Origin of the sequence: Parvibaculum sp., from assembly GCF_049651025.1 — a bacterium.
In the GTDB taxonomy this organism is placed as follows: Bacteria; Pseudomonadota; Alphaproteobacteria; order Parvibaculales; family Parvibaculaceae; genus Parvibaculum.
The window spans coordinates 57,672-115,342 of record NZ_JBASBH010000016.1 but is presented as its reverse complement, the minus strand read 5'-3'; the positions used below and the strand labels follow the sequence as shown (position 1 = coordinate 115,342).

Genomic DNA, 57,671 nt, shown 5'->3' with positions numbered 1-57,671 from the left:
ATAATTTCGAGTTGGCGATTGCGGTTGCGATTGCGGCTTTTGGCATCGCCTCGCCGGTTGCTTTCGCCACCATTATCGGCCCGCTTGTCGAGGTGCCGGTTCTCATCGCGCTTGTCGGCGTCGCTCTGCGTTGGCGGAAGCGGTGGTTCGCAACGAGTGCAGCGGACTGATGGTCGTTTCTTCTATTTCTTGCGGGCCAGCGTTACGCCGTCGCCGATGGTGAGCATTGCGGCATCGACGCGGGTATCGTTTGCGATCTTGATGTTGAGCGCGCGTAACGCCACGGTGTCGGCGTCCGTTGCGGCCGGGTCTGTGACGGCGCCCGACCAGAGCACATTGTCGATGGCGATCAGCCCGTTGGGGCGCAGCAATTTCAGGCAGGCTTCGTAGTAGGCGTCATAGCCCGTCTTGTCGGCATCGATGAATGCGAAATCGAATGTGCCCTGCTTGCCATGGCCGATCAGCCCTTCGAGCGTTTCGAGGGCCGGTGCAAGTTTCAGCTCGATGCGGTTTTCGAGCCCGCTGTCTTTCCAGTAGCGCCGTGCGATTGAGGTCCATTCTTCACTGACATCGCAGCAAATGAGTTTGCCGTCGTCCGGCAAGGCGCGGGCGATGGCAAGGGCGCTGTAGCCGGTGAAGGTGCCGATCTCGATGGCATTTCTTGCGCCGATCGAGCGGACGAGGAGGGTGAGGAATGCGCCCTGATCGGGCGCGATCTGCATTCCGGCGAAGGGGAGCTTCTGCGTTTCGATGCGCAGCGCCTTCTGGGCTTTCGTTTCGCTCGTAGCGAGGCTGTTCACATAGGCGTCGATTTTTTCCGGCAGAAAAGAGCGGGCCATGTCGGATTCCTTTCTTCAACTGCGTTCAACGGTTGCGGCGGCTGTGTCGATAGCTTTTGCGATGGTCGCTATTTCCTCCGCCGTGAGCGGGCCGCGCTCCAGGCGCAGTTCGAAAGCGGTGCGGAAGTTTTGCATCGCGCGGAGGATCTCCGGTGCGAGCCCGCCGCCGAAGGTGCGGCGCGCCTTGTCCATACGCTGAAACAGGGCCTCGACCGTCCCCTTGTTATCATTCAGGAAGGTCTGGCCTTCGCTTGTCACGGTATAGAGCTTTTTCGAGCCGCCGCCGGGCGCGACGGTGGCAAAGCCCTGATCTTCCAGCAGTGTCAGCGTCGGATAGACGACGCCCGGGCTCGGCGTATAGGTGCCCCCGAAGCTCTCCTCAATGGCTTTGATGATGTCGTAGCCGTGGCGCGGCTCGTCGGCGATCAGCTTCAGGATGACGAAGCGCAGGTCGCCTTGTTCGAAGGCGCGGCGGCGTCCGCCGTGGCGCGTGCCGAGGCCGAGTGCGTGGCGACCTCGTCCCCAGATCTTGTGGCCATGTTCGTGCCGGTGGCCTCTGAAATGTCTGAACATGATGCGGTCTCCGAGTTACTTAGATATATCGAAATAAAAGATATATCTAAGTAACTCGGAGTCAAGACGACTCTTTGCGGAGGAGGCGCGCGAAAGGTCGCCGGGGCGGCGGCTTGTTCAGCAATGTCAGTGGGAATTGGGTATCCGGCTCAGAGGCCGAAATAGTCGCTGCGGCTCGGGCGGGCGCCGATTTTGACCTTTTCCGGGGAGGGGATGACCAAAGCGAGTTTTTCGGTCGCGCCGTCGGTCAGGCTTCCGCGCATATGCAGCTCATAGGAAAAAGACGAACCGAAAGTCGCCGAAAGCATGCCGAAAGACAGCATGGGGGCTTCCACGGTCGGGCTTTTCTTGCGAGCTATTTCCAGCGAGAAATCTTCCGCGGCGCGGCGGTCGACAGGCGCGAAGCCCAGGACTTCAGGGTCGAGCTTTGCAGCGGCGACCTTTGTTTCCGTGCCGGTATCGCTCTTGTCCAGATAGGCGATGACGCCCTGGAAGTCGTCTTTTGCGGCGACGGAGTTTGGCTCTTCGCAGAAGGAGCGGCCGTTGCGCAGCAGCGTTTCAAGGAAACGGCAGTCCTTGCCGGTGACGATTGAAACGGCGTGTTCGGTGATGTCGCGGCCCGTCATGATCGTGGCGCTGAGGCCTGCGAGCGAGAAGACCTGGGCGGCGGTGAGGCCCGCAATCATTGGTGCGGCGCAGCCTCCGAGGCTTGCGAGGCCCAGAATTATCGTCGCGGACAAGGCACGGCGCGTAACGCCACGAGGGAATTGCACCGACATATCTACGCCCCCCTTTTACTCAACCCGGGCAATGGATCCGGTCTGGAACCTTCGCCCGTCGGTGGTTCACGGCCCCGCCAACCACCTGTTGGCTCATCCGGCTACCCTTTATTAAGCACATTCCGATGAAGGCTTGATTAAGGGCGGCGCGGTACTGTGCCAATTTGAGAGGGTGCGTTATGGCGGCCTCTCCGTCAACATGATGTGAAATTCTTGGTTAAGGTCGGCGCGCTGTTCATTGCGGTTGGCCGAGATTCGCGCTACTAGCTCCCCAGATTTCACCCAATGGAGCGCACGCGCGTCCAGCCGGCCGCAGAAGTGCCCCCCAGACTTAAAGAGGCTTCTCACATGGCGCGGAAGAAAATCGCACTCATTGGCGGCGGCCAGATTGGCGGCACGCTTGCACTTCTCGCAGGGCTCAAGGAGCTCGGCGATATCGTAATTTTCGACATTGCTGAAGGTCTTCCGCAGGGCAAGGCGCTCGATCTCGCCCAGGCTTCGCCGGTCGAGGGCTACAATGCGGCGCTTTCGGGCGCCAATGACTACAAGGGCATCAAGGGCGCCGACGTCGTCATCGTGACGGCTGGCGTGCCGCGCAAGCCCGGCATGAGCCGCGACGATCTGCTCGGCATCAACCTCAAGGTGATGGCGCAGGTCGGCGAAGGTATTGCGAAATATGCGCCGAATGCATTCGTCATCTGCATCACCAACCCGCTCGACGCGATGGTCTGGGCGCTGCGCCAGTTCTCCGGTCTGCCGCATAACAAGGTTGTCGGCATGGCGGGCGTTCTCGACAGCGCGCGCTTCCGCTATTTCCTCGCCGAAGAGTTCAAGGTGTCGGTCGAAGACGTGACGGCCTTCGTGCTTGGCGGCCATGGCGACACGATGGTGCCGCTGCCGCGCTATTCGACGGTTGCGGGCATTCCGCTTCCCGATCTCGTCAAGATGGGCTGGACGACGAAGGAAAAGCTCGACGCGATCATCCAGCGCACGCGCGATGGCGGTGCGGAAATCGTCGGCTTGCTGAAGACCGGCTCGGCATTTTATGCGCCGGCAGCTTCGGGCATTGCGATGGCGGAATCCTACCTCAACGACCAGAAGCGGGTTATGCCCTGCGCGGCCTATCTGAACGGCGAATATGGCCAGAAGGATATCTATGTCGGCGTGCCGGTCGTGATCGGTGCGGGCGGCGTCGAGCGCATCGTCGAGATCGAGCTGAACGCGACCGAGAAGAAGGCGTTCCAGAAGTCGGTCGACTCGGTCGCCGGTCTCGTTGCCGCTTGCAAGAAGATCGATCCGAGCGTTGCCAAGGGCGCTGCCGGTAAGGCGAAGAAGTAAGATCGAGGCTTTTTGAGCCTTTTCTGCGAGAGATTGAGCGGACGGCGAGCGATCGCCGTCCGCTTTTGTTTGTGCGCGCCCGTTTTTTGATTTAATGTTTCTCATTAATTGTATCCGGGAGGGGATAAAATGAGGCGCATTGGATTGAGGTCGCTGTCGCTCGTCGTTCTGGCTTTGCTCGTTATCCTCGGTGGCGCGCTGGCGGTTCTCTGGACCGTGCCGTCGCTTCAGGATGCGGTGATGAAGCGGACCGCATTCAACCGGCTGGCGCGCGGGGACAATGCCAAGCTGCTGACGGACAATGCGCTGCATATCTTTTTGTGCGGGACGGGTTCGCCCATGCCCGACACCTCGCGCGCCAATGCCTGCACGGCGGTGATGGCGGGCGGGCATATCGTGATCATCGATGTGGGGCCGGGCTCATGGTCGCGGATCGTTGCGGGGCGCTTGCCTGCCGGAGCGATCAACACGATTTTGCTGACGCATCTTCATTCCGATCATATTGGCGCGCTTGGCGAATTTGCGGTGCAGAGCTGGATCGGCGGGCGCGATGTGCCGCTGGAGGTGACGGGGCCTGCGCGACCCGAGGTTGCCGATCCGAAGGCGGAGGGCCATACGGAGGGCACGGCGGCGCTGGTCGCAGGATTTGCCGCAGCCTATGACGCGGATGCGGGTTATCGCCTATCTCATCATGGTACGGATTATCTGGCGCTGAAAGGCACTGGAATGATCGCGCATGAAATTCCGACGCCGCCCCGCGATGTGCTGGTGCCGGTATTCGACAAGGACGGTTTGAAGATTTCCGCCTTCCTCGTCGATCATCATCCGGTCGAGCCGTCTTATGGATATCGTGTGGAATATCAGGGCCGCGTCGCAATCATCAGCGGGGACACGAAGAAGACCGAAAGCGTTGCGCGGTTTTCAAAGGATGCCGATCTTCTCGTGCATGAGGCGCTCAATCACGAGATGTCCAATCTGATCAGTCAGGCGCTTGTCGAGACGGGCGACAAGCGTCGCGCGAAGATGGTGCATGACACGCTCGGCTATCATACGTCGCCGGTGGAAGCGGCGGAGATTGCGCGCGACGCGAATGTGCGGCTGCTTGTCTTCACGCATATCGTGCCGCCGCTGCCCAATGCGCTTGCGCGGCACATGTTCATGCGCGGCGTTGCAGAGGCGCGTGGCAAGGGCGATACGCTGCTCGGCTATGACGGGCTGATGATTACGCTGCCGGGCGGTTCGACGGCGATCGAGACGTCGGATCTGAAGTGAGGGCGATGGGTGAGGGAAGGTGGGTCCCGGGAACGAGTCCCGGGACGACGCCGAGTTCGAGGTGAGGTTCTGCGCTAAATCTCGAATGGCGTTGGCGCTTGCAATGACGGAAGAAAATCCGTTACTGCACCTTGGTCGGTTCCAGTCGGGATTCATGCGCGAGCGCGGTTGAGGGAGATGTGCGTTGTGGCCAGATGTCGGTGTCGGGCATGTGGTACTGGTGCGCGTAGAACATGCGATGCGCGGTCTGTGTGAGGGCAGTCGCTTCCTTCACGGTTTCCGGGTCGGGCGTTTCGGGCGTCAGCGGCGCGAGGCCCGGTGTGAAGGAATATCCCAGCGTCGGGTTCTTTGGCTGAAGCACGACGACGTGGCCGGGGCGGCCATAGGCGATTGAAAAATTATGCGCCGCAGATATCCAGCCGCCACCTTCGGGCACCAGCGCCAGATCCTTGCCGAAGAAGGGGCTCACATATGAAAAGCCAAGTTTGCCGAGCAGCGTCGGGATGAGGTCGATTTGCGCACCGAGCGTCGTCACCGTTTGCGGTGCGATGTGTTTGGGCGCGTAGATGAGGACCGGGATGCGCATGTCTTGCAGCGGCACTTGCGCGGCGCCGTTTATCTTTTCGCTGTGGTCGGCGACGAAAACGAAAACCGTATTGTCGAACCACTTATGGGATTTCGCGCGCTCGACAAAATCGCCATAGGCCCAGTCCGCATAGCGCGCGGAATTTGCGCGGCCCGTCAATTCCGGATCGGACGTGACGTGCGTTTCGGGGAAGAGATAGGGGCGATGGTTTGAAACCGTCATCAGTGTAAGGAGGAACGGCTTTTTCTCTGCCGCCATTTCATCCATGCGCTGCAGGGCTTCTGTGTAGAGGTCTTCGTCCGATACGCCCCAGGCGGTGGTGAAGCTTTCATGGCGAATGTCCGACTGGTCCCATACCGGATCGAAGCCGATGCCCGACCAGAAGGCGCCCATATTGTCGAAGACGGCGCGGCCGCCATAGAGAATGGAGGTTTGATAGCCGAAGCTTTTCAGCAGGGAGGGCAGCGAATACATGCCAGGAGATTCGGGGCGACGCGCGGTCGAGATGCCGGGGATCGGCGCGAAGGCGGTTTCGGTCGCTTCGAGGCCGCGCACGGTACGGTCGCCGGAGGCGTAGATATTGGTGAAGAAGAGGCTTTCCTTCGACAGCTTGTCGAGGTGCGGCGTCAGTACCTTTCCGCCCTTGTTGTCGAGGACGGTGATGAATTTCGAGCCGAAGGATTCATTCGTGACGATGACGATGTTGAGTTTCTTCGGCGCGGTGCCGTTATCGACCCAGCGGCGAATGCTGCGGACATTTTCAGGATCGAGAAAAGTCGTATTGCTCTGCGCGACGAGTTTGCGCAGCGTGACGATGGCTTCGCTCTCATCCATCGTCGGATAGACGCCGTCATATTCCTGATCGTTGGTCAGTGCGGCTTCGATGAATGTGTCCCAGCCGTTTTCGGCAAGCTGGTTGAATTCGCGATTGGCGCTGACGGAAGCGGGCACTGTGTCGGCGAGCGACACCGCGACGATGAGGACGAGGACCGCCGCGCCGAGTTCCCGCAACCGCGCTCTCTTTGCGGGGATTGCGTCGAGCGCGTGCGCGATGGGCCGACGCAAGGCCCATGTCAGGGCAAGAGCGGCGGCGGCGACCATCGGCAGATAAAGCGCGATGTTGAACGACTGTTGCAGATTGCCGATCACCTCGCGCGGGAACATCAGATAGTAGAGCGCGATGCCGTTGAGCCTGCTGTCGAACTCGTCCCAGAAAAGCATTTCGGCAATGGCGCTGAAGAGCAGCAGGAAGAAGCCGAGCGCGATGATGGTGCGGATCGCGCCGCGACCGAATTTTTTCTCCCAGGCGCCGCCTCGCAGGTTGAGCAGCAGCATGAAGAAAAAGGCGAAGAGAAGGGCGACGCTCAAATCGCGCAAGGCGCCGCTTGCGAGTGCGGTCGCCAGATCGCCGAGGCTACGCTCGGCGGGCGGTGTGGTGAGCGCGGCCAGCAGCGCAAGGCGCAGCAGGGTGAAGACCGCGAAGGCGGCCCCGCCGAGAATAAGTGTCAGGCGCAAGCGGGCGCTTATGTCCGGCACGAAGCGGCGACGAATAGACTCAAATTTTTGCATGGCTGAACGAGCCGTTTGGCGGCTCTGCCTCTGTTACACAGTACCCCCGCAGCTTGCTGCCGCTCTCCCCGTCGCGGGACTGTAACATGAAAGCCACGTTTTGCCAGAAAGCTTGCGTGGCTTCGCGTTAATAAAAGAAGGGCCATTTTGCAGCATAATGCGGCGGTTGCGGGACGGGGGATGGCGGGTGGCCGACGCTGCGTCAGGGCTATGCCCATAATTTTATTGAGAGTTTTGTCAGTTATAAATGCCTCGAACTTCTGAATTGAGATTCAGCGTTTAGCGATTGCACCGGCGTTCTCGGGTGCTATAACTCGACCTGAACCGAAGTTTCATTGGGGGACGGCGCGGTTTCGGCGGCCCCATTCAGCCCGGACATTCCGAATGAATATTCACGAATATCAGGCCAAGGCCGTGCTTGCTAAATACGGCGTGCCTGTGCCTCGCGGCGGCGCGGCCTTCAGCCCCGACGAAGCCGTTACCCAGGCCAAATCGCTTGGCGGTCCTGTCTATGTCGTCAAGGCGCAGATCCATGCAGGCGGTCGCGGCAAGGGCGGCGGCGTCAAGGTCGTGAAGTCGATCGAGGATGTGAAGGCTGAAGCGACGCGCATGCTCGGCATGACGCTCGTCACGCATCAGACCGGGCCGGAAGGCAAGCTCGTCCAGCGCGTCTATGTCGAAGAAGGCTCGAACATCAAACGCGAGCTTTACCTCTCGATCCTCGTCGATCGCGAAACCTCGCGCGTGTCCTTCATCGCCTCGACCGAAGGCGGCATGGACATCGAGGAAGTGGCGCATAACACGCCTGAAAAAATCCTGAGCTTCTCGGTCGATCCGGCTGCCGGCATTCAGGCGTTTCACGGCCGCAAGATCGCTTATGCGCTCGGCCTCGAAGGCGACCAGGTGAAGCAGGGTGTTGAACTCATCACCAATCTCTACAAGGCCTTCACCGAAGAAGACATGAGCATGCTCGAGATCAATCCGCTCGTCGTGACGGGCGAGGGCAATCTCATCTGCCTCGACGCGAAGGTGAATTTCGACTCGAACGCGCTTTACCGTCACAAGGACATCGTGGCGCTGCGCGACCTGACGGAAGAAGATCCGGCGGAAGTCGAAGCGTCGAAGTATGACCTCAATTACATCAAGCTCGACGGCAAGATCGGCTGCATGGTCAATGGCGCAGGCCTTGCCATGGCGACGATGGACATCATCAAGCTTTATGGCTCCGAGCCTGCGAACTTCCTCGACGTGGGCGGCGGCGCAACCCGCGAGAAGGTGACGGAAGCCTTCAAGATCATTCTGTCGGACCCGAGCGTCGAAGGCATTCTGGTCAATATCTTCGGCGGCATCATGCGTTGCGACATCATCGCGGAAGGCGTCGTCGCCGCTGCGAAAGAGGTGAAGCTCAACGTGCCGCTGGTCGTGCGCCTCGAAGGCACGAATGTCGAACTCGGCAAGAAGATCATGGCCGAGTCCGGGCTTCCCATTATTTCCGCCGATAACCTCGCCGACGCGGCTGAGAAAATCGTCAAAGCCGTGAAGGAGGCCGCGTAAATGGCTGTGCTGATCGACAAGAACACGAAAGTCATCACCCAGGGCTTCACCGGCAAGCAGGGCACCTTCCATTCGGAACAGGCGATTGCCTATGGGACGAAGATGGTCGGCGGCACCTCGCCCGGCAAAGGCGGCTCGACGCATCTCGGCCTTCCCGTTTTCGACACGGTGGCCGAAGCGGTTGCGCGCACAGGCGCGACGGCTTCTGCGATCTATGTTCCGCCGCCGTTTGCGGCCGACGCCATTCTGGAAGCCATCGATGCGGGCATCGAGCTTGCCGTCTGCATCACCGAGGGCATTCCGGTTCTCGACATGGTGAAGGTGAAGCGCGCGCTTTCGGGCTCGAAGACGCGTCTCGTCGGGCCGAACTGCCCCGGCGTCATCACGCCCGGCGAATGCAAGATCGGCATCATGCCCGGCCACATTCACAAGCGCGGCTCGGTCGGCATTGTTTCCCGCTCGGGTACGCTTACATATGAGGCGGTTCACCAGACGACCGCTGTGGGTCTTGGTCAGACAACCTGCATCGGTATCGGCGGCGATCCCGTCAACGGCACCAACTTCATCGACTGCCTCGAACTCTTCCTCAACGATCCGGAGACGAAGTCGATCATCATGATCGGCGAAATCGGCGGCTCGGCGGAAGAAGACGCGGCAGAGTTCCTGAAGCAGTCCAAGGTGAAGAAGCCGGTCGTCGGCTTCATCGCCGGTGTGACCGCACCTCCCGGACGGCGGATGGGCCATGCTGGCGCCATCATCTCCGGCGGCAAGGGCGGCGCGGGCGACAAGATGGAGGCCATGCGTTCGGCCGGCATCCGGGTTGCCAGTTCGCCGGCAGCGCTCGGCACGACCCTCGTCGAGCTGCTCGCAGGACGTTGAGAATTTGCGGAATCCCCGCCAATGGGGTGGGGATTCCGCAAGAATTTTAAATGGCTTGTTGATGTTACGGATGTAGGATTCGTGCAGCGGCAAGCGTTGCATGCCTGACTTCACAAAGGAGACGCGGCACCCCCCACCGCGCTCCCGTCGTAGAGGCCTATCGACATGAGCAATGACAGCGCACGCCAGCGCTTGGAACAAACCTCCTTCCTCAACGGTACGAACGCGGCGTTTGTCGAGCAGCTTTATGCTCGCTACCAGCAGGACCCCAATTCGGTCGATGCAGAGTGGCGGACATTCTTCGACGGGCTCGGCGATACGCGCGAAGAGGTTCTGAGCGAGGCGCGGGGCGCTTCGTGGCAGCGTGCCGACTGGCCGCCGCTCGCCAATGGCGAGCTGGTCAATGCCTTTGACGGTAACTGGGCGGCGGCTGAAGGGCCGATCAAGCAGAAGCTTGCGGAGCGCAAGAGCGGCGCGTCCGAAGCGGAAATCCGCGCGGCGACGCTCGATTCGGTTCGCGCGCTGATGATGATCCGCGCCTACCGCATTCGCGGCCATCTCGATGCCGATATCGATCCGCTGCAATTGCGGCCGAAGTCGCAGCATCCCGAGCTGCAGCCGGAAAGCTATGGCTTCGGGCCGGACGATCTCGACCGTCCGATCTTCATCGACAATGTGCTGGGGCTCGAGACGGCGACGGTTCGCCAGATGCTCGAGATCCTGCGTCGCACCTATTGCGGCACGATCGGCGTCGAGTTCATGCATATCGGCGATCCCGAAGAGAAGGCATGGATTCAGGAGCGCATCGAGGGGCCGGACAAGGAAGTCACCTTCACCGAGATGGGCCGGCTTGCGATTCTCGACAAGCTGATTCAGGCGGAAGGCTTCGAGCGTTTCGCGGGCGTGAAATATATCGGCACGAAGCGTTTCGGCCTTGATGGCGCGGAAGCGATGATTCCGGCGCTCGAGCAGGTCATCAAGCGCGGCGGCGCGCTGGGCGTGAAGGAAATCGTGCTCGGCATGGCGCATCGCGGGCGGTTGAACGTGCTCGCCAATGTGATGTCGAAGCCTTATCGCGCGATCTTCCACGAGTTCAAGGGCGGTTCGTCGAACCCCGAAGACGTGGATGGTTCGGGCGACGTCAAATATCATCTGGGTGCCTCGTCGGACCGCGAGTTCGACGGCAACAAGGTGCATCTGTCGCTGACGGCAAATCCCTCGCATCTGGAAATCGTCGATCCGGTCGTGCTGGGCAAGGCACGTGCGAAGCAGGACCAGTTGCATGACGGCGCGCGCGGGACGGTCATTCCGCTGCTCATTCATGGCGACGCGGCTTTCGCGGGCCAGGGCGTCGTTGCTGAATGCCTCGGGCTTTCGGGGCTGAAGGGGCATCGCACCGGCGGCTCGATCCACTTCATCATCAACAACCAGATCGGCTTCACGACGAGCCCGATCTTCTCGCGCTCATCGCCCTATCCCTCCGACGTGGCGAAGATGGTGCAGGCGCCGATCTTCCACGTGAACGGCGACGATCCGGAAGCGGTTGTGCATGCGACGAAGATCGCGACGGAGTTCCGTCAGCGCTTCAACAAGCCTGTCGTGGTGGACATGTTCTGCTATCGGCGCTTTGGACATAACGAGTCCGACGAGCCGAGCTTCACGCAGCCCTTGATGTACAAGAAGATCCGCAGCCATCCGACGACGCTGGAGCTTTATACCCAGCGGATCGTGGCGTCGGGTCTGCTGACGGTCGAGCAGGTGCATGAGCGCGCCGACGCGTTCCGTCAGGAGCTTGAAGTCGAATACGAAGCCTCGAACGGTTTCCGCCCCAACAAGGCCGACTGGCTGGACGGGCGCTGGGCGGGGCTTGGCCGCGCCGAGGGCGAGGCGCAACGCGGCGAAACGGGCGTCGATCTCAAGCTGCTGCGCGATATAGGCATGAAGCTCTCGGCGGTGCCGGAAGGCTTCAACATTCACAAGACCATCCAGCGGTTCATGGACAACCGCCGCAAGATGATCGAAACGGGCCAGGGCATCGACTGGGGCATGGCGGAGGCGCTGGCTTTTGCCACGCTGCTCAACGAAGGCTTCAAGGTGCGCCTGTCGGGGCAGGATTCCGAGCGCGGCACATTCGTGCAGCGCCATTCGGTGCTCAACGATCAGGAGACGGAAGATCGCTATATTCCGCTCAATCATGTGGCTGAAACCCAGGCGCAATACGAAGTCATCAACTCGATGCTTTCGGAAAACGCGGTGCTCGGTTTCGAATATGGCTATGCCCTTGCCGAGCCCAATGCGCTGACGCTCTGGGAAGCGCAATATGGCGACTTCGCCAATGGCGCGCAGGTCGTCGTCGACCAGTTTATCTCGTCGGGCGAGCGCAAGTGGCTGCGCATGTGCGGCCTCGTGATGCTATTGCCGCATGGCTATGAAGGCGCGGGGCCCGAGCATTCCTCGGCGCGTCTTGAGCGTTACCTGCAGATGTGCGCCGAAGACAATATGCAGGTCGTGAACTGCACGACGCCGATGAATTATTTCCACGTGCTGCGTCGCCAGATGCATCGCAAGTTCCGCAAGCCGCTCATCATCATGACGCCGAAGTCCTTGCTGCGTCACAAGCGCGTCGTGTCGAAGATCGAAGAGTTCGGACCGGACTCGACCTTCCATCGCGTGCTCTGGGACGATGCGCAGATGCTGAAGGGCGAGAAGATCAAGCTCGTCAGCGACGACAAGATCAAGCGCGTCGTCATGTGCACGGGCAAGGTCTATTACGACCTTTATGAGGAGCGCGAGAAGCGCGGCATCGACGACATCTATCTGATGCGCGTCGAGCAGCTCTATCCGTTCCCGGCGAAGTCGCTGATGAACGAATTGTCGCGCTTCCAGCAGGCGGAAATCGTCTGGTGTCAGGAAGAGCCCAAGAACATGGGCGCGTGGCAATTCATGGAACCCAATATCGAATGGGTCCTCGACCATGTCGGCGCGCGCTTCCGCCGTGCGCGCTATGCGGGGCGTCCGGCAGCGGCATCGCCCGCGGTGGGCCTGATGAGCAAGCACGTGCAGCAGCTCAATCAGTTCCTGTCGGATGCGTTGAAGATCGATTGATTTTTCTTTGAAAGGCGAAACGAGCATGGCGACGGAAGTCAAGGTGCCGGCACTCGGCGAATCAGTCACGGAAGCGACCGTGGCGCAGTGGTTCAAACAACCGGGCGATACGGTGACGGTGGACGAGCCGCTGGTCGAGCTTGAAACCGACAAGGTGACGGTGGAAGTTCCCGCGCCTGCCTCCGGCGTGCTGTCGGAAATTCTGGTGAAGAGCGGCGAGACGGTGAATATCGGCACCGTGCTTGGCGCCATCGGCGAAGGTTCCGGCAAGGCGGCGGCAAAGCCCGCGCCGAAGAAGGAAGAGCCGAAAAAGGCCGAAGCGCCGAAGGCCGCAGCACCTGCGCCTGCTCCGGCAGCGCCTGCAGCCGCAAAGCCCGCGCCCGCAAAGGCGGCTGACGCTGCGCTCGCACCTTCCGTGCGCCGCGTGGTTGCCGAAAACAATCTCGAGCCTTCGCAGATCGAGGGCACTGGCCGCGATGGTCGCATCACGAAGGGTGACGCGCTGGAAGCGGCGGCAAGGCCTGCTGCTGCGCCTGTGACGATTGCGGTTCGTGCGCCTGTCGAGCAGTCGGCGCGCGAAGAGCGCGTGCGCATGACGCGGCTTCGCAAGACGATTGCGACGCGCCTGAAGGAAGCCCAGAACACGGCGGCCATGCTCACCACCTTCAACGAGGTGGACATGTCGGCGGTGATGGCGCTGCGCAATCAGTACAAGGAATTGTTTGAGAAGAAGCACGGCGTGCGCGTCGGCTTCATGGGCTTCTTCGTCAAGGCCTGCATTGCGGCGCTGAAGGAAATTCCCGCCGTCAATGGCGAGATCGACGGCGACGATATCGTCTACAAGAATTACTACAATATCGGCGTTGCGGTCGGCACCGAGCGCGGTCTTGTCGTGCCGGTGGTGCGCGAGGCGCAGGAGCTGTCCTTTGCCGATATCGAAAAGACGATCAACGATTACGGCAAGCGCGCGCGTGACGGGCAGCTCAAGCTCGAAGAGTTGCAGGGCGGCACCTTCACGATTTCGAACGGCGGCGTTTACGGCTCGCTGATGTCGACGCCGATCCTCAATACGCCGCAGTCCGGCGTGCTCGGCATGCACAAGATCCAGGAACGGCCTGTCGCCATTGGCGGCAAGGTTGAAATCCGCCCGATGATGTATCTGGCGCTTTCCTACGATCATCGCATCGTCGATGGACGCGAGGCCGTGACCTTCCTCGTTCGCGTCAAGGAATCGCTCGAAGATCCGCAGCGCCTGCTGCTCGATCTCTGACGCACTGAAACTTATCTGGAGGCAGTCATGGCGGATGCGTTCGACCTTGTGGTGATCGGCGCCGGACCCGGCGGTTATGAATGCGCGATCAAGGCGGCGCAGCTTGGGCTGAGCGTCGCTTGCGTCGAGAAGCGCGACCGGCTTGGCGGCACCTGCCTCAATATCGGCTGCATTCCGTCCAAGGCTCTGTTGCATGCGTCCGAGCTTTTTGCGGATGTGACGCATGCGTTTCCCGCCATGGGGATCGAGGTCGGCGCGCCCAAGATCAATCTGAAGCAGCTTCTGACCTTCAAGGACGAGGCGGTCGACGGCAATACGAAGGGCGTCGAGTTCCTGTTCAAGAAGAACAAGATTGAATGGGTGAAGGGCGAGGGCGTCATTGCCGCGCCCGGCAAGGTGAAGGTCGGCGAGCGTGTGCTGGAGGCGAAGAATATCGTCATCGCCACGGGCTCCGATGTTGCGCGTCTTCCCGGCATCGAGATCGACGAGAAGCAGATCATTTCATCGACCGGCGCGCTGACGCTTTCGAAAGTGCCGGAGCGGTTACTGGTGATCGGCGGCGGCGTCATCGGGCTTGAGCTTGGCTCGGTCTGGGGACGGCTCGGCGCGAAGGTGACGGTGGTTGAATTCCTCGACGCGATCCTGCCGGGCACGGATGGCGAGGTGGTGAAGAATTTCACGCGCATCCTGAAAAAGCAGGGCTTTGAATTCAAGCTCGGCTCGAAGGTGACGAAGGTCGAGAAGGCGAAGTCCGGTCTCAAGGTCAGCGTCGAACCCGCGGCTGGCGGCGAGACGCAGGTGCTCGAAACGGATGTCGTGCTCGTGGCCGTCGGGCGCGTTGCCTATACGCAGGGGCTTGGGCTTGAGGCTGTCGGCGTGAAGACCGACAAGCGCGGCCGCGTCGAAGTGGATGGCTCGTTCAAGACCAATGTCGATGGCATTTATGCGATCGGCGATGTGATCGCCGGGCCGATGCTTGCGCATAAGGCGATGGAAGAGGGCGTGGCGCTGGCGGAGCGTCTGGCCGGACATTGGGGCGATGTGAATTACGACGTCATTCCGGGTGTCGTTTACACCTCGCCGGAAGTTGCATCGGTCGGCAAGACCGAGGAGCAATTGAAGGCCGAAGGCGTCGAATATAATTCCGGCAAGTTCCCCTTCACGGCCAATGGCCGCGCCAAGGCGAACAAGACGACCGAAGGCTTCGTCAAGATTCTCGCCGACAAGACGACCGACCGCATACTCGGCGTTCACATTATCGGTGTGAATGCGGGCGAGCTTATTCAGGAAGCGGTCGTCGCGATGGAATTCGCGGGCAGCTCCGAGGATATTGCGCGCATGTGCTTTGCGCATCCGACGCTTTCGGAAGCGGTGAAGGAAGCGGCGCTGGCGGTCACGGGGTTGCCGATCCATATGTGAGCGGTGCGGGCCGGGCTGTGCAAACGGCAAGGCCCCTCACCCCACCCTCTCCCCGGAGGGGAGAGGGCTTTGCGGTGGTGGGCGTTCACCAAGGTCGTCATGCGCGGGCTTGACCCGCGTATCCACGTTTTCCTGTCACGATGAAGAAAAGACGTAGATGGCCGGGTCGAGCCCGGCCATGACGGAAGTGTCGATAGTGGGCTGCCTAATGCCCCGCTCTCGGATGCGCCTTGTCGTAAATTTCCAGCAGGCGTTCGCTTTCGACTTCCGTGTACATCTGCGTGGTCGAAAGGCTCGCATGGCCGAGCAGTTCCTGGATTGAGCGCAGGTCGCCGCCGCCCGCCAGAAGATGCGTGGCGAAGCTGTGGCGGAAGGCGTGGGGTGTTACCGTGTCGGCGAGGCCGAGGCGGCGGCGGAGGTGGATGACGAGGCCGCGCACCATGCGCTGGTCGATGCGTTTACCGCGCGCGCCGAGAAAGAGCGGATCGCCCGGCGCGAGGCCGAAGGGGCAGAGGCGGAGATAGTCGTCAACGGCGGCGCGCGTGACGGGCAGCACGGGGACGAGGCGTTCCTTCTGGCCCTTGCCGATGATGCGCAGCACTTCGGGCAAGGGCGCGTCCTTGCGGTTCAGGCCGAGGGCTTCGGAGATGCGCAGGCCGCAGCCATAAAGCAGCGTCAGGATGGCGGCGTCGCGCGCGGCGATCCAGGGCGCCGATTCGATGGCGCCGGTTTCCGCGATCATGTCGAGGGCGGCGCCGGGCGCGACGGGCTTTGGAATGCTGTGGGGAATTTTCGGTGTACGGAGCGCTTTCAGCGCCGCGTTCGAGACGACATTGGAGCGGTCGAGAAAGCGGAAGAAGGAGCGGACGCTGGAGAGGTTGCGCGCGAGGCTGCGGCTTGTCAGCCCGTCATTGCGGCGATGGGTGAGGAAGGCGCGGAAGTCGCGCAATTCCAGCTTGCGCAGGGCATCGAGGCTTGCCGGGTCGCCCAGATGATCGCAGAGAAATTCAAAGAAGCCCGCGACGTCGCGGTGATAGGCGATGAGCGTCAAGGGCGATGAGCGTTTTTCGCCGAGAAGATGGCCGTACCATTTGCGAATTTCGGCGCGCACGTCGCCAGCCGCCGCGATCGAGGCTGCCGCCTCGTCGGGGCTCGGAGCTATGGTCACTGCTGCGGGGGTAAATCCAGCCACAGGCGCACGCAACGCTCGACGATGCGAGCGAGGAACTCGAGAAGGTCGGCGGCCTGATCGGGGTGGAACTGCTCGGCACCCGCGCCGCCAAGGGCGAGAAGACCGGGGGGCGTGATGGGCGAGAAGTCGAGGCGCACCAGCGCTTCGGACTGCACGCCTTCGGCAAGCTCGCCATAAAGGCCGCGGCTGCCATGCACATTGGCGACGAGGCGATAGGGCATGTCGCCGCCGATCATGCGACCGACGCCGCCGGGCTCGAGCATGCGAATGTTCGGCACGCCGATGCCTGCCGCATTGCCCGCCGTTTCGAGGCAGATGGCGGCGCCTTGCAGGCCGAGCGTGCGGGCGAGGCCGTCTGCGGAGGTGACGAATTCGACGAAGCTCTCGAAGGAACGCGCATCGAGCATGGCGAGCGCGGCGGCGTGAACCTGCTCGCGCGCCAGTGAGTTCAACGACGAGGCCTCGATGAGGTCGGACTGGATGTCGCGCAATGTGCGGACCTGACGCTGCAGCTTTGCGATCACGAATTGCTGCATGTCGACGACATTGTCGCCTTCGTCACGCACGGGCAGAAGTGCGGCGATGAGATCGGCGTCGCTGGCAACGAAGTCGGGATGCTGAAGAAGGAAGGCGCGCACTTCGTCTGCGGAGACGCTGGGCGTGGATTCTCTGATCTGCTCTGCTTCGGTCCGGTCGTTGAACTGACTCATAAGGGTTCCCTTAAAGGATCTTCTGTCCGGTCTTCTTCCAATCGGCGAGGAACTGTTCAAGCCCCTTGTCGGTCAGCGGGTGGTTTACAAGGCTGCGCAGCACGGCGGGCGGCACTGTCGCGACGTCGGCGCCAAGCATCGCCACTTCTTTCACGTGGTTGGCCGTGCGGATCGAGGCAGCGAGAATCTGGGTCGCGTAGTCGTAATTGTCATAGATGGTGCGGATCTCGTGAATGAGTTCCATGCCATCGAGATTGATGTCGTCGAGGCGGCCGATGAAAGGCGAGATAAAGGTAGCGCCAGCCTTGGCGGCGAGCAGCGCCTGATTGGCCGAGAAGCAAAGCGTCACGTTCACCATGGTGCCTTCGCCGGTCAGCACCTTGCAGGCCTTGAGGCCGTCCCAGGTGAGCGGCACCTTGACGGCGATATTTTTGGCGAGCTTTGCAAGCTTGCGGCCTTCGGCGAGCATGGTGTCGACATCGAGGGCGGTGACTTCGGCGCTGACAGGACCTTCGACGATGCCGCAGATTTCCTCGACGACTTCAAGGAAGTTGCGGCCGGATTTTGCGATCAGCGACGGGTTGGTGGTGACGCCGTCGAGAAGACCTGTCGAGGCCAGATCCTTGATGTCGGCGATGTCGGCGGTATCGACAAAAAACTTCATGAGGGCTTCGTCTCTTGTTATCTGCGGTTTCGATGGCCCGTATGACAATCCAGTCGGTCGCGCGGCGCAATGTTTCTTTTTTAGCCCCGGTCGGGTTGCCCTTGTGACGCCTCCGGCGCTCGCTTGCAAGCGCCGATGTTCTGCTTGCTTTATTAGAGGTTACACTATCCGTTCGGCTTTGAATTTTCTCGCAATCGCCAGACCTGCCGTTAACAAACCGGGACCGGATGTCCGTTAACCCCTCCAGAAAAAGCGTCAGCGTTCTTGTTCCGCTCGCCCTGCCAGAACCTTACGACTATGAGGTTCCTGCCGGGTTAATTGCGGAGCCGGGCTCTTACGTCATTGTGCCTTTGGGGGCACAGGAAATTCTGGGCGTCGTCTGGGGCGAGGGGACGGGGACGTTTGACGCAAAACGGCTGAAGCCCATTCGCGAAGTGCTCGACGTGCCGCCCATGCCGGAAGCGTCGCGGCGGTTCATCGACTGGATGTCGCAATATACTCTCTCTCCGCGTGGCTCGGTGATGCGACTCGCCATACGTGCGCCGGGTGCGCTGGAGCCGCAGCGCATGCGCATTGCCTATCGGCTCGTTGATACGCGGCCGGCGCGGATGACGCCTGCGCGGATGCGTGTCGTCGAGACCGCTGCGGACCAGTTTGCGCGGACGGTGCGCGAACTCGCCGAAGAGGCTGGCGTTTCGGACGGGGTGGTGCGCGGGCTTGTCGATGCAGGTGCGCTGGTGCCTGTGGAACTGCCGGGCGAGGCGGCGTTTCCCGAGATTGATTTTGCGAGTGCGGGCAAATCGCTCTCTGCCGAGCAGGCGGAGGCCGCAGAGGTGTTGCGCGCGCGTGTTGCGCAGAAAAGTTTTTCGGCGCTGCTGCTTGATGGCGTGACGGGTTCTGGAAAGACGGAAGTTTATTTCGAGGCAGTGGCGGAGGCGCTGCGGCAGGGACGGCAGGCGCTGATCCTGCTGCCGGAGATTGCGCTGACGAGCCAGTTTCTCGCTCGCTTCGAGGCGCGGTTCGGCGTCAAGCCTGCGGAGTGGCATTCGGAACTTTCGACGCGCGAGCGCACGCGCGTCTGGCGCGGTGTGGCAGAGGGGCGCGCGCGTGTCGTCGTCGGTGCACGCTCGGCGCTGTTTCTGCCGTTTGCCGAACTCGGGCTCATCGTCGTCGATGAAGAGCATGAGGCGGCGTTCAAGCAGGATGAGGGCGTGACCTATCACGCGCGCGACATGGCGGTGGTGCGTGCGTCGCTCGGGTCCTTTCCGATCATATTGAGTTCGGCGACGCCTTCGCTTGAGACGGCGGTGAATGTCGAGCAGGGGCGCTATGAGCGCGTGGCGCTGGCGCAGCGACATGGCGCGGCGGAGATGCCGACGATCATCGCCATCGACATGCGCAACGATCCGCCGGAGCGCGGGCGCTGGCTGGCGCCGAAGCTCGTTGCGGAAATCGGCGCGGCGCTTGCGGCGGGCGAGCAGGCGATGTTGTTTCTCAATCGTCGCGGTTATGCGCCGCTGACCTTGTGCCGGACTTGCGGGCATCGCATCGAATGTCCGCAATGCACGGCATGGCTTGTCGAGCATCGCTTTCGCCGCGAACTCGTCTGCCATCATTGCGGATATACGGCGCCGGTGCCGAAGGCTTGCCCGTCATGCGGCGCGGAAGAATCGCTCATCGCCTGCGGGCCGGGCGTGGAGCGCATCGCGGAGGAAGTGGCGGAGCTTTTCCCCGAGGCACGCACGAGCGTCTTGTCGAGCGACAATCTGCGCGGGCCGCTTTCTCACGAAGAGGCGTTTCGCGCCATCGAGGCGCGCGAGGTCGATATCGTCATCGGGACGCAGATCGTCGCCAAGGGGCATCATTTTCCATGGCTTACCGTTGTCGGCGTCGTCGATGCCGATCTCGGGCTTGAGAATGGCGATCTGCGCGCGGCGGAGCGCACGTTCCAGCTTTTGCAGCAGGTGGCGGGGCGGGCAGGGCGCGCGGAGCGGCCGGGCCGGGTCTATCTGCAGACCTATATGCCCGAGCATACGGTGATGCGGGCGCTGGTGGCGGGCGACCGGGATGCGTTCCTCGCGCGCGAATCGGAAGCGCGCGAAAGGGTGAGCCTGCCGCCATTCGGGCGGCTTGCGGGCGTCGTCGTCTCCTCCACCAATGCGGCGCTGGCGCAGAAATGGGCGCGGGAACTGGCGCGGGCAGCGCCGAGGGCGGAAAATATTTCGGTGCTTGGGCCCGCGCCTGCGCCACTGGCGCTGCTGCGCGGGCGGACGCGGCTGCGCTTTCTGGTGAAGGCGACGCGCAACGTCAATATTCAGGCCTATATGCAGGCCTGGCTCGGACCCTTGAAGGTGCCCGGCGCGGTGCGGGTTTCGGTCGATATAGATCCCTATAGTTTTCTGTAGAGATTGCCTGGACGGCGCGCTGGCCTCACCCCAAGGCGTCACCCCGGGCTTGACCCGGGGTCCATCTTCTTCACGCCCCGCCGATAGCGATGGGTCCCGGGAACAAGTCCCGGGACGACACGGCGTTTTACTGGCGCTTCGGGCGTCGGATTCCTTTCCCTGATCAGACTTAACGCCGGATTAACCATGAGGGCGTTCAATCGCACGGTCCGTCGTCACGAGGATCTAAATGGCGCCCCGTCTCAATGTGGCCACCGTCAAATACGGTTCGGCCTATCCTGCCGATTACGTCAACCGCATGCTGTCGATGCTCACGCGGCATCTGGCCGAGCCGTTTGATCTCTATTGCATCACGGAAGACCCGACCGGCCTCGATCCTGAAATCAAGGTCATCGCGCCGCCATTCGATGTGCCGGGCTGGTGGAACAAGATTTTTTTGTTCTCGCCCGTCATGCCGCAAGGCGAGACGCTTTATCTCGATATCGACCAGATCATTACCGGCGACCTGACGCCGCTTCTCGAGACGTGCCGCAAATCGCGCGCGCGTCTTTGCGCCTATCGCGATCCGCTGCGCTGGATGGGCTCGCAGGTGAATTCGTCCTGGCTCTATTATCGCGCGCCGGAACTTTCATTCATCTATGACGCCTTCTGCCGCGACCTGCCGGGCGTGTTCGAGCTTGAGGGCGGCGACCAGCTTTATATCTGGCAGCAGATGAAGGACATCTACTTCATCGACGAAGCTGTGCCGGGCGCCGTCAGATCTTTCCGCTTCGAGGTTTGCGTGGTGGAGGGTGAGACGCTTCAGGTGCCATCAGATATCGACGCCCATGTTCGCATCGTCAATTTCCACGGGCGCCCCAAGCCGCACGAACTGTCGCAGGTCGGCTGGGTTCAGCAGCACTGGCGCTGAGTTTCTTCGTCACTTTATTTTTGTCCGCCAACTCAATCGAGAATGCCCATGAAATGCGCTGTCGTCATTCCAATCGGCCCTGACCAGCAATCCGATTTCGATGTGAGTTGCCCCTCTGTCGAGCGGGCATGGGCGCATGGACAGGGGCCTTTCAGCGGCTTCGAGATCGTGCCCGTGTGGGATACGACAGGCGCGATGACGCCAGCCGAGCGACGAAATACGGGGATCGACATTGCGCGTAGCCGAAATTGCGAGTGGATTTTCTTTCTCGATCCACGCGATCTACTGAACGCTTCGGCCTTCGCCGATGTTGCGCATTATCACGCCGGGCTCGATGCGGTGTGGGGCAATATTTGCGAGAACACCATCGGCACCAACGATATTGCTCTGCGTGCCAATCAATTGCCGACGGCGAACAATATCGAAACCATTCTGCGCTGCGCACCCGACAGCACATTGCGGATGGGGCATTTCGTTCGCACGGAATGCGCCGATGCGGTGCGCTTCGACACGGGGATGGATGCGGGCGAGGACTATAAATATTACCTCGACCTCTGGTCGCAATATCGCTGCGCCAAGGTCGCGCATGTGTTTTCAATCGAGCGGCGTCCGGCAGCGGCGGCCTTGCCGACAGCGGAAAGCCTGCTTCGCGACAAGGTCATCGAAACGCTCGTTCTCGATTGCTGCCGCGACCGCGTGCTGATGTGCGATGTGACCTTCGATGAAAAGGTAGCGTGGTTTCGCGTCGACAATCCTTTCGATATCATTCAGCACCATCACGGGCATGGATATTTTTTCGAGATCGAGGAGCTGACGACGCTGCGCGCCATGATCGGGCGCGGCAAGACCATCGTCGAGGTGGGGGCAAATGTCGGCAATCATCTGGTCTTCTATGCTCAGCACATGAAGCCGAAGAAGATTTTCCCCTTCGAGCCGAACCCGGATGCGGTGCGGCTGCTGACGGAAAATATTCGCGCGAACAAGCTTGAAGGCGTCGTGGACGAGCGCGGCATCGGCATCGGCGCGGGCGCCGAATATGGCAAGTTTGCCGTCATGCTGCCCGGCGAGAACAATCTCGGCGCGGCCCGGCTGACGCAGGGCGGCGGCGAGCTGGAAGTCTTTCCGCTGGACGAAACGCTGGCGGGCGAGACGGTCGATTTCATGAAGATCGACGTCGAGGGCATGGAATTCGATGTGCTCAAGGGCGCCGAAAAGCTGATCCAGCGCGACAAGCCGGTGCTGATGGTCGAAGTCTTCAGGCCCAAAATCCCCGACTTCGAGGCCTGGTGCGACACGCATGGCTACAAGGTCGCGACGAGTTTCCACTGCATCAATGCGGTGAATTTCGTGGCCGTGGCCGCCTGATCCATAAAGCCTGAGCGATTCTGCATCCCGGCAGGGGCCGCGTGCGGCCTGCCCGGCGACATTTTGCCATGCCCAAAATGCCGCATCTCCGCCATTTCCCTGGCGACCGTGTTGCGCTGCCCATGCCCATGTGTTACCTAACCCCCGCCCTTGGGGACTGTGGGTTGAGACATGTCCTATTCGGTAAAAATAAACTAATGATTTCAAGTGGTTGTCGCATCGCTGAATAAGGCAGATGCGGTGATTTTCACGGAAACCCAGCGAGCCTCAATTTGGCATCCGATCATCACGTTTCAGGCATGGCTGGCCGCTACGCTACGGCGCTCTTCGAGCTCGCCGAAAGCGAAGGCCACCTCGACGCGACCGCGAGCGATCTCGCGCGCGTCACATCGCTCATCAACGGGAGCGAGGATTTCCGCCGTCTCGTGGCGAGCCCCGTTTTCAGCGCCGGCGAACAGGGGCGCGCCTTTGCCGCGATCCTGGAACGCGCAGGCATCAAGGGCCTGGTCGCGCGCTTTGCGGGCCTGGTCATCCAGAATCGCCGTCTTTTCGCGCTGCCCGACATGATTACGGGCTTCAACCGCCTTCTGGCGGCCAAGCGCGGCGAGATCACGGCCGATGTCACTTCCGCTCATCCGCTTTCGGATGCGCAGGTCGCGAGCCTCAAGCAGTCGCTTAAAGCTGCCACGGGTCGCGATGTTCAGATCGACGCAAAAGTCGACGCGGGGCTCCTCGGCGGGCTCATCGTCAAGGTCGGGAGCCGGATGATCGATTCGTCTCTCAAGACCAAACTCACTTCTCTCAAGCTTGCCATGAAAGAGGCCTCCTGATGGACATTCAGGCTGCGGAAATTTCCGCAATCCTCAAGCAGCAGATCCAGGGTTTCGGCGCGGAAGCGCAGGTATCCGAGATCGGCCAGGTGCTTTCCGTCGGTGACGGTATTGCCCGCGTCTATGGTCTCGACAACGTCCAGGCGGGCGAAATGGTCGAGTTCCCGGGTGGCGTGCGCGGCATGGCGCTGAACCTTGAACGCGACAACGTCGGTATCGTTATTTTCGGTAACGACCGCGACATTAAAGAAGGCGACACGGTAAAGCGCACGGGCTCCATCGTGGACGTTCCCGTCGGCAAGGGCCTTCTGGGCCGCGTCGTCGACCCGCTGGGCAATCCGATCGACGGCAAGGGCCCGATCGAGAGCACCGAGCGCCGTCGCGTTGACGTGAAAGCGCCGGGCATCATTCCCCGCAAGTCGGTGCATGAGCCCATGCAGACCGGCCTCAAGGCCATCGACGCCCTGATCCCCATCGGTCGTGGCCAGCGCGAGCTGATCATTGGCGACCGTCAGACCGGCAAGACGGCGCTCGCGATCGACGCGATCCTCAACCAGAAGCCGCTGAACCAGGGCACGGACGAAAACCAGAAGCTCTATTGCATCTATGTCGCCATCGGCCAGAAGCGCTCGACGGTTGCCCAGATCGTGAAGACGCTGGAAGAAAACGGCGCGCTGCAATATTCGATCATCGTCGCCGCGACGGCGTCGGAGCCTGCGCCGCTGCAGTTCCTGGCACCCTTTGCCGGCTGCACCTTCGGTGAATATTTCCGCGACAACGGCATGCATGCCCTCGTCGTTTATGACGATCTGTCCAAGCAGGCCGTCGCCTACCGCCAGATGTCGCTGCTGCTGCGTCGTCCGCCGGGACGCGAAGCCTATCCGGGCGACGTCTTCTATCTCCATTCCCGTCTGCTTGAGCGCGCTGCGAAGCTCAACGAAGAGAACGGCTCGGGCTCGCTGACGGCTCTGCCGATCATCGAGACGCAGGCGAACGACGTGTCGGCCTATATTCCGACCAACGTGATCTCGATCACCGATGGTCAGATCTTCCTGGAAACGGACCTCTTCTATCAGGGCATCCGTCCGGCGGTGAACGTCGGCCTCAGCGTGTCGCGCGTCGGTTCTTCGGCGCAGATCAAGGCGATGAAGCAGGTTGCAGGCAAGATCAAGGGCGAGCTTGCGCAGTACCGCGAAATGGCGGCCTTTGCTCAGTTCGGTTCCGACCTCGACGCCGCAACGCAGCGTTTGCTCAATCGTGGCGCACGTCTCACCGAGCTTCTGAAGCAGCCGCAGTTCTCGCCGCTGAAGGTCGAAGAGCAGGTCGTCGTGATCTATGCGGGCGTGAACGGCTATCTCGACAAGCTGCCGGTTTCTGACGTCGGCCGCTTCGAGGAAGAGTTCCTGCGTAACGTGCGCACGAGCCATGCAGGCATTCTCGAGGCGATCCGCACCGAGAAGGCGCTGTCGAACGACACGGAAGCGAAGCTCAAGGCAGCCGTCGAGAGTTTCTCCAAGGCATTTGCCTGAGCTGAACCACAGCGAACCTAGGTAAGGGCAAATGGCGAGCCTCAAAGACCTCAGAAACCGCATCGCGAGCGTGAAAGCGACGCAGAAAATCACGAAGGCCATGCAGATGGTGGCCGCCGCGAAACTGCGCCGTGCGCAAGACGCTGCGGAAGCTGCGCGGCCTTATGCGGAACGCATGGAAAGCGTGCTTGCCAATCTGGCGGCAGGCATGGCGGGCAAGCCCGGCGCGCCTGCTCTTCTGGCCGGAACGGGAAGCGATCAGGTTCATCTGGTCATCGTCGCAACCGCTGATCGCGGACTTTGCGGCGGCTTCAACTCGTCGATCGCCCGCCTGGCGCGTGAGCATATCTTCAAGCTCATTCGCGAAGGCAAGACGGTGAAGATCCTCACTGTGGGCCGCAAGGGTCGCGACACGCTGAAGCGTTTCTTCAGCGACAAGATCGTGAAGTCCTACGAGTTCACGGGCATTCGCCAGATAGGCTTTGCCCAGGCGGAAGATGTCGCGCAGACGGTTCTGACGATGTTCGATGCGGGCGAGTTCGACGTGGCGACGCTCTTCTTCTCGAAGTTCGTCAACGTCGTGACGCAGGTGCCGACCGCACAGCAGCTCATTCCGGCAAGCGTGCCGACTTCGGCCAAGGGCGGCGTCGATCTTGGCGGCGCGGTTTACGACTACGAGCCTGACGAGACCGAGATCCTGAAAGACCTGCTGCCGCGCAATCTCGAAGTGCAGATTTTCAAGGCGCTTCTGGAAAACGTCGCAGGTGAATTCGGCGCCAAGATGTCGGCGATGGACAATGCGACGCGCAATGCGGGCGAGATGATCAAGAAGCTGAACATCACGTATAACCGTTCGCGCCAGGCGATGATTACCAAAGAACTGATCGAAATCATTTCGGGCGCTGAAGCCCTCTAAAGATACGTCCCCCTGGGGAAGATGAAGGAAATGCCATGAGCAAAGCAGTCGGCAAGATCGCGCAAGTCATCGGCGCTGTCGTGGACGTTGAGTTCACCGACAATCTGCCCGCCATTCTGAACGCGCTTGAAACGGACAATCACGGCAGCCGCCTTGTTCTGGAAGTCGCGCAGCATCTGGGCGAGAACACGGTGCGCGCCATCGCCATGGACACGACCGAAGGTCTGATGCGCGGTCAGGAAGTGCGCGATACGGGCGCGGCGATCTCGGTGCCGGTTGGCGAGGGAACGCTTGGTCGCATCATCAACGTCATCGGCGAGCCGGTGGACGAAGCCGGTCCGGTGAAGTTCGAAACCCGCCGCGAAATCCATCAGGACGCGCCTGCCTTCGTCGAGCAGTCGACGGAAGCTGAAATGCTCGTCACGGGCATCAAGGTCGTCGACCTGCTTGCGCCTTATGCGCGCGGCGGCAAGATCGGCCTGTTCGGCGGCGCCGGCGTCGGCAAGACGGTTCTCATTCAGGAACTCATCAACAACATCGCGAAAGCGCATGGCGGCTACTCGGTGTTTGCCGGTGTGGGCGAGCGTACGCGCGAAGGCAACGACCTCTATCACGAGATGATCGAGTCGGGCGTGAACAAGGATCCGCACGAGAATAACGGCGATACGACCGGTTCGAAGTGCGCCCTCGTGTTCGGTCAGATGAACGAGCCGCCGGGAGCACGTGCTCGCGTCGCGCTGACGGGTCTGACGATTGCCGAAAGCTTCCGCGACAAGGGCCAGGACGTGCTCTTCTTCGTCGACAACATTTTCCGCTTCACGCAGGCGGGTTCTGAAGTGTCGGCGCTTCTCGGTCGTATTCCGAGCGCCGTGGGCTATCAGCCGACGCTCGCGACCGACATGGGCCAGCTCCAGGAACGCATCACCACGACGACCAAGGGCTCGATCACGTCCGTGCAGGCCATTTACGTGCCCGCCGACGACTTGACCGACCCGGCGCCTGCCGCATCCTTCGCTCACTTGGACGCGACGACCGTGTTGAACCGTGCGATCTCGGAAAAGGGCATTTATCCCGCCGTTGATCCGCTCGACTCGACCAGCCGTATTCTCGAGCCGCGCGTTGTCGGCCAGGAGCATTACGACACGGCGCGTCAGGTTCAGGAAATTCTTCAGCGCTACAAGTCGCTTCAGGACATCATCGCCATTCTCGGCATGGATGAACTGTCGGAAGAAGACAAGCTGGCGGTTGCTCGCGCGCGCAAGATCGAGCGTTTCCTGTCGCAGCCTTTCTTCGTCGCCGAAGTGTTCACCGGCACGCCGGGCGTGCTCGTCGACATCAAGGACACGATCAAAGGCTTCAAGGGTCTGTGCAACGGCGACTACGATCACCTGCCGGAAGCAGCCTTCTACATGGTCGGCACGATCGAAGATGCGATCAAAAAGGCCGAGCGTCTCGCCGCGGAAGCAGCGTAAGCAAGGTCGGGTAAGGGTTTATGGCTGACAAGCTTCACTTCGACCTCGTGTCGCCCGAACGGCTTCTCCTCTCGGAGAATGTCGACATGGTGACCGTGCCTGGCAAGGAAGGCGACTTCGGCGTGCTTGCCGGTCACTCGCCTCTCGTGGCCGTGCTGCGTCCCGGCATCATCAATGTCGATGACGCCGGACGCGCCCAGCAGCGCATTTTCGTGCGCGGCGGTTTTGCCGAAGTGACGCCGGCGGGCCTCACCATTCTCGCTGAAAAGGCGATCCCGTTTGCCGATCTCGACACGGCGGCGCTCGATCAGGAGATTGCAACGGCTCAGGCGCATGTTGCAGCGGCGAAGACCGACGATACGCGGCTTCTCGCTCAGGAAACGCTGGATCACCTGAAAGAGCTGCGTCAGTCGCTCTGATTGCGGTAACAAGACAGTAAAATGAGGCGGTGCTGCGCAAGTGCCGCCTCTTTTGTTTGGGCGGTCCGTCTTTTCGATGGGTCGTCCTGTTCCGGCTGCGGTTTTATGGCACGTGTTGCAAGCTTAACCGGTTGGGCGCGTTGCGATATAATCCGCGTCCGGGCTAGTTTGGGCCCGAACGGGTGAAAGAATATGAGCCGTCACTGGACGCTTGATGACATCAAATGGGCCGACTTCGATCCTTCAAAGGTCGATGCCGACATTCTGTGCGCGGTCAAAGCGGCGGCGATGGTCGAGTTCAATGCGCCCGATTATGTGACCTATCTCTGCAATGTGTTTGCGGACCGGCCCGATGTGAAGGCGCTGGTGCAGCAATGGGGCGCGGAAGAAATCCAGCACGGGCAGGCGCTGGCGCGCTGGGCGGAGCTTGCCGATCCGGGCTTCAATTTTCAGGCGGCGTTCGACCGCTTTCGCGCGGGCTATTCGATTCCGCTCGAGGCGATCCATTCGGTGCGCGGCAGCCGCGCGGGCGAGCTTGTGGCGCGTTGCGTCGTCGAAAGCGGCACGTCCTCCTATTACACGGCGATCAAGGATGCGAGCACGGAGCCGGTGCTTCGCCAGATCGCGGCCAATATCGCCGCCGACGAATTCCGCCACTACAAGCTTTTCTATGAGCAGTTCAAGGTACTCAATGAAGAGCTGCCGTCACGCATGGCGCGGGCGCGCATTGCCATCGGTCGCGTTTCGGAAGCCGATGACGACGAGCTTTCCTATGCCTATTACGCGGCGAACACGAATGCGGATGGGAGCGTTCCCTATGACCGCGCGCATTTTGCCAAGGCATATGAGAAGCGTGCGCTTGGTCTTTATCGCCGTCAGCATACGGACAGGCTTGTCGCCATGGTCGGCAAGGCCATCGGCCTTGCGCCGCGCGGGCTTCTCATGCGCCTAGTATCGTCGGGCGTCTGGGCCTTCTGGCGCCTGCGCGTCTGGCGTCTTTCGCGCGCTGCCGTCTGAGGGCAGCCGACCGTCGTTTGCCTTCGGAGGGAGGAAGGCGACCCTCACGCAAGCCTCTCCCGGAGTCCATCTTTATGCAATGCAGTGAGGCAAGATGGGTCCCGGGAACAAGTCCCGGGACGACACGGAATTTTTAGCGGGGCCGGTGAGCTGATTATCGAGCAGCAGGAAGCTGGATGCCCCGCGCAAATCAGCCGCGCGGTTTTGCCAGAGGCGTGAATTCGGTGACGACGCGCTGATAGATGCCGCGCTTGAACGGCACGATGAGATCGGTGAGTTCGTCGATCGACACCCAGGCCCATTCGCTGAATTCCTGATGCGCGTCGGCGGCGATGTCGACATCGCTGTCGTCGCCCAGAAAGCGCATGGCGAACCATCTCTGTTTCTGGCCGCGATATTTTCCCTTCAGCGCATGGCCGACGAGATGAGGGGGCAGGTCATAGGTCAGCCAGTCTGCAACCTCGCCGATGATTTCGGCCTTGTCGGCATCGACGCCGGTCTCTTCCTTCAGTTCACGGAAGGCTGCCGTTTGCGGCTCCTCGCCCTTGTCGATGCCGCCTTGCGGCATCTGCCATGTGAGCGGGCCGATATCGATGCTTTGCACGCGATTGCCGACGAAGACGAGGCCGTCGCGATTGATGAGCATGACGCCGACGCATGGTCGATAGGGCAGGCTTGCCGGGTCGATCAGGTCGGCTTTTCCGTCTTTGGCCATGAGGGTTCGTCCGATCAGTTGGCGGTCGCTGTTACCGGCACAAGCGTCACGCCGCGGTTTTTCAGCGTGACGGCCCAGCGCGCGAGTTCATCGACCGTGACGGGCAGGCCCGAGGCGACGCCAATGGCGGTGCCGGATTGTTTGGCCGAGGCTTCAAGTTGGACGAGGGAATAAGCGATCACGTCAGGCGTTTGCACGGGATCGATCATGCGCGTGCCGGTCGCGTGGGGCAGGCTGATATCGGCTGCGAGTTTCGGCGCGAGGCTGCGCTGCGAGGCGCCATTGTCGACATACATCAACCCGCGTGATTTGACGGCGGCAAGGATCGGCGTGACGGAGGTTTCGGAGCTGGTGAAGCGCGCGCCCTGATAATTCATCACGCCTGCATAACCGGTGAAGCGGCTCATCAGCCATTCGAGGCGCGAGATGTTTTCGGCGGGCTGAAGGCTCGTCAGCAGCGTATAGGGGCCGGGATCGTTTTGCGGATAGCCGAAAGGCTCCATCGGCAATTCGAGCAGGACTTCGTGACCGGCGGCGCGGGCCTTGGTGATCCAGTCCTGAAGGCGCGCGCCATAGGGCGCGAAGGAGAGGGTGACTTCAGGCGGCAGGGTTTCGATGGCATGCGCGGTGGCGCTGTCGCTGATGCCGAGGCCCGAGACGATGAGGGCGACGCGCGGACCGGCGGGCAGACCCTTGGGCAGCGGGCGGGCATAGACTTTCCATGCCTGACGACCGTCTTTCGCGACGATGGGCAGCGGACCCTGACGGCCATTGGCGATGAGAGCCGGATCGGGAACGGGCTTCAGCGCGATGGCGACGGTGGCTGCGGGGTCATTGGCCGACACGGTTTCGGCGCCGACGATTTTCACATCGCCGCTATTGTCCGCGCCGACATTGCGGGCCGCGTCGAGCAAGGTCTGCTCGTCGGGGCTCAGGCCATCGGCGGCGGCATCATCGGGCGCATGCGTTTCGTCGGGCGTCTCGCTCGGCGTTGCAGCGGCGGCATGTTCCTCGTCGTTGCCGGTGCGCAGCAGGTTTTCCGCAGGCGGTGCCGGCAGGGCGGCGGGTTCGGGCTCCGGCGCGAGCGCAAGCTGGACGGCAGGCATGCCCGCCATGCGGCTATCGACCGTCAACAGCCAAGCCAACACGCCGCCGTAAAGGCAGGCGATCAGAAGCGCGGCGACGGCCAGCACACCGGGCTGGCGCCGCCGCTTCGACCTATCGCTCAGTGCCCTACCCGGCATGACCCAGCCATATACGCGGCCCCCGTTTGCTTGCTCATCCGCTTTCGCGACTTAGTTTGCATTGGCCGTGGCGGCTGCGCTCTTGAATGCAGCGTCCTTGCGCACGCCGTTCAACAGATCGATCGCGTAGAGGAGCTGCTTGTCGTCTTTCTTGTCGGTCGGCACGAAGCTGTCCGAGCCCGCGATTTCCTTGGCGCCTTCTTCGGCGGCCAGATGACCGGGAAGCTCGGCCTCGCCCGTGATGAGCAGGCGCTTCTTCGACTTCGGATCGGTGTTCTGCTCGACCTGGATGTCGGGCTCGATGCCCTTTGCCTGGATCGAATGGCCGGACGGCGTGTAGTAACGCGCCGTGGTCAGGCGCAGCGCGCCGTCGGAGCCGAGCGGAATGATCGTCTGCACGGAGCCCTTGCCGAAAGAACGCGTGCCGAGGATCGTCGCGCGACGATGATCCTGAAGCGCGCCTGCGACGATTTCAGAGGCCGAGGCCGAACCGCCATTGACCATGACGATGACCGGCTTGCCGCCCGTGAGGTCGCCGCCGCGTGCGTTGTAGCGCTGCGTGTCTTCGGGGTGGCGGCCGCGCGTCGAGACGATCTCGCCTTCATTGATGAAGTCGCCGCTGACGGCGATGGCCTGATCGAGAAGGCCGCCGGGATTGTTGCGCAGGTCGAGGATGTAGCCCTTCACGCGCGAAGCGCCGATCTGCTTTTGCAGCGTGTGGATCGCTTCGTCGAGAAGCTCGCCCGTCTGCTCGTTGAAGGTGGTGATGCGGACATAGCCGATGTCGCCTTCGCGATGAAACTTCACCGACTTGATGGTGATGACATCGCGCGTCAGCTTGACGTCGAAGGGCTCGTCGAGGCCTTTGCGCACGACGGAGAGGGTGACGACCGTGTTGACCGGCCCACGCATCTTGTCGACGGCGTCGCTCAGCGTCTGGCCGAGGATCGGCTTGCCGTCGATATGGGTGATGTAGTCGCCGGGGCGCAGACCGGCGCGGCTGGCGGGTGTGTCGTCGATGGGCGTCACGACCTTGACGACGCCGTTTTCCATCGTGACTTCGATGCCGAGGCCGCCGAACTCGCCGCGCGTCTGCACCTGCATGTCGCGGAAGTTTTTCGGGTTCATGTAGCTCGAATGGGGATCGAGCGAGGTCAGCATGCCGTTGATGGCGTTCTCGACCAGCTTGCTGTCATCGGTCGGTTCGACATAGTCGGCGCGGACGCGCTCGAAGACGTCGCCGAAAAGATTGAGCTGACGGTAGGTGTCGTTGTCGGCGGCATGGGCCGTCTCGAAATTTCCCGACTGGAACGTAAACACCGTAAGGGCCGATACCAGGGTTCCGACTGCGAAGCCGGCGAGCACTGACTTGTTCATTTATCCACGAGCCTTCTTGTCACTCATCATCAGCCACGGTCGGGGGTCGATCGGGTCGCTGTCTTTCCGGAATTCAATATAAAGCGAGGGTCGACCGCCTGTCCCGGTATTCCGGTCGGAAGCCGCACTTTCATCTGCGGAAGGTGAATCCATCGTACCGACAGGCTCTCCGGCAAGAATGCCTTGTCCGACGGCTCCGTTAATCTTCGCCATGCCCGCCAGGAGCACATGGTATCCTTCGCCCACCGAGATGATCAAGAGTTGCCCATAGCGCCGAAAAGGTCCTGCAAAGACGATTTTACCATCGAAGGGCGCTATCACCTGCGCGCCGGGGCGCGTGGCGATGGTCATGCCTTGCGTCACTCCGCCGGCGCCGTTGGGCGCTCCAAAGCCGCGCACCAGCATTCCGGTCGCCGGTAAACGGATCAGACCTTTTGCCTGTGAAAAAAGGCGCGATGAAGGCAAAGCCGGCAGGCTGTCGGGCGGCGTCAGCATGGCCATTTCGGTGCCCCGCGCAGGGGCCTGCGCCGTCTGGGTCGGGACGGCGGCGGGAGGCGGCGGCCGGCGGACCGGGCGCGTTGCGGGAAGGCGCGCGGCGGCTTCGCTTTCAAGGCGTCCGATGAGGTCGGTCAGGTCGGTCGCTTCGCGCGAGAGGCGGGTGGCGCGGGCCTCTTCGGTTTCGGCGGCCTGAGCTAGGCGCTGCTGACGGGCGACCTTGTTGGCGAGCAGCTTTTCGAGATTGGCGCGGTCGCGCTCAAGTGAGGTCTTGGCCTGAGCGAGCGTCGTGCGCTCGGCAAGGATGCTTTCGCGCAGGCGCTGGAGTTCCTGAAGGCGGGCGCGTAGTTCGTCGGCCTGGGCGCGCAGTTCCGGCACCGCATCGCCAAGCAGGATCGCGCCGCGGATCGCGCCCAATGCGTCGTCGGGTTTGACGGCGAGTGCGGGCGGCGGGTTGCGGTCGAGGCGGGTGAGGGCGACGAGGAGGTCGGCCATCTTGGCGCGGCGCTGTTCGAGGCGGGCCAGCAGCTCGGTTTCGGCCTGCTTCAATTCGGCGAGGCGGGCTTCGGAGGCCGAGACTTCCGCCTCGCGCGCTTGCACGCTTGCCGCCGTGACGATGAGCTGGCTGCGGACAAGCTCGGCATCTTTTGCGGCGGCTTGCGATTGCGCTTCAAGCGCCTTCTTGCGCTCGACGCTGGTGTCGAGTTCGTGCTTCAGGCTTTCAAGCTTTGAAGGATCGGCGGATTCGGCGCGCGCAGGAATGGTCGGAGCGAGCGCGGCAAGCGTCAGAAGCGCGAGGGCAAGGGCGGTGCGATCAGGCCGGGACACTGGCTGCCTGTTCGGAGCTTGTCCGCTCGGACCCGGCAATGAGCGAGCGGCCTGTCATGGCTTCAGGTTTGGCGAGGCCCATCAGATCGAGAATTGTCGGCGCGATGTCGGCAAGCGTGCCCGAGCGCAGCGTGACGTCAGCACCTGCGCCCATCAGCGTGAAGGGCATTGCCGATTGCGTCGGCCCGCGCCAGATCTCGCCCGTCTCGGGGTCGTTCATCATTTCGCCCTTGCCGAAGGCGCCGGTGATGGCGAGCAGGCCGCCGCGCTTTTCAACCTGGGCGGCGATCTTGCCGAGATATTTGTCGATGGCCTCGGCGGCTTCGACGGTCGTGCGCAGATTGCCGGTGCGGCCGAAGAGAGCGACGTTGGTGAAATTGACGATGAGGAGATCGCGCTCGCCCGCCTTGATGGCGTTGAGCGCTTCGATGGTGAGATCGGCTGCGGCAAGCTCGGGGCGCTTTTCCATTTTGGCGAGCGGCGTTTCGGCAAGGCCGAGCGTTTCGCCTTCATAGATGCGCGCATTGCCGCCGCGCAGAAAGAGCGAGAGATTTTTTTCCGCGATGGTTTCGGTCAGCAGGAGTTGCGTGCGACCGGAGAGCGCCAGAGTCTCGCTCAGCGTCGTGGCGACGGGGCGATGGGCGAAAAGCGGCTCGACCCAGCTCAGGCCGTCGCCTTCAAGCTCGACCAGAGAGACAGTGATGGAGAGCAGCGAGGCGGTTTCCGATTCCAGCAATTCCTGCATCAGCGATGCGCCGATGTCGGGGCTGAGATTGACGAGGAAGACCGCATCGTCGCGCCGGATGCCGCGATAGTTCTGCGAGATGACCGGCGGTATGCGGTCGTCCTGCGTGCCCTTGGCGTAGCACTTGTCGAGATGGGCGGCGGGATATTCCGCGCGCGGCGCGTCGGCCTCTGCAAGCGCCTTCCATGCGGTTTTGACAAGCTCCGCATCGGCGCCTTCGCCGAAGGCATAGGCGCGGCCCATGAGGCTGCCAAGCGTCGCCTGTTCGGCGCCTGCTATGTCGTCCATCAATTCGGCGAGATAGGCGATGCCGCTTTGCGGGCGTGTGTCGATGCCGTCCATGATGCCATGGACCCAGACCTGCACGCCTTCATGGCTCAGCATGGCGGCGAGAATGGCGAGGTGATCCTGATGGCCGGCAACGCCGCCGGGCGAGACCATGCCGATCAGATGGACTGCGCCGCCGAGAGGGCGCACGCGCTGAATGAGTTTTTGCAGGATGGGATTGGCGGCGAGGCTGAGCGGGCCTTCTTCCTGGATCGCACGGTTAACGCGGAGAATGTCCTGCTCGACGGGACGGCCTGCGCCGAGCGTCATATAGCCCGCCTGCATGTTGCCGGGCTTGCCCGCGGCAAGGCCCACGGCTTCGCCCGACGCGGCGAGAACCGTGTGAGGATAGGTTCCTGCAATGCGGTCGTAGATGGGCGTGCGTGCTTGCGCCAGCGCATTCGCCTCACGTTCCGCGCGAATGCCCCAACCGTCCAGAAGTACAAGGACGAGGGGGCTAACGCTGTTCTTGTCGTTCATGGTTTTTGAGACAGCCCAGGCACCGCGTACCAGTCACGCATCGATGACGAAGCTAGTCGATGGCGTGAATCGTGTCCATGAGGGCGGGGGTCGCGAGGCTGCGTTTTGGCGCGTGGCGTCGCAGATAAGACACGGAAAGCGGTTCGCAAATCAGGCGCGATGATAGGGATGACCGGCCAGAATGCTGACGGCGCGGTAAAGTTGTTCGGCAAGCATGACGCGCACCAGCATATGCGGCCAGGTCATGGGACCGAAAGCGATGAGGTGGCGCGCTTCGTTGCGTAAGCCCGGCGATAATCCGTCAGCGCCGCCGATGATGAAAGCGAGATCGGAAACGCCTTCGTCGCGCCAGCGCCCGATGCGCGCGGCGAAAGCCTCGCTGCCTTCGGTGCGCCCTCGCTCGTCAAGGGCGACGAGGAGCGCGCCGCGCGGGACGGCGGCTTTAAGCAGCGTGGCTTCAGCGTTTTTCAGATTTTCGCCTTCGAGACGGCGCTTCTCCTCGACCTCGACAAGCGAGAGCGAGGAGAAGCCGAGGCTTCGTCCCGCGGCGTTGGTGCGCGAGAGATAATCGTCGAGCAGCGTTTTTTCGGGTCCGGCGCGAAGCCTGCCGACGGCGCAGATTTCGATGCGCATGGAGTTCCCCGCTGCCTCGCGCAGATGTCAGCCCGCGAGCTGGTCTGCCGGAATGTCCGCGGCCCACATTTTTTCGAGCCGGTAGAATTCGCGCACTTCGGGACGGAAGACATGGACCACCACGTCGCCCGCATCGATGAGCACCCAGTCGCCCTGCTGCATGCCTTCGACCTGGGCAAGGCCGTAGCCTTCTTCCTTGAGGCGACGCAGCAGATGATCGGCAACGGCGGCGACATGACGGCTCGAGCGACCGCTTGCGACAACCATGTAATCGGCGATGGGCGTCTTGCCTGCGAGGTCGATCGAGATGATGTCCTCGGCCTTGTCGTCGTCGAGGCTTTTCATCACGAGGGCGAGCATGGCCGCCGCTTTCTTGCGCTCGGCAATTTCGCGGATGGCTGACGCCTTTTCACGAGCGGTCTGAACCTTGGGGCTTTTGGGCGCGGCTACGGCCTTGGGCGATTTCGACGCCTTGGGGCTTGCAGCTTTCGCTTTCGGGCTGGCGGTCTTTGCTTTCGGCGCCGCCGCTTTCGGCGTTACCGCTTTTGCTTTGGGCTTCACGGTCTTGGCGGGCGCGCTTTTGGGCGCAGTCTTCGCCTTGGGCGTCACAGCCTTCGCCTTCGCGCCGACAGACTTTGCGGCGGGCGCTTTTGTGGCTTTCGATGCCGTCGCCTTTACCGGCTTTTTTGCCGTGGCTGTGGCGGGCTTCGCCTTTGCGGCTTTGGTCGTTGAAGGTTTCGCCTTCGCTGCGGAGGCCTTTGATGCCTTGGCTTTCGCAGGCTTGGCGGGCGCAGATTTGGCCTTGCGGCCTTTGGGTTCGTTGCTCAGGAACGCACTCCTTTGTTCATACCGAACCGAGCACGCCGCAACCGCGTCCCGGCTGTGCTCAGAATAGAGGTCGGGGCGCGCAAACTCAATGCGCGGGATTTTATCGTTTCAAGACGGCGCTTCATCGGCCATGCCGGGCGCGTATCTCGGTGGATGAGGCAAGATGCTCGGGGCCGTCGAGAAAGACAAGCGCGGGCGGTGCACTCTTTGCGAGGCGGTCGGCCTCGCTTGCCTCAAGCGTCACGGAACGAAGCAGGGCGGCAGCCGGGCAAGTGCGCGCTTTCATGGTGAAGCCGGGGCGCGGATAGACGGCAATCGGAATTTCCTGCGTCAGTTCGCGCCAGTTCGCCCAGCGCGGCAGCTCGATCATGTTGTCGGCGCCCATCAACCAGACGAAGCGGGTGTCGGCATAGCGGGCCTTCAGCGCGCGCACCGTGTCGATGGTGTAGCGCGTGCCAAGTTCGGTCTCGATGGCGGTGACGAGAATGCGCGGATCGCCCGATTTTTCGACGAGGGCGCGCGCGCCTGCCAGCCGCTCATCCAGCGGGGCCATGTCGCGGGTGCTTTTCAACGGGTTCTGCGGCGAGACGAGCCACCAGATGCGGTCGAGCGCGAGCGCCTCGAGCGCCATATGCGTCAGGTGCAGATGGCCTTCATGGGCGGGATTGAAGGAGCCGCCCAGCAGGCCGACCGAAAGGCCCGATGGCGCTTCGCTGCGCTTTTCTGCCATGCGGTTAAGGCCTGATCTGGCCGGAGCCCCGCACGATATATTTGAAGCTTGTGAGTTGCTCGACGCCGACGGGGCCACGCGCATGGAACTTGCCCGTCGCAATGCCGATTTCCGCGCCCATGCCGAACTCGCCGCCATCTGCAAACTGCGTCGAGGCATTGTGCAGCAGGATCGCGCTGTCGAGGTTGTTGAGGAACCTGTCGGCGGTGGCCTGATTGGCGGTCACGATGGCTTCGGTATGGTGCGAGCCGTAGGTCGCGATATGGCGAATGGCTTCATCGACGCCTTTGACGACACCGATGGCGATGATCGCGTCGAGATATTCGGTGCTCCAGTCCGCATCGGTCGCGGGCTTCACGCGCGCATCGACGGCGCGCACGGCATCGTCGCCGCGCACTTCGCAGCCCGCCGCGATGAGATCGTTGACGATGGGCGCCAGATGCGTTGCGGCACAGGCCTCATCGACGAGAAGCGTTTCGGTGGCGCCGCAGACGCCGGTGCGGCGGAGCTTGGAATTCAGCACGATCTCGCGCGCCATTTCGAGGTCGGCATCCTTGTCGATATAGACGTGGCAGAGACCTTCGAGATGGGCGAAGACGGGCACGCGCGCTTCCTGTTGCACGCGGGCGACGAGGCTTTTGCCGCCGCGAGGAACGATGACGTCGATCGAGCCGTCGAGGCCGCTCAGCATTTCGCCGACGGCGGCGCGGTCGGTTGTCGGCACGAGCTGGATTGCATGTTCGGGCAGGTTCGAGGCGAGGAAGCCTTCGATCAGCGATTCATGAATGACGCGGCTCGAATGGGCGCTCTCAGAACCGCCGCGCAGGATCGCCGCATTGCCGGATTTGAGGCACAGGGCGGCGGCGTCCGCCGTCACGTTCGGGCGGCTTTCATAGATGATGCCGATGACGCCGAGCGGTGTGCGAACGCGCTCGATGTGGAGACCGTTGGGGCGGTCCCATTCGGCGATTTTCGTGCCGACGGGATCGGGGAGCGCGGCTATGGCTTCGATGCCTTTGGCCATGGCCTCGACGCGGCTCTCGTCCAGCATCAGGCGGTCGAGCATGGCGCCGGTGATGCCCTTTGCGCGGGCGGCTTCCATGTCTGTCGCATTGGCTTTGAGGATGTCGTCGACATTGGCGCGGATGACCATGGCGGCGCAGAGAAGGCCCGCATCCTTTTGCTTGGTCGGCGTCCGGGCAAGCACCTCTGCCGCAGCGCGGGCGCGGGTGCCCATCGCGGCCATGACGGCTGCAACGCCTCGTTTGTCGGAGGTGATGTCGACGATGCTCACGAAGTCTGCCTTTCAGAACGAAACCGGGCCTGCGCGGACCCGAAGACCCGCAACTTAGCCCAATCGATTATGTGCTTCACAGGCATTTGGGCGATTTGGCGCGCTTTGTCACCCCCCGGCCACGGAATCTCCCGGCTTACCTCCAGCGTGAACCAATCCAAGGGTCTGTGTGTCTTGACCTAAAGGTCTAGTCTGGGGAGTCTGAGCCCGTGCAACCTTGAGGCGATATTTCCTTCCAGAGGTCGCGGCGGCTCGCAGAAATCTGCGTAATTTAGCCGTTTGTCGAGCGGATAGGGCGGGGAATTTCGCTCCATGGTTGTGTCCGGTCTTGTCGACCGGCCGTGATTGCGCGCGACGCCTTATAGCCCGGTCTTGAGGCGCGCCTTAGCTGGGGGATTTTCGATGAATGCTCGCCTGACGTTTCGCAGCCTGCTGACGACCACATCTGTCGCGGCGCTGCTCGTCGCTTCGCATGGGGTCCAGGCGGCGCCGCCTCCCAGCTATTACAATCCCGAATACACGACCGTCGATCAGATCTTCGTCAATTCTGCCGTGCCCTATGTGACGAATGGCGGGACGATCACCAATGCGACCGGCAAGCATGGCATCCATGTCAGCGGCGCGCTGGTCAATGGTTCGGTCGATAATGAAGGCGGCATCAGCGTCAGCGGCGGCAACGCGCTGCGCGGCATGTTTATCGACAATGCCAGCGACATAAGGGGCGATTTCGAGAATGACGGCAGCATTGCCGTCACGGCGCAGGGCGAGGGGCCGGAGCAGAGCGCGCGCTATGCGGCGGGCATGGAAGCTGTCGGCGGAAGCGGGCTGCGCGGCCACATCCGCAATGACGGCTTGATCGATGTGGAGGCGTCTGTCGCCAATGTCGATCACAGCTCCGGCGAAGGCAGCACGTCGCTCGCTGCGCAGGTGGACGCCTATGGCATCCGCCTCGACAATAGCGGCGACGCCGACGGGGCGGGCCGGATCGAGAATTCCGGTTCGATCGATGTTTCCGCGCAAGCGACCGTCGATCAGTCGGCCAGCGAATATTCTTACGGCAATGCCTCTGCCGACGGGATCGGCGATGCGCGCGCCTATGCTGCCGGTATCGACGGCCAGAACCACGGCGCGGTGGGCGGCGATCATCGCGGGCCGCGCATCGCGGCTGAAATTGATCTGTGGGATGATTATTATGCCAGCGGCATCGATGTGTCGGCTGTCGCGCAAAGCTTCACGGGCGTCGAGGCTGCGGTCGTCTGCGAGGAAACGGGCGAGGATTATTGCGAAAGCGGATATGCGCGCACCGATATTTTCGACACGGCAATTGCGCAAGCCTATGGGGCGACCTTCAGCGGCAATGCGGCGGTCATTGATGGTGATGTTTACAGCGGCGCGCCGATTGAGGTTTCCGCACTCGCCGAAACAGTGAGTCTTTCCGATGCGTCGTCGGCGTGGGGCGGTGTGCGCTCCTATGCGGGCTATCACGAATATGATGACGAGGAATATTTCTATTACGACACGAGCCTTGCGGATGCTTGGGCGACGGGCCTCAATCTCGACGTGTTGCAGATCAATGGCGATATAGAAATTTACAACGAGATCGATGTGCTGGCGACGGCGCTGGGCACCTCCACCGCGACGGGAGAGGCGGCGGGACATATTGAATCGGCGGCGACAAATGCGGCTGTCGCTTCGGCACGCGGCATCGCCGTCAATACGCTGCTGGCAGGCGGCGAATTCTTTAACGAAGCCGGTGTTGCGGCGCGGGCCGTGGCGGGGTCTGAAAATAGCGCTACTGCAACCTCCGCCGATGAGAGCGACAGCGGCGCTTACTCCGAGGCGCGGGCGAATGCGGCCGGCATAGAATTCCTGGCGGATGCGCTTGGCGGCGCGTTCGTCAATGATGTTTATGATGAGGAATATTTCGAACTCAACGCGGTGAGCGGCAGCGCCCTCGCGGAGGCGCGCTCAACGGCAAGCTCCGTTGGCGGCGATGACAGCGAGGCCTGGGCATGGGGCGAAGCGATCGCCAGCGGCATCGGCATCAAGGCCGATATCGGATCGATTGCCGGGCATTTCATCAATGAAAGCGAAGTGGTCGGCGATGCCCGTGCGCTGGGCGAACAGATTGCGAGCGCGACGGGCGGCTATGACGTTTCCGCAGGCGCTGGTAGCGACTGGATCGAGGCGTCGGCAAGCGGCATCGAGCTTGAGACGCGCAAGCTTGCGGGCAGCTTCTTCAATGATGGCGACGTGAGGGCAACGGCGCTTGCGTCGGGCTCTTCAAACGCTGCGGCGACCGGCGAGGATGAGGCAAGTGCCGGGGCATGGAATTCGATTTCGGCGAATGCGAGCGGCATTGTCGTCGATGCGCGCGAGGTTCAGGACAGCATTCGCAATCATGGCGACATTCATGCGTCGGCCAATGCGGTGTCGGTGCAAACCGTGTCTGCCGAGACGACGGGCGATGGTGACGGCAATTCCGATGCCTCGGCATCGGCGGGCGGCTTCATGGACGATGGGATTGTCCATGCGCGTGCCGTTGCAACGGGTCTCGACATCACGTCGCACGATGTCGGCGGCAATGTCGTCAATACGGGCGATATTCTGAGCGAGGCGACGGCGTGGGTTTCGTCGGTCGTCAACGCAACATCGGACGCAGATGGCGATGCCATGGCATGGGCGGCGGCGGGCGTTCAGGCGGAAGGCTACGGCATTCGCGCCAGGCTCGGAGATGTCGGCTACGGCTATCTGACCGGATATGACGAGGATTTCGGCAAGGGCAATTTCGTCAATGACGACGATATCGATGTCCGGGTCGAGGCCGGTATCGAACAAAGCTCGATTGCGCAAAGCGAAGACGGCAATGCGATTGCGGTCGCCGTGATGCAGGGCTCTGCGGCATTCGTCTGCTTTGACGATTGCGGCGGCGACAATGCGGTGGCCTATGGCATCGCGGTGGAGAGCGACGAGGGGACGGCCTATCTCAACGGCAGTTTCGTCAATCTCGACGACATCAACGTCACGGCGCTGGCGGAGGCCGAGATGTCGACGCGGGCCATTGTCGATGATGGCGACGACACGCTGGCGCTGGCCGTTGCGGGCGGGGCGCTGTCGAGCTGCGCGGTCGGCATATCGCTCTACGAAGTCGGCGCCGATGGCGGGTTTTACAATGACGATGACATAAGCGTTCAGGCGGCGGCGAATGTGAGGGCGAGTGCCATCGCGGAGTCGGATGACGGCCCGGCCTATGCGCGGCTCGGCTCCGATCTGACCTATAGCTATATGCCGGAAGTTCTGGCGCCCAACGCCGCGATGGCGAGCGCCACGGGCGTGCGTGTCGGCTATAGCGAGTTCGATGATGGGCTGATGAATGCTTCGACGATTTCCGCCCTTGCGCTTGCATCGGCGGAAGCGAGCGCGGAGGCCTATGGCGACGAGATTGGCTCGGCCCATGTCTGGAACGCGGCTGCTGCTGAAGCGACGGGCATGGACCTCGACGCTTCATGGTTCGGCGACGATGTGATCAATCGCGGAAGGATCGCGGCGATTGCGCTTGCCGAAATGGAGACGGAAGCCTTTGCGCATGGCGATGAGGCGGATGCCTATATTGGCAGCCGCATCGATTATGGCTTTCTGGGCGATGGCGGGGATGACGCCCAGTCCCATGCCTCGGCGGTGGGGCTCGCATCCGGCAATTATGACGGCATCACGCTTCTCAATCTTGCCGATGAGGACGGCGAGGAAGCGGGCGAGATCATCGCGCTGGCGGGGACCTATGGCGACAATTACGCAGAAGCGGACGGTCTTCACAATGCTTCAGCCGAAGTCGTCAATGCTCAGTCTGCGGATGCAATCGGCTATGCGGGCGAGACATATGGTGGCGATTATGGCGACCGCATCGTCAATGACGGGCTGATCGTCGCCGGGGCCATGGCGTCGGGCAAGCAGGAGGCGAGAGCGCGCGCCACATCGCGGACCAGCGAGGCAGGCGCGATTGCCACTGATGCTTCATATGCCAGCGCGAAAGGCATCGAGACGGCTGCCTGGGAGGTGACGAACAGGGGGCAGGTTTTTGCGGGCGCACTTGCGCTTTCCGAAGCGGTTGCGAGCGCCGAAGGCGCAGAGGCGCAGGCCGAAGCCACAGCCAGTGCGGAGGCAGGTGCCGTCGGCATCGCGATGGCGGGCATGGGCGATTATTCGAGCTTCTACAATTCGGGCGAGGTGGCGGCCTATGCTGTTGCCCGCGCGCATGCAGAGGCGAGCGTTTCCTATCGCGGCGATGATGAAGGCTTCTGGCGTTATGTCAGTGCCTATGCGCAGGCTGACGCCATCGGCGTCGATCTGGTGGAAGACGGATATGTCTCCGACTTTCACAATGACGAAGACGGCGTGATCGCCGCCATTGCCGATGCGGAAGCGACGATTGGCGCTGCAGAGTTCGGTTACAGCCATGCGCGCGCTATGGGCGTCCATGTCGCGCATGCGCAAGTCGATGCGATCAGAAACGACGGGACGATCAGTGCGCAGGCGACGGCGGGCGATCATGCCTTTGCAATCGGCGTGCATGTCGATGGCGGCCAGCCGACGGATGGCGGATCGCTCGTCAATACCGGAACGATTGTGGCGGAGGCGACCGGCGGCAGCGCCTTCGCAACAGGCATTCTCGTTTCCAATAGCGGCTGGCTCGACACGATCGACAATAGCGGCAGCATCGTTGCGCGCATTGAGGATACGAGCGAGTTCGAGCTTTTCGAAGTCATGGGATCGTCCGCTGCCGCTATCGACATTCAGGAAGCGGGGCGGTCGATCACCATCGGCCAGCTCGACGGGAGCATTCTCGGCGACATTCTGATGAGCAACGAGAATGGCGACACGATCAACTGGAGCGGCGGCACCATCACCGGCGATATCTACGGCAATAGTGGGACGGGTGGCGACGCGCTGAACGTGTTTGCCGGACTGGGCGATGCGTTTGCCTATAGCGGCACGATAGACGGGCTTGCCAATCTTGCGATCAATGGCGGTGAATATAGGCAGAAGGTCGGGCTCTATCTCACCAACACGGTGCGCAACACTGACAATCTATATGTCGGCGAGAATGCGACGCTTCGCATCGGCAAGGCTGCCAGCGTGTCGGTCGATGCGCTCAATCTCGATAGGGCGGCGGTGCTTGCCTTCGACCTCGCCCATGACAGCGTGAGCGGCGTCATCAATACGACGAGCGCCGATCTCAATGGCGCGACGGTCAAGGCGGTCTTCGTCGATCCGTGGGAGCCGTCGTCGCAGGTCTATCGCGTCATCAACTGGGATGGCAGCGACACGCGCTTCGGCTCGGTCGTCTCAAGCTCTCTGCTTGAGCGCGTTGTCGCGCAATATGGCGATGACGGCGTTGATCTTCTCGTGTCGCGGCTTGGCTTCACGGAAATCACGGGCTTGCGTCCCGATGCGAATTCGCTCGCCAATGCGCTCGACCGGATTTTCCAGGGCGTCGATCCCGATTCCGAACTCGGCCGGGCGATCTTCGATCTCATCCATCTGACGAGCGAAGAATATGAGGCGGCGCTGAACGACATTGCCGGTGAACAGACGGGTGACGTTCAGTCCCTGACCTTCGGTCAGGCGGGATCGCTGATCCATGTCATCCAGACGCAGCTCAGCGAAATTCGCGGCGGGCAGATGGCGTCCTCGGGCCTCAACTCGCTCGGCATCCGCGTTGCATCGAACCAGGTCATGGCCTCCATGTCGGATGCGCCGCAGCAAGGCTTTGGCAATGCCACATCGCTTGGCGGCGAATGGTCGGCATGGGCGCGCGTGTTCGGCGATTGGGCGGACCTGAAACGCAGCAGCGTTGCCGAAGGCTTCAAGTCGACCTCGGGCGGCGTTGTTGCGGGTGCGGATTATCGCTTCAGCACGGGTTTCGTCGCGGGTCTTGCGGCGGGCTATCAGAATGCGGATCTCGATTTCCGCAGCCGCGGCAAGGGCGACATCTCGTCCTGGAGCGTGACGGCCTATGGCGACTACCGGATCGGTGCTGCCTATATCGATGCGCTGGTCGGCTATTCGAAGCAGTCCTACGATCTCGACCGTTATATGAATGTGCTGGGTGTCGGCTACACGGCCAATGCCGATTATGACGGCTCGTCGATCATCGGCAGCATCGAGACGGGCTATGAGCTTGCGCTCGATCGCAGCACGAAGCTCACGCCTTTTGCAGGCGTCAACTTCACCAACACAAAGGCGGATGCGGTGACGGAAACGGGTGCGGGCATCTGGAACCTCGCCTATGAGGATCGCAGCGCCAATGCCATCGATTCCGTGCTCGGCGCGCGGCTGTCGCGGACATTCGTCACCGAAGGCGGCACGCGCTTCACGCCGACGATTGAGCTTGGCTGGAAGCACGGCTTTGGCGATACGAGCCCGACGGCCAATGCAGCGCTTGCGGGCACGCCGGGGAGCAACTTCCAGATCTTCGGCTCCACGGTCTCACGCGATACGGCGATTGCCGGTGCGGCGCTTGCCGTGCAGATGACCGACGCCGTCGATGCCTATGTTCAATATAACGGCCAGTTCAGCAGCAACTATTCCGACAATACGGCGTCGCTGCGCCTGCGCCTGAAGTTCTGAGGGGCGACTTGGGGAGTGATGGTTATGGCTGAGGTGGATAGGTGGCTGGGTAAATTTGGGTCAGAGAAGGGGCGGCGAGTAATACTCGCTGCCCTTGTCTTGGCGGGCATGCTTGCGCTCACAGTTGGCGTGTTGTTTTTACCGGACTAACTGATACGCAGGCTGCCGTCATTGCGAGTTCGGATAAGAGGCGTCTCAGCTTTTCAGAACGAGATCGTCGCGATGGATCATTTCAGCGCGGCCTGAAAAGCCGAGCAGGGTTTCGATCTCGCTTGAATTGTGACCCTTGAGGCGGGCGGCGTCATCGCTTGAATAGGTGACGAGGCCGCGGGCGATTTCATGGCCCTGCGCATCGCGCACGGCAACCGCGTCGCCGCGCTCGAAGCTGCCTTCAACGCCCGTGACGCCAGCGGGCAGCAGGCTGCGGCCCTGACCGAGTGCGCGCACCGCGCCGTCATCGATGATGAGGGTGCCGAGCGTTTTCAGGCCACCGGAAATCCAGCGCTTGCGAGCCGCGACGGGCGTGTGGCGCGCGGTGAACCATGTGCAGCGCGCGCCCTCTTCCAATGCGCGCAGCGGATGCAATGTGCGGCCATTGCCGATGGCCATGTGGCAGCCGGATTCAACGGCGATTTTTGCAGCCGAGATTTTCGTCTTCATGCCGCCGCGGCTCATCTCGCTGGCGGCGTCGCCCGCCATGGCTTCGATCTCGGGCGTGATCTCGGCGACTTCGGCAATATGCGTCGCGCCCGGTTGCGAGGGCGGGGCGGTGTAGAGGCCGTCAATGTCGGAGAGGAGCACGAGGCAGTCGGCGGAAATCATGCTGGCGACGCGGGCGGCGAGGCGGTCATTGTCGCCATAGCGGATTTCGCTGGTCGCTACCGTATCGTTTTCATTGATGACGGGAACGGCGCCGAATTTCAGCAGCGTGTTGAGCGTCGAGCGCGCATTGAGATAGCGGCGGCGCTCTTCGGTGTCGTCGAGCGTCAGCAGAATTTGCGCGCAGCTTCGACCGTGAGTGCTGAGGATTTCCTGAAAGGCTTGCGCAAGGCTGATCTGGCCGACGGCGGCGGCGGCCTGACTTTCCTCAAGCTTCAGTTTTCCGGCCGGAAGCTTCAGCGCGCGGCGGCCAAGCGCGATGGCGCCTGACGAGACGATCAGCATTTCCTGACCGCGTGCGCGCATGGCCGCCACGTCTTCGACGAAGGCTTGCAGCCAGGGACGGTTGAGCTTGCCGGTTTGCGCATCTGTGAGCAGGGCAGAGCCGATCTTGACGACGACGCGCTGCGCGTTTGCGAGACGTGCAATCGTCATGGACGCCATCCCTCTTCTTCTTCAGGTTCGGCCGCCGCTTTTTTCTCTGCGGCATTGGCGGCGTTGATGGCATCGGCGACGAGATGCAGGATCGTATCGACGCCTTCATGCGAGACGCCGGAGATGAGATAGATCTTTTTCTTCTTGCCGGCGGCCTTGGCGAGCGCCTTGCGCTTTTCCTCGCGCTCTTCCTCGCTCAGCGCATCGACCTTGTTCAGGCAGAGAATTTCGGGCTTGTCTTCAAGGCCCGCGCCATAGGCTGAAAGCTCGCCGCGCACGATGCGATAGGCTTCGCCGACATCGTCCTGTGTGCCGTCGATGAGATGGATCAGCGTGCGGCAACGCTCGACATGGCCAAGGAAGCGGTCGCCAAGCCCCAGGCCTTCGCTTGCGCCTTCAATGAGGCCGGGAATGTCGGCCAGCACGAAGGTGCGCGTGCCGACAGAAACGACGCCGAGGCCGGGGGCGAGCGTGGTGAAGGGATAGTCGGCGATCTTGGGCTTTGCGGCGCTGGTGGCGGCGAGAAACGTGCTCTTGCCTGCATTGGGCAGGCCGACGAGCCCTGCATCAGCGATCAGCTTCAGGCGAAGCCAGATCCATCTTTCTTCGCCTTCCTGGCCGGGATTGGCGCGGCGGGGGGCGCGATTGGTCGAGGTCTTGAAATGGGCATTGCCGAAGCCGCCATTGCCGCCTTTCAGCAGGACGACGCGCTGGCCGACCTCGGTGAGATCGGCGATGAGGGTTTCCTCGTCCTCGTCGATGACCTGCGTGCCGACCGGCACTTTCAGCACTGCGTCTTCGCCGTTGAAGCCGTGGCGGTTGCGGCCCATGCCGTGCATGCCCGTCTTGCCCTTGTAGTGCTGCTGATAGCGGTAATCGATCAGCGTGTTCAGGCCTTCGACGCATTCGATGACAACATCGCCGCCCCTGCCGCCGTCGCCGCCGTCAGGGCCGCCGAATTCGCGGAATTTCTCGCGCAAAAAGCTGACCGAGCCGGCGCCACCGTCGCCGGCTCGGATGTAGATTTTCGCCTGATCGAGAAATTTCATTTTCTGCTTTCTAATGCCGCTTTTGCTGCGGCGTCGCGCTTCAGCACCATTCTAAGCGCATGCACCTTCTCGTGCCGCGCCTCGCTCCAGAGCTGCGTCTCGGCAATATAGCGGAAGCCGAGCTTCGTGAGCACGCTGCCCGACGCATGATTTTCAACGAGGTGGCCAGCCGTCAGCCTGTCGACCGGGCTTTTCTCGAAGGCATGGCGCACCAGGGCGCGGCCCGCTTCGGTTGCAAAGCCGCGGTTCCAGTATGGCTCGCCGATCCAATAGCCCATTTCGTAAGCCTGCTCGGGCGTTGCATTGTCGTCGGCATCGGCATCGAGGCCGACGCAGCCGACAAGCTCTCCCTGATGCTCGATGGCAAAGGGGAAAGCCTTGCCTTCGGCGCGGGCGCGCTCGTGGCTTGCGATCCATTGTTCCGCAAGACCGTCGCCATAGGGATAGGCCACGCGAGCCAGCATGCGCGCCACTTTCCAGTTGCCGACAAGCGCACGCACACGCGGGGCGTCGTCGAAGTTGAAATGCCGCAGGACCAGCCTTTCAGTCGTCAGGCGGTCCGTCTTGATCACGTTTTGCATCGGGGACTCCTTGGCCCCGAGAGAAAACAAAAAGGGAGATGGCGACCCATCTCCCTCTCGTATTCGGATGGCCGCCACCTTGCGAGGTGGCGGTGCCTCGCGTTCTTAGTCCGCCGCTGCGGCCGGCATGTCAGCCAGCGTCACCGATACATAGGTGCGGCCGTTTTTCTTCGCGCGGAAGGAAACGACGCCCTCGGCTTTCGCGAAAATCGTGTGATCCGTGCCCATGCCGACATTGTCGCCCGGGTGCACTTTCGTGCCGCGTTGACGGATGATGATGTTGCCGATTTCGACGGCCTGGCCGCCAAACTTCTTCACGCCAAGACGACGGCCTGCGCTGTCGCGTCCGTTACGGGAAGAGCCGCCTGCTTTTTTATGTGCCATTTGTCTCTACTCCTCGAACGGGTCAGGCGGCTGCGATGTTGACGATCTTCAGCAGCATAAGATCCTGCCGATGGCCGTTCTTGCGGCGGTAGTTCTGACGACGCTTCTTTTTGAAGATGATCAGCTTGGGGCCGCGGGTCATTTCGACCACTTCGGCTGTAACGCTGGCGCCTGCAACCAGAGGAGCGCCGACCTGAACGTCTGCACCCGTGCCGAGCATCAGAACGTCGAGTTCGATCTTGTCGCCGGCCTTCGCGTCAACGCGCTCGACTTCGAGCACGTCGTCTTTTGCGACCCTGTATTGCTTGCCGCCGGTCCGGATGACTGCGAACATCTGAGATACCACCATGAAACGATAAAGGGCCCGCGCGCCGCGAAAGCCGCAGCACAGGCCGGATTGGCGCGCAATATACAGGGGGAGGACGTGCTGTCAAGGCAGAGAAGCCTTGCAAACCGGGCTCTTTCAGGCGTTTTGCGGGCCTTTGAAGGACCGCCAGAGGCAGACTCCCAGGAAATAGAGGGAGACCACCAGAAAGGCCCAGTAGGCGGTGGGCATGGTATCGGCCGGAGTCTCACCCGGTTTGCTGCCCAGAACCAGAACCACGGTGAGTGCAGCCCAGGCCCCGGTCATGGCCAGCGTGGCCCCGCGCATGGCCTTCACCCGGAAGGGATGAACGAATTTCATCGGCACGAAGGTGAGGATGCCAAGGCCCGCGATGACAACGAGGTTCGCCCAGGGGTCGCTCGAAATCACATAAAAATAGAGGACGACGAGGTTCCAGACGGCCGGGAAGCCCTGGAAGTAGTTGTCCTCGGTCTTCATGTCGCGATTGCCGAAGCAATAAAGCGAGGTCGTCATGATGAAGGCGGCGGCGGGGATGGCAAAGCCGTCCGGCACCAGCCCGAAGCGATAGACGAGAAGCGCCGGAATGACCGTGTAATTGAGATAGTCGATGACGAGGTCGAGGACGGCTCCGTCCATGCTGGGCGCATATTCCGTGACGCGGACCTTGCGCGCCATGGGCCCGTCGAAGCCGTCGATCAGAAGCGCTGCGCCGAGCCAGAGGAGGGCGAGGCGGAAGTCGCCTGCAATCAGCGCCGAAATCGCCAGAAGGCCCGTCACCACGCCGCTTGCGGTGAAGGCGTGAACGGCCCAGGCGGCGAGGACGCGGCCCTTCAGACGGGTCAGCGAATCGGGCGCGGGAAGACGAGTTTTTGCTTCGCTCATGGGCACACTCTAGCAGGATGGCGCGCTTATGAGCAGGGGAGGTGTGCAAAAGCCCCATTTGCGGCGAACAAGCCTTGTGCCGGGGCAAGGGCTCGGTCTACATTCCGCGCCGCTTCATAGACCGCCGGGGAGACCCGGCTGGCATCTCGCGGAGAGGTGGCAGAGTGGTTGAATGCACCGCACTCGAAATGCGGCATGCCTGCAAGGGCATCGGGGGTTCGAATCCCTCCCTCTCCGCCATTTAAGTCGCCGATCACCGCATCGTCACAGCGAACCACCGATTCTACGCTGTAGCTCGATCTCTCTTGACCCAGCGCGATAATGGCCGTTTCGATCCAAAACAGACCTGCCGATCGGCGCGATCCGTCGAGCGAGTTGCGTGATCAAGCAGGAACGTAAGTCAACCTGATCACGGTCTCGCCGATCAAATCGCTGGCCACAAGGCGGAGCGGCGGCCGGGGGCCGGCGAAGAATGGCTTGCCACGACCAAGTACGACGGGGTGGAAGTAGAGTCGATACTCATCGATAAGGCCGAGGTCGGTCAGGCTTCGAGCCAGGTCTGGTCCAGAAACTGCAATCTCCCCGACGAGCCGAGCCTTCAGGCCACGTATCACCGCCTCGACGTCATCCTCGACAAGTGTGGTGTTGGGGCCGACTGACTTCAACGAGCGCGATACGACCCATTTCGGTTGGCGCCGCCACGCTGCCGCGAACTCGTGTTGCTCCGGGGTCCATTCAGGATGGTCTTCGTCCCAATAGCGCATGATCTCGTACATGCGGCGACCGTACATGCTGCCGGTCAGGTCGCGGACATGCTCCGTCCAGTGACGAAAGAGTGCGGGATCCGGCGCAAATTCCTGATAATCGACATAGCCGTCCAGGGACTGATTCATTCCAAAGACGATCTTTGCCATGCTGCCAGATCTCCGATCCATATTCTTAGAATACTTTAATTCGCTGTGGCGCAGAAGCGAAGCCGGGCACAAACTGCGCGGGTTGCGTCGCGCGTGCCGTGGCTCACGGCCTTTGTAGCCGTGTGTGCTTAGCTGCTAATTGGCTGTCCGCCCTGACGCAAGCCGTTTGTCTCACGATGCTCGATACGGTTGTCACTCATCGTTTCCGGCTCGCCTGCATAGACGGTGGGGGCTCAGATGGCCCGGGCGCTCAGTACAAGGATTGCAAGGGTCGCACGCATTGGCCTGTCTCCACTTTTCTTCATGGTTTCATGATGCCTGCAGAATATGGCGAAAACGTGCAGGATTGGCGAGTAGAGCCTGATCGGATGGCAATGATCGTGCATTAGGCCATAAGGAGACACGTGTGCAGGCTTTCGCGGTTGACGAAGCGCAGCAGCATAACCTTAGATCAGCTTTGCGGCTCCCGTGTGAGGAGCGTTTGGGGGAGTTTCTGATGCGGATGTTGCGGTTGATCATGTGCGCCATCGCGTTTGTGTGGGCGGGGTCGGCGATGGCCGGCGATCCGTTTGATGAGGCGCGTTATTATATCGGCACGAGGAATAATGAAGCGGCACTGCAGCGGATCGATAGCGGTCAGTTCGATATCAATATGCAGACTGACGAAGGTTATACCTTGCTGCAATATGCTGCGGGCGAGGGCAATCTGGCGATGGTCAATGCGCTTCTGGATCGTGGCGCCGACCCTCACATCAGGAATAGCCTTGGTCAGACGGCTTATGATCGAGCGATTGGCACGATGGTCATGGCGCGGCTGAGGACCGCCACGGCGGGCACTTCCGCGCCTGCGGCAAGGTCGCGTTCGACGGCAGCGGGCGATGGTGACTTCGACAAGGTTCGATATGCAATCGGTGCACGGAGAGACGCCGACGCCATTGCAGAGCTCGATAAGGGCATAGACATCAACATGCAGAATGCCGAGGGCTATACGCTCCTCCAGTTTGCGGCGGGCGACGGCAATCTGGCGATGGTGCGCGAGTTGATACGCCGTGGTGGCGATGTCAACATCAAGAACAGTCTTGGCCTGACGGCGCTCGACAGGGCCATTGGCACGATGGTAGCGGCCGAACTGAAAAAGGCGGGCGGAAAATATGGCAAGGAGCCGCCGGCAAAGCCCGTGCCCATGACGCCGAACAGCACGACCGGCAAGGCGAACACGACGTCACCCGCTGCCAAGTCGAAATATGCCGATATGTGCGCCTCGCGCCACTATTCCTCGTCCGCGCTTTGCAGCGACAGCACCTGCAAGATGCGCGAATATCGCAAGTGGCAGACCTGCCTGAAGACGGGCAGCTACTACTGAGGCACAGGCGGGCGGATTACAGATATTCCGCCCGCAACTCCTCGGCCGTTTTGGGCGACAGCATTGCCGGGGGAACATCGAACACAGTCTTTGCGCCGTATTGTTCAGCCATGTGCATGCGATGCACGGCGCGAGCGTAAGTCACGAGAACGCTGGCCGTGAATTCGGGATTGCTGCCCAGCTTGAGGCTGTATTCGATCACCTGCGCGTTGGTGGGCGAGGTATTGCCGCTGCGGATGACAAAGCCGCCATGCGTCATCGCCTGATGGTCGCGGGCAAGTTCATCAGCGCTGATGAAATTCACTTCCGTGTCGTATTCGTCGAAATAATGCGGCATGGAGACAATGGCGTTTCGCACTTGCTCGGCGTCGGCACCCTCCTGCAACACGACAAAGCATTCGCGCCTGTGTTTCTCGCGTGTCGAGAGTGTCGGTCGCGATGCGCTGCGCACGCGGTCCATGGCTTCCTGTATGGGGCGCGTATATTGCACCGCGCCTGCGACGCCTGGCACGCGCCGTAGGGCATCGGAATGGCCCTGGCTTAGCCCGTCGCCCCAGAATGTATATGTGACGCCATCGGGCAGCAGGGCCTCGCTGATCACGCGGTTGATCGAGAAGACGCCCGGGTCCCAGCCTGTCGAGACCAGCGCCGTTTTGCGATTGGCGCGGGCGGGCGCATCAACGGCGGCGAAATATTCAGGGATGCGGGCGTGGGTGTCGAAGCTGTCTACCGTGTTGAACAGCGCGGCGAGTTCAGGGCCCTGTCGGGGTAGGTCTTCCTTGGAGCCGCCGCAGAGGATCAATACGTCGATCCGGTCGGTGTGGGTGGGCAGCGCGTCCATGCCGAAGACGGGGGTGCCGGCTTCCAGAGGCGTGAGCTGGTCGGGGGCGCGGCGTGTGTAGATTCCGACAAGTCGCATGTCAGGGTTCTTGCCGATGGCTGCTTCGACGCCTCGCCCAAGGTTTCCATGGCCGGCGATGGCGATCCGAATGTGTTCAGCCATAGTGATAGCCCCTCGTTGCTTGCTCAAAAAGATATCCCGTGCCCGGTCCGGGGCTGCGAAAGGCTGAGAGATACCAAATCTCGCTGTCAGATCAAGAATACCCTGCGGGCGCCAGGAGCGACCGCGAGGATCAAATGCTGAACCTTGCATCTCGCGCGCTTACGCTACGTCACCTTGCAAATGGCGAGGTAAAATCAATCCTCGCCATTGACGGGCGCGGCTTCCTCTTCGACAACCTTAGCAAGCCGCATCAAAAGCGGCGGGTTACGGCGGTGCCGACGGCCGAAAATTGAGATCAGGGTGAGGATCCAAAGCAGACATGACGATCAAGCTTTATCACTGCAAGGGCGCGCGCTCGGTGCGCCCGCTCTGGACGCTCGAAGAGATGGGCATTCCCTACGAACTGGAGTCGATGAAGTTTCCGCCGCGCTTCTTTCGCGAGGGCTATCTCGACATCAATCCGATGGGCACCGTGCCGACCATGGTCGATGGCGATTTGACGATGACGGAGTCGGCGGGCATCTGCCAGTATCTGGTCGATTGCCACGGGCCGTCCGATATCGGCCTGACGCCGGAGGACAAGGATTACGGCCTCTATCTCAACTGGCTTCATCGCAGCGATGCGACGCTGACCTTCCCGCAGACCATCGTACTTCGCTACACGGTGCTGGAGCCGGAGGAACGGCGTCTCCGCCAAGCGGTTGACGATTACACGCAGTGGTTCTTCTCGCGCCTCAAGAGCGTGGAGCGGGCGACGGGCGAGAGCGAATATCTTTGCGCGGGGCGCTTCACCATTGCCGATATTGCGGTCGCCTATGCGCTTTATCTTGCCGATACGCTGGGCTTGCGCGGCGGTTTCAAGCCGAATACGGAAGCCTATTATCAGCGTATCAGCGCGCGGCCTGCATTCCAGCGCGCGATTACGCTTTGAGCCTTTGACCGGCTGCTTGCCGACATGATCGAGATGATGTTCGTAAAGGGTAGAAAATGAGCCTGAGCAAACAGGAACTGGATGAATTCCGCGCCGAGGTGCATGCGTGGTTTGAAGAGAACGCGCCTGCCGATCCCGGCTTTTTGCTGCCGATCTCCTTCATGGAAGTGGGCACGGACGAGCAGTTCTATTTTCTGCGCGACTGGCAGCGGAAGGTTTACGAGGCGGGTTATCTCGGCATGGCCTGGCCGAAGGAATATGGCGGCGGCGGCAAGCCGCAGATTCTGCAGGACATCGTGACGCGCGAAATGGTGCGCCGTCAGGTGCCTTTCATGTTCAACACGATCGGCCTCAACTGGGCCGGTCCGCTGATCCTGAACATGGGGACCGAGCAGAACAAGAAGGACTACATCCCCGGCATTCTCAGCGGCGATGACGTTTGGTGCCAGGGCTTCTCGGAACCCGATCACGGCTCCGATCTCGGCAATGCGCAATTGAAGGCAGAGCGCGATGGCAATGAGTTCGTGCTCAATGGCAGCAAGATCTGGACGAGCCTCGGCGTTCACGCCAAGTACATGATCCTGCTCGCGCGGACGAACGCCCATGCGAATAACAAATATGAGGGCTTGAGCTTCTTCCTCATCCCGATGCGCATTCCCGGCATCGAGGTTCAGCCCATTCGCAAGCTGACCGGCGAATATGGTTTCAACCAGACCTTCTTCACCGATGCGCGCATTCCTGAATCCTGCCTCATCGGCAAGGAAGGCGGCGGCTGGCAGGTCGCGATGGCAACGCTCGCTTTCGAGCGCGGCGCGGTCGGCGGGCAGGCCGGCGGCCATTCGATGATGAGCAAGGACGTGTCGGAAGTCGTCGAGCTTGCGCGCAAGGCGCAGCGCAATGGGCGGCCTGCGATTGAAGATCCGCTTATTCGCGATCAACTCGTGCAGTTCATCATGGAGCAGCGCACGCTGGCGCTCAATTCGGCGCGTTCTAAGGTGAAGGCGCTGGTGTCGGAGCGTCCGCATTCGATTGCCATGTCGGGCAAGCTTGTCGGCAGCGAGTTTCAGCGCAGGCTCAACCAGTTCGCATTGAAGCTGCAGGGTGCGAATGCCGCTTATTATGTCGGCGATGAAAACGCCTATGACCGCGGCCAGTGGCAGCGTTCCTATTTCAACGCCTTCTCCGCGACGATCGGCGGGGGAACGAGCGAAATTCAACACAACATCATCGGCGAGCGCGTGCTCGGCCTTCCGAAGAGCTAGACGGGTATCGGATCATGCTGGACACAAACAAGAAGCCGACGATCAATTTCAGCGAGGAGCAGGAGCAGCTTCTCGACATCGCGACGAATTTCGCGCGCGATAAATTCCCGATGGACGCCACGCGTGCGCGCATTGCGGCCGATCAGGATTTCGATGCCGCCGTCTGGGCGGAAATGGCCTCGCTCGGCTGGCTCGGCGTTGCCGTGCCTGAAGAGTTCGGCGGCAGCGGCCTTGGTCTTGCCGAAGTCGTGACCATTATTGAACCGCTTGCGCGCAATCTTGCGGGCACGCCTTTCGCATCGACGACGCTTGTGGCCCAGGCGCTCATCAAGGCGGGTACGCCCGCGCAGAAGGGCGAATGGTTGCCGAAGATTTGCGAAGGCGCTATCGGCGCGCTTGCGCTGGTCGAGCCGCATGGCGACTGGGATCTCGCGCATCTGACCGTCAAGGCGAGCGAAGCCGGCGACACGCTGACGCTTTCGGGCACGAAGACTTTCGTGACGGATGCGGTGTCGGCCGATCTTGCCATCGTTTCCGTATCGCTGAACGGCGCGCCCGCGCTGGTGCTGCTCGACAAGGCGGCGCTTGCCAAGGCGAGCATCGCGCGGGAAATCGTGATCGACGAGACGCGGCGTTCCTACCGCGTGAAGCTTGACGGCGTTACCGTGCCGAAAAGCAATCTCCTCGATCCGGCGCAGACGGCGGCGGCGCTGAAGCTTGTCGATGAGGCGGCATGCCTGTTGCTCGCGGCAGAGCTTTGCGGCGGCACGAGCGGCGTCATCGAGGTAACGGTCGAGTACCTCAAGACGCGCAAGCAGTTCGATCGCTATATCGGCTCCTATCAGGCGCTGAAGCATCCGACCGTCGATGCGCTGCTGGCGCTCGAAGCCTCGCGTTCGCATCTCTATTATGCCGCGGGCATTTTCGGCACGGGCAGCGAGGCGGAGATTGCGGTTCGCATGGCCAAGGCGCTGGCGAGCGATGCGCTTGCCTTCGCATCCGACCGCGCGATCCAGTTCCATGGCGGTTTCGGCTTCACTTATGACTGCGACGCGCAGCTTTATCGCCGTCGCGGCATCTGGTGCGAAGCGCAGCATGGCGACGCCGCCTATCAGCGCCGTCAGCTTGCGGGCATGCTTCTCTGATTTGACGAACCGCCTGACGCCGACGCGCTCTCATCTCTCGGGCGCGTCGGCGGGTTTGCCGGGGCATTTGCGCATGACCCAGCGGCGGCCTTGTTTTTTGCTTGCGCGGTCAGGGTTTGCTCGCCCATTCTCCGCTCAAACAGAACAAGACCTTGAGGGAGCGTTCGCAAACCATGTCCACAACCGAAACTTCGCCGAAGCCGAAATGGCCGGCCATGTCCATTGCCGAGGCTCATGCATTTCTGACCGCGCCGGGCATTCCTTTCGAAATGGAAGAGAAGGTCATTCGCGGCGTCAAAATGCGGGTGTGGAAGAACGCGCCGCCGACCATACGCGACGCTTTTCTTGCGGGCCGGGCGCATGGCGACAAGACATTCCTCGTTTATGAGAACGACCGGGCGACATATGAGACCTTTGCGCGTGCGGCGATTACCTTCGCGCATGAGCTGATCGCACAGGGCGTGAAGAAGGGCGACCGGGTCGCTATCGTCATGCGCAATCTGCCGGAATGGCCGGCGGTGTTTTATGGCGCGTCGCTCGTCGGCGCCATCGTCACGCCGCTTAATGCCTGGTGGACGGGGCCTGAACTTGAATATGGCCTCACCGATTCCGGCGCGAAGATTCTCATTGTCGATGCTGAACGGCTGGAGCGGCTGAACGAGCATCTGGGCAATTGCCCGGACCTCAAGCGCGTCTATGTTGCGCGCGAGCGCGACGAGATTGCCGATCCGCTGATCGTGAAACTCGAAAGCGTTATCGGCGCGGTCAATGACTGGGGCAAGCTTGCCGACAGGCCGCTGCCTGATGTTGGGCTTGATCCTGAAGACGATGCGACGATCTTCTATACGTCGGGCACGACCGGCAAGCCGAAGGGCGCGCTCGGCACGCATCGCAATATCATGTCGAATATCATGGCGTCCGGCATCTCGGCTGCGCGCACTTTCTTGCGTCGCGGTGAAATGCCGCCGCAGCCCGATCCGAGCGCGCCGCAGAAATCGACGCTCATATCGGTGCCTTTCTTTCACGCGACCGGCTGTCACGCGATCATGTCGCCCTCGCTTTTCGGCGGGGCGAAGCTTGTGATGATGCGCAAGTGGGACCCCGAGCTTGCGATGCAGTTGATCGAGCGTGAGCGGATCACCGGCGCGGGCGGCGTGCCGACCATTGCCTGGCAGTTGATCGAACATCCCAATCGCTCAAAATATGACCTCTCCTCGCTTGAGGGCGTGTCTTATGGCGGTGCGCCGTCTGCGCCCGAGCTTGTGCGCAAGATCAGGGAGACGTTCCCGAAGTCGCAGGCCGGCAATGGCTGGGGCATGACGGAAACGTCGGCCACCTTCACCAATCATCAGGGTGAGGATTATGAGAACCGCCCGTCGAGCTGCGGGCCTTGCGTTCCCGTTTGCGAGATGAAGATCGTTGGGCCGAATGGCGAAATTCTGGGGCCTAACGAGGTCGGCGAGCTTTACGGCAAGGGCCCCAATGTCGTGAAGGAATATTGGAACAAGCCGGAAGCGACGGCGCAGACCTTTATCGATGGCTGGGTGCGCACGGGCGATCTG

Annotated in this window: 48 protein-coding genes and 1 tRNA gene (2 of these 49 cut by a window edge); 25 read left to right on the top strand and 24 right to left on the bottom strand. The window is 61.8% G+C overall.

Annotation, left to right across the window (positions count from 1 at the left end):
- Positions 1-170, top strand: the 3' portion of a protein-coding gene (arsB, locus tag WA943_RS01900; RefSeq protein ID WP_424468139.1) for an ACR3 family arsenite efflux transporter. 892 nt of this gene lie to the left of the window's left edge; only the last 170 of its 1,062 coding nucleotides appear in the window; its start codon lies off the left edge, out of view; the stop codon is at positions 168-170.
- A gap of 12 nt (positions 171-182) precedes the next feature.
- On the opposite strand, the gene WA943_RS01895 is transcribed toward arsB, so the two are convergent.
- From WA943_RS01895 to WA943_RS01885, 3 genes are all read right to left on the bottom strand, one after another.
- Positions 183-839, bottom strand: a complete 657-nt coding sequence (locus WA943_RS01895) for an O-methyltransferase (protein WP_424468138.1) — start codon at positions 837-839, stop codon at positions 183-185.
- Between the two features lie 15 nt (positions 840-854).
- A complete protein-coding gene (locus WA943_RS01890; protein ID WP_424468137.1) occupies positions 855-1,412 on the bottom strand; it encodes a PadR family transcriptional regulator in 558 nt (185 codons plus the stop codon).
- A 149-nt stretch (positions 1,413-1,561) separates the two neighbouring features.
- The gene (locus WA943_RS01885; RefSeq protein ID WP_424468136.1) at positions 1,562-2,191 is read right to left on the bottom strand and encodes a hypothetical protein; all 630 of its coding nucleotides are present in this window, start codon (positions 2,189-2,191) and stop codon (positions 1,562-1,564) included.
- A gap of 348 nt (positions 2,192-2,539) precedes the next feature.
- On the opposite strand from WA943_RS01885, the gene mdh reads away from it, so the two are divergent.
- Together mdh and WA943_RS01875 are read left to right on the top strand one after the other, a co-directional pair.
- Positions 2,540-3,529, top strand: a complete 990-nt coding sequence (gene mdh / locus WA943_RS01880) for a malate dehydrogenase (protein WP_424468135.1) — start codon at positions 2,540-2,542, stop codon at positions 3,527-3,529.
- A gap of 129 nt (positions 3,530-3,658) precedes the next feature.
- Entirely contained in the window at positions 3,659-4,801 is a 1,143-nt protein-coding gene (locus tag WA943_RS01875; protein ID WP_424468134.1) for an MBL fold metallo-hydrolase, read from the top strand.
- A gap of 121 nt (positions 4,802-4,922) precedes the next feature.
- Here WA943_RS01875 and WA943_RS01870 read toward each other — a convergent pair whose 3' ends face one another.
- A complete protein-coding gene (locus WA943_RS01870; protein ID WP_424468133.1) occupies positions 4,923-6,956 on the bottom strand; it encodes an LTA synthase family protein in 2,034 nt (677 codons plus the stop codon).
- A gap of 384 nt (positions 6,957-7,340) precedes the next feature.
- Here WA943_RS01870 and sucC point away from each other — a divergent pair, with 384 nt between their 5' ends.
- The 5 genes from sucC (at position 7,341) to lpdA (ending at position 15,183) form a co-directional block, all read left to right on the top strand.
- Positions 7,341-8,510 (top strand): ADP-forming succinate--CoA ligase subunit beta, encoded by a 1,170-nt coding sequence (gene sucC / locus WA943_RS01865; RefSeq protein ID WP_424468132.1) that lies wholly within the window; start codon positions 7,341-7,343, stop codon positions 8,508-8,510.
- On the top strand, positions 8,511-9,389 hold the full coding sequence (gene sucD, locus WA943_RS01860; RefSeq protein WP_424468131.1) for a succinate--CoA ligase subunit alpha: 879 nt from the start codon (positions 8,511-8,513) through the stop codon (positions 9,387-9,389). It abuts the gene before it with no gap.
- Positions 9,390-9,554: 165 nt separating this feature from the next.
- The gene (locus WA943_RS01855; RefSeq protein ID WP_424468129.1) at positions 9,555-12,494 is read left to right on the top strand and encodes a 2-oxoglutarate dehydrogenase E1 component; all 2,940 of its coding nucleotides are present in this window, start codon (positions 9,555-9,557) and stop codon (positions 12,492-12,494) included.
- Between the two features lie 25 nt (positions 12,495-12,519).
- Complete coding sequence (gene odhB / locus WA943_RS01850) at positions 12,520-13,764, top strand: 2-oxoglutarate dehydrogenase complex dihydrolipoyllysine-residue succinyltransferase (RefSeq protein ID WP_424468127.1); 1,245 nt, start codon at positions 12,520-12,522, stop codon at positions 13,762-13,764.
- Between the two features lie 27 nt (positions 13,765-13,791).
- Positions 13,792-15,183 carry a dihydrolipoyl dehydrogenase gene (gene lpdA / locus WA943_RS01845; protein WP_424468125.1) on the top strand — a complete coding sequence of 464 codons (1,392 nt, stop codon included), beginning with the start codon at positions 13,792-13,794 and terminating at the stop codon, positions 15,181-15,183.
- Between the two features lie 205 nt (positions 15,184-15,388).
- On the opposite strand, the gene WA943_RS01840 is transcribed toward lpdA, so the two are convergent.
- From WA943_RS01840 to fsa, 3 genes are read right to left on the bottom strand one after another with little or no spacing between them, the layout of a single operon-like run.
- The gene (locus WA943_RS01840) at positions 15,389-16,351 is read right to left on the bottom strand and encodes a tyrosine recombinase XerC (RefSeq protein WP_424468123.1); all 963 of its coding nucleotides are present in this window, start codon (positions 16,349-16,351) and stop codon (positions 15,389-15,391) included.
- Entirely contained in the window at positions 16,348-17,085 is a 738-nt protein-coding gene (locus WA943_RS01835; RefSeq protein ID WP_424468121.1) for a DUF484 family protein, read from the bottom strand. The genes WA943_RS01840 and WA943_RS01835 overlap by 4 nt, the downstream gene beginning before the upstream one ends.
- Positions 17,086-17,095: 10 nt before the next feature.
- Positions 17,096-17,749, bottom strand: coding sequence for a fructose-6-phosphate aldolase (gene fsa / locus WA943_RS01830; protein ID WP_424468119.1), 654 nt, complete (start codon positions 17,747-17,749; stop codon positions 17,096-17,098).
- 227 nt (positions 17,750-17,976) lie between these two features.
- On the opposite strand from fsa, the gene WA943_RS01825 reads away from it, so the two are divergent.
- The 9 genes from WA943_RS01825 to WA943_RS01785 all read left to right on the top strand — a co-directional run bounded on the left by WA943_RS01825 (position 17,977) and on the right by WA943_RS01785 (position 28,612).
- The gene (locus WA943_RS01825) at positions 17,977-20,154 is read left to right on the top strand and encodes a primosomal protein N' (RefSeq protein ID WP_424468117.1); all 2,178 of its coding nucleotides are present in this window, start codon (positions 17,977-17,979) and stop codon (positions 20,152-20,154) included.
- Between the two features lie 229 nt (positions 20,155-20,383).
- On the top strand, positions 20,384-21,064 hold the full coding sequence (locus tag WA943_RS01820; protein WP_424468115.1) for a hypothetical protein: 681 nt from the start codon (positions 20,384-20,386) through the stop codon (positions 21,062-21,064).
- Between the two features lie 48 nt (positions 21,065-21,112).
- Positions 21,113-22,429: an FkbM family methyltransferase gene (locus WA943_RS01815; protein ID WP_424468113.1), complete on the top strand. Its 1,317-nt coding sequence runs from the start codon at positions 21,113-21,115 to the stop codon at positions 22,427-22,429.
- A gap of 272 nt (positions 22,430-22,701) precedes the next feature.
- Positions 22,702-23,259 carry a F0F1 ATP synthase subunit delta gene (locus WA943_RS01810; protein WP_424468110.1) on the top strand — a complete coding sequence of 186 codons (558 nt, stop codon included), beginning with the start codon at positions 22,702-22,704 and terminating at the stop codon, positions 23,257-23,259.
- A complete protein-coding gene (gene atpA / locus WA943_RS01805; RefSeq protein WP_424468108.1) occupies positions 23,259-24,788 on the top strand; it encodes a F0F1 ATP synthase subunit alpha in 1,530 nt (509 codons plus the stop codon). The genes WA943_RS01810 and atpA overlap by 1 nt, the downstream gene beginning before the upstream one ends.
- A 31-nt stretch (positions 24,789-24,819) precedes the next feature.
- Positions 24,820-25,704: a F0F1 ATP synthase subunit gamma gene (locus tag WA943_RS01800; protein WP_424468106.1), complete on the top strand. Its 885-nt coding sequence runs from the start codon at positions 24,820-24,822 to the stop codon at positions 25,702-25,704.
- A 35-nt stretch (positions 25,705-25,739) separates the two neighbouring features.
- On the top strand, positions 25,740-27,176 hold the full coding sequence (gene atpD, locus WA943_RS01795) for a F0F1 ATP synthase subunit beta (RefSeq protein ID WP_424468104.1): 1,437 nt from the start codon (positions 25,740-25,742) through the stop codon (positions 27,174-27,176).
- A 20-nt stretch (positions 27,177-27,196) separates the two neighbouring features.
- Positions 27,197-27,595, top strand: coding sequence for a F0F1 ATP synthase subunit epsilon (locus WA943_RS01790; protein WP_424468102.1), 399 nt, complete (start codon positions 27,197-27,199; stop codon positions 27,593-27,595).
- Positions 27,596-27,787: 192 nt separating this feature from the next.
- Entirely contained in the window at positions 27,788-28,612 is an 825-nt protein-coding gene (locus WA943_RS01785; protein ID WP_424468100.1) for a ferritin-like domain-containing protein, read from the top strand.
- 190 nt (positions 28,613-28,802) lie between these two features.
- On the opposite strand, the gene WA943_RS01780 is transcribed toward WA943_RS01785, so the two are convergent.
- The 7 genes from WA943_RS01780 to rsfS all read right to left on the bottom strand — a co-directional run bounded on the left by WA943_RS01780 (position 28,803) and on the right by rsfS (position 35,852).
- Positions 28,803-29,327, bottom strand: a complete 525-nt coding sequence (locus tag WA943_RS01780) for an RNA pyrophosphohydrolase (RefSeq protein ID WP_424468098.1) — start codon at positions 29,325-29,327, stop codon at positions 28,803-28,805.
- 14 nt (positions 29,328-29,341) lie between these two features.
- Positions 29,342-30,571, bottom strand: a complete 1,230-nt coding sequence (locus WA943_RS01775) for a divergent polysaccharide deacetylase family protein (RefSeq protein ID WP_424468096.1) — start codon at positions 30,569-30,571, stop codon at positions 29,342-29,344.
- Between the two features lie 51 nt (positions 30,572-30,622).
- Positions 30,623-31,948: a S41 family peptidase gene (locus tag WA943_RS01770; RefSeq protein WP_424468094.1), complete on the bottom strand. Its 1,326-nt coding sequence runs from the start codon at positions 31,946-31,948 to the stop codon at positions 30,623-30,625.
- Positions 31,949-33,271 carry a murein hydrolase activator EnvC family protein gene (locus WA943_RS01765; protein WP_424468092.1) on the bottom strand — a complete coding sequence of 441 codons (1,323 nt, stop codon included), beginning with the start codon at positions 33,269-33,271 and terminating at the stop codon, positions 31,949-31,951.
- Positions 33,258-34,823 (bottom strand): 2,3-bisphosphoglycerate-independent phosphoglycerate mutase, encoded by a 1,566-nt coding sequence (gpmI, locus tag WA943_RS01760; protein ID WP_424468090.1) that lies wholly within the window; start codon positions 34,821-34,823, stop codon positions 33,258-33,260. Before gpmI ends, WA943_RS01765 begins: the two co-directional genes overlap by 14 nt.
- A 150-nt stretch (positions 34,824-34,973) precedes the next feature.
- The gene (gene rlmH, locus WA943_RS01755; RefSeq protein ID WP_424468088.1) at positions 34,974-35,456 is read right to left on the bottom strand and encodes a 23S rRNA (pseudouridine(1915)-N(3))-methyltransferase RlmH; all 483 of its coding nucleotides are present in this window, start codon (positions 35,454-35,456) and stop codon (positions 34,974-34,976) included.
- A gap of 27 nt (positions 35,457-35,483) precedes the next feature.
- A complete protein-coding gene (gene rsfS, locus WA943_RS01750) occupies positions 35,484-35,852 on the bottom strand; it encodes a ribosome silencing factor (RefSeq protein WP_424468150.1) in 369 nt (122 codons plus the stop codon).
- A gap of 202 nt (positions 35,853-36,054) precedes the next feature.
- Here rsfS and WA943_RS01745 point away from each other — a divergent pair, with 202 nt between their 5' ends.
- Positions 36,055-36,351: a hypothetical protein gene (locus WA943_RS01745; protein WP_424468086.1), complete on the top strand. Its 297-nt coding sequence runs from the start codon at positions 36,055-36,057 to the stop codon at positions 36,349-36,351.
- 54 nt (positions 36,352-36,405) lie between these two features.
- Here the strand turns inward: WA943_RS01745 and WA943_RS01740 are convergent, their stop codons facing one another.
- Together WA943_RS01740 and WA943_RS01735 are read right to left on the bottom strand one after the other, a co-directional pair.
- Complete coding sequence (locus tag WA943_RS01740; protein ID WP_424468084.1) at positions 36,406-37,014, bottom strand: nicotinate-nucleotide adenylyltransferase; 609 nt, start codon at positions 37,012-37,014, stop codon at positions 36,406-36,408.
- A gap of 4 nt (positions 37,015-37,018) precedes the next feature.
- Complete coding sequence (locus WA943_RS01735; RefSeq protein ID WP_424468149.1) at positions 37,019-38,260, bottom strand: glutamate-5-semialdehyde dehydrogenase; 1,242 nt, start codon at positions 38,258-38,260, stop codon at positions 37,019-37,021.
- A gap of 450 nt (positions 38,261-38,710) precedes the next feature.
- Here WA943_RS01735 and WA943_RS01730 point away from each other — a divergent pair, with 450 nt between their 5' ends.
- Positions 38,711-44,935: an autotransporter domain-containing protein gene (locus WA943_RS01730; protein ID WP_424468082.1), complete on the top strand. Its 6,225-nt coding sequence runs from the start codon at positions 38,711-38,713 to the stop codon at positions 44,933-44,935.
- Positions 44,936-45,130: 195 nt separating this feature from the next.
- Here WA943_RS01730 and proB read toward each other — a convergent pair whose 3' ends face one another.
- From proB to WA943_RS01700, 6 genes are all read right to left on the bottom strand, one after another.
- Positions 45,131-46,249 (bottom strand): glutamate 5-kinase, encoded by a 1,119-nt coding sequence (proB, locus tag WA943_RS01725; RefSeq protein ID WP_424468080.1) that lies wholly within the window; start codon positions 46,247-46,249, stop codon positions 45,131-45,133.
- The gene (obgE, locus tag WA943_RS01720) at positions 46,246-47,298 is read right to left on the bottom strand and encodes a GTPase ObgE (protein ID WP_424468078.1); all 1,053 of its coding nucleotides are present in this window, start codon (positions 47,296-47,298) and stop codon (positions 46,246-46,248) included. The genes proB and obgE overlap by 4 nt, the downstream gene beginning before the upstream one ends.
- Positions 47,295-47,879 carry a GNAT family N-acetyltransferase gene (locus WA943_RS01715; protein ID WP_424468076.1) on the bottom strand — a complete coding sequence of 195 codons (585 nt, stop codon included), beginning with the start codon at positions 47,877-47,879 and terminating at the stop codon, positions 47,295-47,297. The genes obgE and WA943_RS01715 overlap by 4 nt, the downstream gene beginning before the upstream one ends.
- Positions 47,880-47,984: 105 nt before the next feature.
- Complete coding sequence (rpmA, locus tag WA943_RS01710; RefSeq protein ID WP_424468074.1) at positions 47,985-48,263, bottom strand: 50S ribosomal protein L27; 279 nt, start codon at positions 48,261-48,263, stop codon at positions 47,985-47,987.
- A 22-nt stretch (positions 48,264-48,285) separates the two neighbouring features.
- Positions 48,286-48,597 carry a 50S ribosomal protein L21 gene (gene rplU / locus WA943_RS01705; RefSeq protein ID WP_424468072.1) on the bottom strand — a complete coding sequence of 104 codons (312 nt, stop codon included), beginning with the start codon at positions 48,595-48,597 and terminating at the stop codon, positions 48,286-48,288.
- A gap of 129 nt (positions 48,598-48,726) precedes the next feature.
- Positions 48,727-49,491, bottom strand: a complete 765-nt coding sequence (locus WA943_RS01700; RefSeq protein WP_424468070.1) for a CDP-alcohol phosphatidyltransferase family protein — start codon at positions 49,489-49,491, stop codon at positions 48,727-48,729.
- Positions 49,492-49,641: 150 nt separating this feature from the next.
- On the opposite strand from WA943_RS01700, the gene WA943_RS01695 reads away from it, so the two are divergent.
- Positions 49,642-49,731: transfer RNA gene (locus tag WA943_RS01695), tRNA-Ser, on the top strand.
- Between the two features lie 143 nt (positions 49,732-49,874).
- Here the strand turns inward: WA943_RS01695 and WA943_RS01690 are convergent.
- Positions 49,875-50,405, bottom strand: coding sequence for a dihydrofolate reductase family protein (locus tag WA943_RS01690; RefSeq protein ID WP_424468068.1), 531 nt, complete (start codon positions 50,403-50,405; stop codon positions 49,875-49,877).
- A 553-nt stretch (positions 50,406-50,958) separates the two neighbouring features.
- On the opposite strand from WA943_RS01690, the gene WA943_RS01685 reads away from it, so the two are divergent.
- Complete coding sequence (locus WA943_RS01685; protein WP_424468066.1) at positions 50,959-51,768, top strand: ankyrin repeat domain-containing protein; 810 nt, start codon at positions 50,959-50,961, stop codon at positions 51,766-51,768.
- 16 nt (positions 51,769-51,784) lie between these two features.
- Here the strand turns inward: WA943_RS01685 and WA943_RS01680 are convergent, their stop codons facing one another.
- Positions 51,785-52,771, bottom strand: coding sequence for a diaminopimelate dehydrogenase (locus tag WA943_RS01680; RefSeq protein ID WP_424468064.1), 987 nt, complete (start codon positions 52,769-52,771; stop codon positions 51,785-51,787).
- 319 nt (positions 52,772-53,090) lie between these two features.
- On the opposite strand from WA943_RS01680, the gene WA943_RS01675 reads away from it, so the two are divergent.
- From WA943_RS01675 to WA943_RS01660, 4 genes are all read left to right on the top strand, one after another.
- Positions 53,091-53,702 carry a glutathione S-transferase family protein gene (locus WA943_RS01675; protein WP_424468062.1) on the top strand — a complete coding sequence of 204 codons (612 nt, stop codon included), beginning with the start codon at positions 53,091-53,093 and terminating at the stop codon, positions 53,700-53,702.
- A gap of 56 nt (positions 53,703-53,758) precedes the next feature.
- Positions 53,759-54,964: an acyl-CoA dehydrogenase family protein gene (locus WA943_RS01670; RefSeq protein WP_424468060.1), complete on the top strand. Its 1,206-nt coding sequence runs from the start codon at positions 53,759-53,761 to the stop codon at positions 54,962-54,964.
- 14 nt (positions 54,965-54,978) lie between these two features.
- A complete protein-coding gene (locus WA943_RS01665; protein ID WP_424468058.1) occupies positions 54,979-56,109 on the top strand; it encodes an acyl-CoA dehydrogenase family protein in 1,131 nt (376 codons plus the stop codon).
- A gap of 173 nt (positions 56,110-56,282) precedes the next feature.
- Positions 56,283-57,671, top strand: partial view of a class I adenylate-forming enzyme family protein gene (locus tag WA943_RS01660; RefSeq protein WP_424468056.1) — the 5' portion only. 366 nt of this gene lie beyond the right edge of the window; 1,389 of the gene's 1,755 nt are visible here — the first part of the coding sequence; its start codon is at positions 56,283-56,285; its stop codon lies off the right edge, out of view.

What these genes read in the sequence shown, in the direction of transcription:
- rpmA (WP_424468074.1), bottom strand. Translation starts at nt 48,263, where the DNA reads ATGGCACATAAAAAAGCAGGCGGCTCTTCCCGTAACGGACGCGACAGC.
- WA943_RS01820 (WP_424468115.1), top strand. Translation starts at nt 20,384, where the DNA reads ATGGCGCCCCGTCTCAATGTGGCCACCGTCAAATACGGTTCGGCCTAT.
- WA943_RS01770 (WP_424468094.1), bottom strand. Translation starts at nt 31,948, where the DNA reads ATGAACAAGTCAGTGCTCGCCGGCTTCGCAGTCGGAACCCTGGTATCG.
- WA943_RS01780 (WP_424468098.1), bottom strand. Translation starts at nt 29,327, where the DNA reads ATGGCCAAAGACGGAAAAGCCGACCTGATCGACCCGGCAAGCCTGCCC.
- WA943_RS01800 (WP_424468106.1), top strand. Translation starts at nt 24,820, where the DNA reads ATGGCGAGCCTCAAAGACCTCAGAAACCGCATCGCGAGCGTGAAAGCG.
- WA943_RS01895 (WP_424468138.1), bottom strand. Translation starts at nt 839, where the DNA reads ATGGCCCGCTCTTTTCTGCCGGAAAAAATCGACGCCTATGTGAACAGC.
- WA943_RS01815 (WP_424468113.1), top strand. Translation starts at nt 21,113, where the DNA reads ATGAAATGCGCTGTCGTCATTCCAATCGGCCCTGACCAGCAATCCGAT.
- WA943_RS01680 (WP_424468064.1), bottom strand. Translation starts at nt 52,771, where the DNA reads ATGGCTGAACACATTCGGATCGCCATCGCCGGCCATGGAAACCTTGGG.
- proB (WP_424468080.1), bottom strand. Translation starts at nt 46,249, where the DNA reads ATGACGATTGCACGTCTCGCAAACGCGCAGCGCGTCGTCGTCAAGATC.
- gpmI (WP_424468090.1), bottom strand. Translation starts at nt 34,823, where the DNA reads ATGAACGACAAGAACAGCGTTAGCCCCCTCGTCCTTGTACTTCTGGAC.
- WA943_RS01690 (WP_424468068.1), bottom strand. Translation starts at nt 50,405, where the DNA reads ATGGCAAAGATCGTCTTTGGAATGAATCAGTCCCTGGACGGCTATGTC.
- WA943_RS01870 (WP_424468133.1), bottom strand. Translation starts at nt 6,956, where the DNA reads ATGCAAAAATTTGAGTCTATTCGTCGCCGCTTCGTGCCGGACATAAGC.
- WA943_RS01730 (WP_424468082.1), top strand. Translation starts at nt 38,711, where the DNA reads ATGAATGCTCGCCTGACGTTTCGCAGCCTGCTGACGACCACATCTGTC.
- obgE (WP_424468078.1), bottom strand. Translation starts at nt 47,298, where the DNA reads ATGAAATTTCTCGATCAGGCGAAAATCTACATCCGAGCCGGCGACGGT.
- sucC (WP_424468132.1), top strand. Translation starts at nt 7,341, where the DNA reads ATGAATATTCACGAATATCAGGCCAAGGCCGTGCTTGCTAAATACGGC.
- WA943_RS01885 (WP_424468136.1), bottom strand. Translation starts at nt 2,191, where the DNA reads ATGTCGGTGCAATTCCCTCGTGGCGTTACGCGCCGTGCCTTGTCCGCG.
- WA943_RS01665 (WP_424468058.1), top strand. Translation starts at nt 54,979, where the DNA reads ATGCTGGACACAAACAAGAAGCCGACGATCAATTTCAGCGAGGAGCAG.
- rlmH (WP_424468088.1), bottom strand. Translation starts at nt 35,456, where the DNA reads ATGCGCATCGAAATCTGCGCCGTCGGCAGGCTTCGCGCCGGACCCGAA.
- atpD (WP_424468104.1), top strand. Translation starts at nt 25,740, where the DNA reads ATGAGCAAAGCAGTCGGCAAGATCGCGCAAGTCATCGGCGCTGTCGTG.
- WA943_RS01825 (WP_424468117.1), top strand. Translation starts at nt 17,977, where the DNA reads ATGTCCGTTAACCCCTCCAGAAAAAGCGTCAGCGTTCTTGTTCCGCTC.
- odhB (WP_424468127.1), top strand. Translation starts at nt 12,520, where the DNA reads ATGGCGACGGAAGTCAAGGTGCCGGCACTCGGCGAATCAGTCACGGAA.
- WA943_RS01775 (WP_424468096.1), bottom strand. Translation starts at nt 30,571, where the DNA reads ATGCCGGGTAGGGCACTGAGCGATAGGTCGAAGCGGCGGCGCCAGCCC.
- WA943_RS01700 (WP_424468070.1), bottom strand. Translation starts at nt 49,491, where the DNA reads ATGAGCGAAGCAAAAACTCGTCTTCCCGCGCCCGATTCGCTGACCCGT.
- sucD (WP_424468131.1), top strand. Translation starts at nt 8,511, where the DNA reads ATGGCTGTGCTGATCGACAAGAACACGAAAGTCATCACCCAGGGCTTC.
- WA943_RS01790 (WP_424468102.1), top strand. Translation starts at nt 27,197, where the DNA reads ATGGCTGACAAGCTTCACTTCGACCTCGTGTCGCCCGAACGGCTTCTC.
- WA943_RS01740 (WP_424468084.1), bottom strand. Translation starts at nt 37,014, where the DNA reads ATGGCAGAAAAGCGCAGCGAAGCGCCATCGGGCCTTTCGGTCGGCCTG.
- atpA (WP_424468108.1), top strand. Translation starts at nt 23,259, where the DNA reads ATGGACATTCAGGCTGCGGAAATTTCCGCAATCCTCAAGCAGCAGATC.
- WA943_RS01875 (WP_424468134.1), top strand. Translation starts at nt 3,659, where the DNA reads ATGAGGCGCATTGGATTGAGGTCGCTGTCGCTCGTCGTTCTGGCTTTG.
- lpdA (WP_424468125.1), top strand. Translation starts at nt 13,792, where the DNA reads ATGGCGGATGCGTTCGACCTTGTGGTGATCGGCGCCGGACCCGGCGGT.
- WA943_RS01890 (WP_424468137.1), bottom strand. Translation starts at nt 1,412, where the DNA reads ATGTTCAGACATTTCAGAGGCCACCGGCACGAACATGGCCACAAGATC.
- mdh (WP_424468135.1), top strand. Translation starts at nt 2,540, where the DNA reads ATGGCGCGGAAGAAAATCGCACTCATTGGCGGCGGCCAGATTGGCGGC.
- WA943_RS01670 (WP_424468060.1), top strand. Translation starts at nt 53,759, where the DNA reads ATGAGCCTGAGCAAACAGGAACTGGATGAATTCCGCGCCGAGGTGCAT.
- WA943_RS01855 (WP_424468129.1), top strand. Translation starts at nt 9,555, where the DNA reads ATGAGCAATGACAGCGCACGCCAGCGCTTGGAACAAACCTCCTTCCTC.
- WA943_RS01785 (WP_424468100.1), top strand. Translation starts at nt 27,788, where the DNA reads ATGAGCCGTCACTGGACGCTTGATGACATCAAATGGGCCGACTTCGAT.
- rplU (WP_424468072.1), bottom strand. Translation starts at nt 48,597, where the DNA reads ATGTTCGCAGTCATCCGGACCGGCGGCAAGCAATACAGGGTCGCAAAA.
- WA943_RS01715 (WP_424468076.1), bottom strand. Translation starts at nt 47,879, where the DNA reads ATGCAAAACGTGATCAAGACGGACCGCCTGACGACTGAAAGGCTGGTC.
- WA943_RS01675 (WP_424468062.1), top strand. Translation starts at nt 53,091, where the DNA reads ATGACGATCAAGCTTTATCACTGCAAGGGCGCGCGCTCGGTGCGCCCG.
- WA943_RS01685 (WP_424468066.1), top strand. Translation starts at nt 50,959, where the DNA reads ATGGCCGGCGATCCGTTTGATGAGGCGCGTTATTATATCGGCACGAGG.
- WA943_RS01835 (WP_424468121.1), bottom strand. Translation starts at nt 17,085, where the DNA reads ATGAGTCAGTTCAACGACCGGACCGAAGCAGAGCAGATCAGAGAATCC.
- WA943_RS01735 (WP_424468149.1), bottom strand. Translation starts at nt 38,260, where the DNA reads ATGGCCGCGATGGGCACCCGCGCCCGCGCTGCGGCAGAGGTGCTTGCC.
- fsa (WP_424468119.1), bottom strand. Translation starts at nt 17,749, where the DNA reads ATGAAGTTTTTTGTCGATACCGCCGACATCGCCGACATCAAGGATCTG.